Origin of the sequence: Marinobacter zhanjiangensis, assembly GCF_014651935.1 — a bacterium.
Taxonomy (GTDB): Bacteria; Pseudomonadota; Gammaproteobacteria; order Pseudomonadales; family Oleiphilaceae; genus Marinobacter; species Marinobacter zhanjiangensis.
On the sequence record NZ_BMXV01000003.1, the window covers coordinates 113,335 to 169,236 of the forward strand.

57 protein-coding genes and 2 tRNA genes (1 of these 59 only partly in view) are annotated in these 55,902 nt (G+C 59.1%); 25 read left to right on the plus strand and 34 right to left on the minus strand.

Features of this window, described 5'->3' with window-relative positions:
- From IE079_RS07170 to IE079_RS07185, 4 genes are all read right to left on the minus strand, one after another.
- Positions 1-322, minus strand: partial view of a methyl-accepting chemotaxis protein gene (locus IE079_RS07170; protein WP_189574931.1) — the start only. It extends 899 nt beyond the left edge of the window; 322 of the gene's 1,221 nt are visible here — the first part of the coding sequence; its start codon is at positions 320-322; its stop codon lies beyond the left edge, outside the window.
- A gap of 242 nt (positions 323-564) precedes the next feature.
- Entirely contained in the window at positions 565-1,599 is a 1,035-nt protein-coding gene (lipA, locus tag IE079_RS07175; RefSeq protein ID WP_189574933.1) for a lipoyl synthase, read from the minus strand.
- A gap of 116 nt (positions 1,600-1,715) precedes the next feature.
- A complete protein-coding gene (gene glpD, locus IE079_RS07180) occupies positions 1,716-3,239 on the minus strand; it encodes a glycerol-3-phosphate dehydrogenase (protein ID WP_189574935.1) in 1,524 nt (507 codons plus the stop codon).
- A 94-nt stretch (positions 3,240-3,333) separates the two neighbouring features.
- Positions 3,334-4,104, minus strand: a complete 771-nt coding sequence (locus IE079_RS07185) for a DeoR/GlpR family transcriptional regulator (RefSeq protein WP_189574937.1) — start codon at positions 4,102-4,104, stop codon at positions 3,334-3,336.
- Positions 4,105-4,409: 305 nt separating this feature from the next.
- On the opposite strand from IE079_RS07185, the gene IE079_RS07190 reads away from it, so the two are divergent.
- The 6 genes from IE079_RS07190 (at position 4,410) to IE079_RS07215 (ending at position 10,508) form a co-directional block, all read left to right on the plus strand.
- Entirely contained in the window at positions 4,410-5,504 is a 1,095-nt protein-coding gene (locus IE079_RS07190; RefSeq protein ID WP_189574939.1) for an ABC transporter ATP-binding protein, read from the plus strand.
- Complete coding sequence (locus IE079_RS07195; protein ID WP_189574941.1) at positions 5,497-6,594, plus strand: ABC transporter ATP-binding protein; 1,098 nt, start codon at positions 5,497-5,499, stop codon at positions 6,592-6,594. The genes IE079_RS07190 and IE079_RS07195 overlap by 8 nt, the downstream gene beginning before the upstream one ends.
- Entirely contained in the window at positions 6,591-7,457 is an 867-nt protein-coding gene (locus IE079_RS07200; protein ID WP_189574942.1) for a carbohydrate ABC transporter permease, read from the plus strand. The genes IE079_RS07195 and IE079_RS07200 overlap by 4 nt, the downstream gene beginning before the upstream one ends.
- A 3-nt stretch (positions 7,458-7,460) precedes the next feature.
- On the plus strand, positions 7,461-8,276 hold the full coding sequence (locus IE079_RS07205; RefSeq protein WP_189574944.1) for a carbohydrate ABC transporter permease: 816 nt from the start codon (positions 7,461-7,463) through the stop codon (positions 8,274-8,276).
- Positions 8,277-8,278: 2 nt separating this feature from the next.
- Entirely contained in the window at positions 8,279-8,554 is a 276-nt protein-coding gene (locus IE079_RS07210; protein ID WP_189574946.1) for a DUF2160 domain-containing protein, read from the plus strand.
- Between the two features lie 208 nt (positions 8,555-8,762).
- Positions 8,763-10,508 carry an ABC transporter substrate-binding protein gene (locus tag IE079_RS07215; RefSeq protein WP_189574948.1) on the plus strand — a complete coding sequence of 582 codons (1,746 nt, stop codon included), beginning with the start codon at positions 8,763-8,765 and terminating at the stop codon, positions 10,506-10,508.
- A 70-nt stretch (positions 10,509-10,578) separates the two neighbouring features.
- Here the strand turns inward: IE079_RS07215 and IE079_RS07220 are convergent, their stop codons facing one another.
- The 4 genes from IE079_RS07220 to IE079_RS07235 all read right to left on the minus strand — a co-directional run bounded on the left by IE079_RS07220 (position 10,579) and on the right by IE079_RS07235 (position 13,447).
- Positions 10,579-11,853 (minus strand): O-acetylhomoserine aminocarboxypropyltransferase/cysteine synthase family protein, encoded by a 1,275-nt coding sequence (locus IE079_RS07220; RefSeq protein ID WP_189574951.1) that lies wholly within the window; start codon positions 11,851-11,853, stop codon positions 10,579-10,581.
- Between the two features lie 75 nt (positions 11,854-11,928).
- Positions 11,929-12,552 carry a flavin reductase family protein gene (locus IE079_RS07225; RefSeq protein WP_189574953.1) on the minus strand — a complete coding sequence of 208 codons (624 nt, stop codon included), beginning with the start codon at positions 12,550-12,552 and terminating at the stop codon, positions 11,929-11,931.
- A gap of 57 nt (positions 12,553-12,609) precedes the next feature.
- Complete coding sequence (locus IE079_RS07230; protein WP_189574955.1) at positions 12,610-12,750, minus strand: DUF3096 domain-containing protein; 141 nt, start codon at positions 12,748-12,750, stop codon at positions 12,610-12,612.
- A 259-nt stretch (positions 12,751-13,009) separates the two neighbouring features.
- Positions 13,010-13,447, minus strand: a complete 438-nt coding sequence (locus IE079_RS07235; protein ID WP_189574957.1) for a PACE efflux transporter — start codon at positions 13,445-13,447, stop codon at positions 13,010-13,012.
- A gap of 548 nt (positions 13,448-13,995) precedes the next feature.
- Between IE079_RS07235 and IE079_RS07240 the strand changes: the two genes are divergently transcribed.
- Together IE079_RS07240 and IE079_RS07245 are read left to right on the plus strand one after the other, a co-directional pair.
- Positions 13,996-15,198, plus strand: a complete 1,203-nt coding sequence (locus tag IE079_RS07240) for a reverse transcriptase family protein (RefSeq protein WP_227712370.1) — start codon at positions 13,996-13,998, stop codon at positions 15,196-15,198.
- Complete coding sequence (locus IE079_RS07245; RefSeq protein ID WP_189574960.1) at positions 15,195-15,884, plus strand: retron Ec48 family effector membrane protein; 690 nt, start codon at positions 15,195-15,197, stop codon at positions 15,882-15,884. Before IE079_RS07240 ends, IE079_RS07245 begins: the two co-directional genes overlap by 4 nt.
- 300 nt (positions 15,885-16,184) lie before the next feature.
- Here IE079_RS07245 and IE079_RS07250 read toward each other — a convergent pair whose 3' ends face one another.
- From IE079_RS07250 to IE079_RS07310, 13 genes are all read right to left on the minus strand, one after another.
- A complete protein-coding gene (locus tag IE079_RS07250) occupies positions 16,185-16,634 on the minus strand; it encodes a hypothetical protein (RefSeq protein ID WP_189574961.1) in 450 nt (149 codons plus the stop codon).
- A complete protein-coding gene (locus tag IE079_RS07255; RefSeq protein WP_189574963.1) occupies positions 16,621-17,532 on the minus strand; it encodes an endonuclease/exonuclease/phosphatase family protein in 912 nt (303 codons plus the stop codon). The genes IE079_RS07250 and IE079_RS07255 overlap by 14 nt, the downstream gene beginning before the upstream one ends.
- Before the next feature lie 1,083 nt (positions 17,533-18,615).
- Positions 18,616-19,065, minus strand: coding sequence for a hypothetical protein (locus IE079_RS07260; protein WP_189574965.1), 450 nt, complete (start codon positions 19,063-19,065; stop codon positions 18,616-18,618).
- A gap of 5 nt (positions 19,066-19,070) precedes the next feature.
- Positions 19,071-20,108: a hypothetical protein gene (locus IE079_RS07265; protein ID WP_189574967.1), complete on the minus strand. Its 1,038-nt coding sequence runs from the start codon at positions 20,106-20,108 to the stop codon at positions 19,071-19,073.
- 175 nt (positions 20,109-20,283) lie between these two features.
- Positions 20,284-20,360: transfer RNA gene (locus IE079_RS07270), tRNA-Met, on the minus strand.
- 91 nt (positions 20,361-20,451) lie between these two features.
- Positions 20,452-21,543: a redox-regulated ATPase YchF gene (gene ychF, locus IE079_RS07275; RefSeq protein ID WP_189574969.1), complete on the minus strand. Its 1,092-nt coding sequence runs from the start codon at positions 21,541-21,543 to the stop codon at positions 20,452-20,454.
- Between the two features lie 163 nt (positions 21,544-21,706).
- Positions 21,707-22,297, minus strand: a complete 591-nt coding sequence (pth, locus tag IE079_RS07280) for an aminoacyl-tRNA hydrolase (RefSeq protein ID WP_189574971.1) — start codon at positions 22,295-22,297, stop codon at positions 21,707-21,709.
- Positions 22,298-22,321: 24 nt separating this feature from the next.
- Entirely contained in the window at positions 22,322-22,969 is a 648-nt protein-coding gene (locus IE079_RS07285) for a 50S ribosomal protein L25/general stress protein Ctc (RefSeq protein WP_189574973.1), read from the minus strand.
- Positions 22,970-23,142: 173 nt separating this feature from the next.
- A complete protein-coding gene (locus IE079_RS07290; RefSeq protein WP_189574975.1) occupies positions 23,143-24,093 on the minus strand; it encodes a ribose-phosphate diphosphokinase in 951 nt (316 codons plus the stop codon).
- Positions 24,094-24,145: 52 nt separating this feature from the next.
- Positions 24,146-24,220, minus strand: a tRNA-Gln gene (locus tag IE079_RS07295).
- Between the two features lie 22 nt (positions 24,221-24,242).
- On the minus strand, positions 24,243-25,097 hold the full coding sequence (gene ispE / locus IE079_RS07300; RefSeq protein ID WP_189574977.1) for a 4-(cytidine 5'-diphospho)-2-C-methyl-D-erythritol kinase: 855 nt from the start codon (positions 25,095-25,097) through the stop codon (positions 24,243-24,245).
- A gap of 17 nt (positions 25,098-25,114) precedes the next feature.
- The gene (gene lolB, locus IE079_RS07305) at positions 25,115-25,753 is read right to left on the minus strand and encodes a lipoprotein insertase outer membrane protein LolB (RefSeq protein ID WP_189574980.1); all 639 of its coding nucleotides are present in this window, start codon (positions 25,751-25,753) and stop codon (positions 25,115-25,117) included.
- Positions 25,754-25,761: 8 nt separating this feature from the next.
- The gene (locus IE079_RS07310; protein ID WP_189574982.1) at positions 25,762-27,507 is read right to left on the minus strand and encodes a tetratricopeptide repeat protein; all 1,746 of its coding nucleotides are present in this window, start codon (positions 27,505-27,507) and stop codon (positions 25,762-25,764) included.
- Between the two features lie 349 nt (positions 27,508-27,856).
- Here IE079_RS07310 and hemA point away from each other — a divergent pair, with 349 nt between their 5' ends.
- The 4 genes from hemA to IE079_RS07330 are packed head-to-tail and all read left to right on the plus strand — an operon-like array spanning position 27,857 to position 31,829.
- Positions 27,857-29,149 carry a glutamyl-tRNA reductase gene (gene hemA / locus IE079_RS07315; RefSeq protein ID WP_189574985.1) on the plus strand — a complete coding sequence of 431 codons (1,293 nt, stop codon included), beginning with the start codon at positions 27,857-27,859 and terminating at the stop codon, positions 29,147-29,149.
- Positions 29,146-30,231 (plus strand): peptide chain release factor 1, encoded by a 1,086-nt coding sequence (prfA, locus tag IE079_RS07320; RefSeq protein WP_189574987.1) that lies wholly within the window; start codon positions 29,146-29,148, stop codon positions 30,229-30,231. Before hemA ends, prfA begins: the two co-directional genes overlap by 4 nt.
- Positions 30,224-31,063 carry a peptide chain release factor N(5)-glutamine methyltransferase gene (gene prmC, locus IE079_RS07325; RefSeq protein ID WP_189574988.1) on the plus strand — a complete coding sequence of 280 codons (840 nt, stop codon included), beginning with the start codon at positions 30,224-30,226 and terminating at the stop codon, positions 31,061-31,063. Before prfA ends, prmC begins: the two co-directional genes overlap by 8 nt.
- A 22-nt stretch (positions 31,064-31,085) precedes the next feature.
- Complete coding sequence (locus IE079_RS07330; protein ID WP_189574989.1) at positions 31,086-31,829, plus strand: HesA/MoeB/ThiF family protein; 744 nt, start codon at positions 31,086-31,088, stop codon at positions 31,827-31,829.
- Positions 31,830-32,199: 370 nt separating this feature from the next.
- Here IE079_RS07330 and phrB read toward each other — a convergent pair whose 3' ends face one another.
- Positions 32,200-33,612, minus strand: coding sequence for a deoxyribodipyrimidine photo-lyase (gene phrB / locus IE079_RS07335; protein ID WP_189574990.1), 1,413 nt, complete (start codon positions 33,610-33,612; stop codon positions 32,200-32,202).
- Between the two features lie 210 nt (positions 33,613-33,822).
- On the opposite strand from phrB, the gene IE079_RS07340 reads away from it, so the two are divergent.
- The 5 genes from IE079_RS07340 (at position 33,823) to IE079_RS07360 (ending at position 39,188) form a co-directional block, all read left to right on the plus strand.
- Positions 33,823-34,338 (plus strand): ATP-dependent zinc protease family protein, encoded by a 516-nt coding sequence (locus IE079_RS07340; RefSeq protein WP_189574991.1) that lies wholly within the window; start codon positions 33,823-33,825, stop codon positions 34,336-34,338.
- Positions 34,335-35,240: a 30S ribosomal protein S6--L-glutamate ligase gene (gene rimK, locus IE079_RS07345; protein WP_189574992.1), complete on the plus strand. Its 906-nt coding sequence runs from the start codon at positions 34,335-34,337 to the stop codon at positions 35,238-35,240. Before IE079_RS07340 ends, rimK begins: the two co-directional genes overlap by 4 nt.
- Before the next feature lies 1 nt (position 35,241).
- Positions 35,242-36,306 carry a succinylglutamate desuccinylase/aspartoacylase family protein gene (locus IE079_RS07350; RefSeq protein ID WP_189574993.1) on the plus strand — a complete coding sequence of 355 codons (1,065 nt, stop codon included), beginning with the start codon at positions 35,242-35,244 and terminating at the stop codon, positions 36,304-36,306.
- Positions 36,307-36,449: 143 nt separating this feature from the next.
- Positions 36,450-36,875 (plus strand): secondary thiamine-phosphate synthase enzyme YjbQ, encoded by a 426-nt coding sequence (locus IE079_RS07355; RefSeq protein WP_189574995.1) that lies wholly within the window; start codon positions 36,450-36,452, stop codon positions 36,873-36,875.
- Positions 36,876-37,058: 183 nt separating this feature from the next.
- Complete coding sequence (locus IE079_RS07360; protein ID WP_189574997.1) at positions 37,059-39,188, plus strand: PQQ-dependent dehydrogenase, methanol/ethanol family; 2,130 nt, start codon at positions 37,059-37,061, stop codon at positions 39,186-39,188.
- Positions 39,189-39,276: 88 nt separating this feature from the next.
- On the opposite strand, the gene phnN is transcribed toward IE079_RS07360, so the two are convergent.
- Both phnN and IE079_RS07370 read right to left on the minus strand, forming a co-directional pair.
- Positions 39,277-39,879 (minus strand): phosphonate metabolism protein/1,5-bisphosphokinase (PRPP-forming) PhnN, encoded by a 603-nt coding sequence (gene phnN, locus IE079_RS07365; RefSeq protein ID WP_189574999.1) that lies wholly within the window; start codon positions 39,877-39,879, stop codon positions 39,277-39,279.
- 135 nt (positions 39,880-40,014) lie between these two features.
- The gene (locus IE079_RS07370) at positions 40,015-41,223 is read right to left on the minus strand and encodes an MFS transporter (protein ID WP_189575001.1); all 1,209 of its coding nucleotides are present in this window, start codon (positions 41,221-41,223) and stop codon (positions 40,015-40,017) included.
- A gap of 260 nt (positions 41,224-41,483) precedes the next feature.
- Here IE079_RS07370 and IE079_RS07375 point away from each other — a divergent pair, with 260 nt between their 5' ends.
- From IE079_RS07375 to IE079_RS07385, 3 genes are all read left to right on the plus strand, one after another.
- On the plus strand, positions 41,484-41,909 hold the full coding sequence (locus IE079_RS07375) for a PA2779 family protein (protein ID WP_189575002.1): 426 nt from the start codon (positions 41,484-41,486) through the stop codon (positions 41,907-41,909).
- A gap of 127 nt (positions 41,910-42,036) precedes the next feature.
- On the plus strand, positions 42,037-42,924 hold the full coding sequence (locus tag IE079_RS07380; RefSeq protein ID WP_227712371.1) for a PA2778 family cysteine peptidase: 888 nt from the start codon (positions 42,037-42,039) through the stop codon (positions 42,922-42,924).
- Between the two features lie 28 nt (positions 42,925-42,952).
- A complete protein-coding gene (locus tag IE079_RS07385; protein WP_189575004.1) occupies positions 42,953-43,228 on the plus strand; it encodes an acylphosphatase in 276 nt (91 codons plus the stop codon).
- 11 nt (positions 43,229-43,239) lie between these two features.
- Here IE079_RS07385 and IE079_RS07390 read toward each other — a convergent pair whose 3' ends face one another.
- From IE079_RS07390 to IE079_RS07420, 7 genes are all read right to left on the minus strand, one after another.
- The gene (locus IE079_RS07390) at positions 43,240-44,625 is read right to left on the minus strand and encodes a PhoH family protein (RefSeq protein ID WP_227712372.1); all 1,386 of its coding nucleotides are present in this window, start codon (positions 44,623-44,625) and stop codon (positions 43,240-43,242) included.
- 116 nt (positions 44,626-44,741) lie between these two features.
- The gene (locus IE079_RS07395; RefSeq protein WP_189575005.1) at positions 44,742-45,236 is read right to left on the minus strand and encodes a CBS domain-containing protein; all 495 of its coding nucleotides are present in this window, start codon (positions 45,234-45,236) and stop codon (positions 44,742-44,744) included.
- Positions 45,237-45,294: 58 nt separating this feature from the next.
- Positions 45,295-45,552 carry a cell division topological specificity factor MinE gene (minE, locus tag IE079_RS07400; RefSeq protein ID WP_189575006.1) on the minus strand — a complete coding sequence of 86 codons (258 nt, stop codon included), beginning with the start codon at positions 45,550-45,552 and terminating at the stop codon, positions 45,295-45,297.
- Between the two features lie 5 nt (positions 45,553-45,557).
- Positions 45,558-46,367 (minus strand): septum site-determining protein MinD, encoded by an 810-nt coding sequence (gene minD / locus IE079_RS07405; RefSeq protein ID WP_189575008.1) that lies wholly within the window; start codon positions 46,365-46,367, stop codon positions 45,558-45,560.
- A gap of 47 nt (positions 46,368-46,414) precedes the next feature.
- On the minus strand, positions 46,415-47,155 hold the full coding sequence (gene minC, locus IE079_RS07410) for a septum site-determining protein MinC (RefSeq protein ID WP_189575010.1): 741 nt from the start codon (positions 47,153-47,155) through the stop codon (positions 46,415-46,417).
- Positions 47,152-47,535: a HopJ type III effector protein gene (locus IE079_RS07415; protein ID WP_189575012.1), complete on the minus strand. Its 384-nt coding sequence runs from the start codon at positions 47,533-47,535 to the stop codon at positions 47,152-47,154. Before IE079_RS07415 ends, minC begins: the two co-directional genes overlap by 4 nt.
- Positions 47,532-47,825: a DUF1244 domain-containing protein gene (locus IE079_RS07420; RefSeq protein WP_189575014.1), complete on the minus strand. Its 294-nt coding sequence runs from the start codon at positions 47,823-47,825 to the stop codon at positions 47,532-47,534. Before IE079_RS07420 ends, IE079_RS07415 begins: the two co-directional genes overlap by 4 nt.
- A 96-nt stretch (positions 47,826-47,921) precedes the next feature.
- On the opposite strand from IE079_RS07420, the gene dinB reads away from it, so the two are divergent.
- A complete protein-coding gene (gene dinB, locus IE079_RS07425; RefSeq protein ID WP_189575016.1) occupies positions 47,922-48,989 on the plus strand; it encodes a DNA polymerase IV in 1,068 nt (355 codons plus the stop codon).
- 22 nt (positions 48,990-49,011) lie between these two features.
- Here dinB and IE079_RS07430 read toward each other — a convergent pair whose 3' ends face one another.
- Together IE079_RS07430 and IE079_RS07435 are read right to left on the minus strand one after the other, a co-directional pair.
- Positions 49,012-49,575, minus strand: a complete 564-nt coding sequence (locus IE079_RS07430; RefSeq protein WP_189575018.1) for a phosphatase PAP2 family protein — start codon at positions 49,573-49,575, stop codon at positions 49,012-49,014.
- Positions 49,544-50,761 carry a glycosyltransferase family 4 protein gene (locus tag IE079_RS07435; RefSeq protein ID WP_189575020.1) on the minus strand — a complete coding sequence of 406 codons (1,218 nt, stop codon included), beginning with the start codon at positions 50,759-50,761 and terminating at the stop codon, positions 49,544-49,546. Before IE079_RS07435 ends, IE079_RS07430 begins: the two co-directional genes overlap by 32 nt.
- Positions 50,762-50,968: 207 nt before the next feature.
- Here IE079_RS07435 and IE079_RS07440 point away from each other — a divergent pair, with 207 nt between their 5' ends.
- The 4 genes from IE079_RS07440 (at position 50,969) to IE079_RS07455 (ending at position 55,145) form a co-directional block, all read left to right on the plus strand.
- Positions 50,969-52,006 (plus strand): NADP(H)-dependent aldo-keto reductase, encoded by a 1,038-nt coding sequence (locus IE079_RS07440; protein WP_189575023.1) that lies wholly within the window; start codon positions 50,969-50,971, stop codon positions 52,004-52,006.
- 242 nt (positions 52,007-52,248) lie between these two features.
- Positions 52,249-52,569, plus strand: coding sequence for a hypothetical protein (locus IE079_RS07445; RefSeq protein WP_189575025.1), 321 nt, complete (start codon positions 52,249-52,251; stop codon positions 52,567-52,569).
- A 123-nt stretch (positions 52,570-52,692) separates the two neighbouring features.
- Positions 52,693-54,678 (plus strand): acetyl-CoA hydrolase/transferase C-terminal domain-containing protein, encoded by a 1,986-nt coding sequence (locus IE079_RS07450; protein ID WP_189575027.1) that lies wholly within the window; start codon positions 52,693-52,695, stop codon positions 54,676-54,678.
- Positions 54,678-55,145: an FKBP-type peptidyl-prolyl cis-trans isomerase gene (locus IE079_RS07455; protein WP_189575029.1), complete on the plus strand. Its 468-nt coding sequence runs from the start codon at positions 54,678-54,680 to the stop codon at positions 55,143-55,145. The genes IE079_RS07450 and IE079_RS07455 overlap by 1 nt, the downstream gene beginning before the upstream one ends.
- Here the strand turns inward: IE079_RS07455 and IE079_RS07460 are convergent.
- Positions 55,061-55,888: a lysophospholipid acyltransferase family protein gene (locus tag IE079_RS07460; RefSeq protein WP_189575031.1), complete on the minus strand. Its 828-nt coding sequence runs from the start codon at positions 55,886-55,888 to the stop codon at positions 55,061-55,063. The genes IE079_RS07455 and IE079_RS07460 overlap by 85 nt on opposite strands.
- Positions 55,889-55,902 lie beyond the last annotated feature (14 nt).

A 55,902-nucleotide genomic window follows, 5' to 3' on the forward strand; every position in this document is an offset into this window, starting at 1 on the left:
CGTCGGTGGAGTCCACCAGCGCCCTCTCGCTGAGATTGCCTGACGTCTGAACCGACACCATGGTCTTTTTCAACCGGTTGATGTGTCGCTCGATAAAGGAAATCAGCAGTTGCGAGCCCGCCATCTCCAGCAACATCAACAGTGCCACGATGCCGGCATAACCGGGCGCGGTTTCATCGAAAACGTCCATGAACGAACGGCCCGTCACGGTGGCGGTATTGTGCATGGCATAGAACACCAGCAGGCACATGACCACAAAGACCACAATGTTCAGCAACCAGAACTTGTACTTGAGACGGGCGTTTTTCAGGAGATTCAGCATGTGCGACCTGTTGTTGTGTGTGATCACCACCGGGCGGAGCGCGGGCACGGATGGTAGCGGGTCAGCCAGTAAACATAGCACCTGGCGGTCATATCCTGCTTGCTTCGGGCCGGTTCGGGGCAAGGTTTCACAATGTCTTACATCAGGGGGTATCGGCCGCAGGTGGGATAATTTTAGGGCAGCCTGGAAAGATGTTGGCAACAGGGCAGCGGGCAGGTGCCCGCTGCCGGAAGAGGGGGGGGTCAGTCTACCTGGCGTACCGGAATGGCACTGGTGTCCCGGGGTACAGCGGGCACCGCCAGCCCCAGGTTGTTCTTCTCGAACACACGGTCAGCGCGGTAGCTGGAGCGCACCATGGGGCCGGAGGGGACTTCCATGAAGCCCTTTTTCAGGCCGATATCCCGGTAGCGGTTGAATTCCTCCGGGGTGACGTAGCGCTCCACCGGCAGGTGATTCGGTGTGGGGCGCAGGTACTGACCCAGGGTGAGGATATCCACCCCCACGGCAAGCAGGTCGTCCATGGTTTCCAGGACTTCCTCCTCGGTTTCGCCCAGGCCCAGCATCAGGCTGGTCTTGGTCAGCACATCCGGGCGGTGCTGCTTGGCGTGTTGCAGGACGTTGAGGGTCTTGTCGTAACCGGCACGGGGATCGCGTACGCGACCGGTCAGGCGTCGCACGGTTTCCACATTCTGGGCGAACACGTCGAGCCCGGAGTCCACCACCTTCTCGACGTGGGGCATGACCGCATCGAAATCCGGTGTCAGGGCCTCAACCGCAACCTCCGGAGTGCGCTGTTTGATGGCGGCGACGCAGGCGGCGTAATGGGCGGCACCGCCGTCATCCAGGTCATCCCGGTCGACGGATGTCAGCACGATGTAGCGCAGGCCCATGAGCTCCACGGATTTGGCGGTGTTCTCCGGCTCCTCGTGGTCCAGCCAGCCTTTCGGGTTGCCAGTGTCGACCGCGCAGAACTTGCAGGCCCGGGTACAGACGGAGCCCATCACCATGATGGTGGCGGTACCGTTGTTCCAGCATTCACCGATATTGGGGCAATGGGATTCCTGGCACACGGTGCTGAGGCGATGTTCACTGACATTGCGCTTCACCGCTTCAAAGCGTTCGCCACCGGGCATTTTGGCCCGCAGCCATTTTGGCTTGCGCTGCACGGTTGAATCCGCACTGGCGGACTTCTTGACGCCGTCCTTGATGGCGGAGAATCCATGTTCGTTGCGGAACTTGGACCCGCTGACTACGCGGGTTTTGGCGCTGTCGCTCATGGCAAGCGGGGTCTCTTTGAGGTAGGTGTATCAGACTCTGTCTCAAGGTTAAGGCCATGGACTTGCGGATACAAGCGGCATAGGGGAAATCCCGGTGCCACCATGGTCGTATCCGGTCAGCCCGGTGTGGCATGCCGCAGACCGGTGAGTTCCTGCTGGCTTTGCAGCCAGCGGTCAAGGGTTTCGACATCCCGCCGGGTAGCGTAGAGCCCTTGCTTGGTGCGGCGCCAGAGAATGTCCTCGGCGGTTACCGCCCATTCGTGGCGGACCAGATACTGAACTTCCCGCTGGTAGAGGGTGCCCAGAAAGTGCTGGCCCAGGTCGTCCAGGCTTTCACTGGCTCCCAGCAGGCGGTAACTGTCGGTTCCATAACAGCGCACCAGGCGCGAGACCAGCAGCTCCGGCAGCCACGGATAACGTTTTTGCAGGGCCGCCTGGAGCTGGGGGTGGTCGTCGAAGTCACCACCGGGAAGCACAGCGGTGCGTGTCCAGTGGCCACCAGCGCTGGGAAAGAACTGGCATAACCGGTCCGTGGCGGCCTCGCTCAGCTTGCGGAAAGTGGTGAGTTTGCCGCCGAATACGGACAGCAGCGGTGTTTTTCCATCCGGGGCGTCCACTTCGAAGGAATAGTCCCGGGAGGCCTTCTGTGCGCTGCCTTCCTCGTCGTCCATCAATGGCCGCACGCCGGAGTAGGACCAGACCACATCCTCTGGCGTGAGCTGGTGCCGGAAATAGTGATTGACGATGGCCATCAGGTAATCGGTTTCCTCGTCGGAAATGGTCGCTTCCGCCGGGTTGCCCTCATAGTCGACATCGGTGGTGCCCACCAGGGAGAAGTGATCCTCGTACGGGATCACGAAGACAATGCGCTCGTCCTCGTTCTGCAGGATATAGGCCTCGCTGTCCCGATTGAGCCGGGGCACCACGATATGGCTGCCCTTGACCATGCGGATCATGCGGGGGGGCTGCTGGTCCATGGTGGAGCCGAACAGGCTGCTGACCCAGGGGCCGGCAGCATTGACCAGTGCCCGGGTATGAACCACGCGGGAGTCCCCGGTGCAGGTATCCTGCAGGGTGACCTGCCAGGTGTCGCTGCCCCGCTCTGCCCGCACGCAACGGGTGCGGGTCAGTATGGTTGCCCCCAGATCCTCCGCCTTACGGGCGGTCAGCACCACCAGGCGGGCGTCGTCCACCCAGCCGTCGGAATATTCGAAACCGCGGGTAATTCCCGGCTTCAGGGGATCGTCAGAGGTAAAGGTGACCGAGCGGGAGCCGGGCAGGCGCTCCCGTTTGGCCAGATGGTCGTACAGGAACAGGCCCGCGCGAATCATCCACGCCGGGCGCAGATGCGGCTGGTGTGGCAGCCGGAAACGCAGTGGCCACATGATATGGGGTGCATTGGCGAGCAGGGCTTCCCGTTCCGCCAGGGCCTGGCGCACCAGCCGGAATTCGTAATGTTCCAGGTATCGGAGGCCACCGTGGATCAGCTTGCTGCTGCGGCTGGAGGTGGCGGACGCCAGGTCGTTCATTTCGCACAGCAGTACTTTCAGGCCCCGGCCCGCGGCGTCCATGGCAATGCCGGTGCCGTTGACGCCACCACCGACCACAATAACGTCGTAGGTCCCCGCTTCTCCGGTCATCTGTTCGAGCTCCCGCTGGCTGATCCGTTGTCATGGTACCAGTATGGGAAAGGCCGATGTCTTCGTAAAGGAAAACAGGGAAAACAAACGAAAATTATTCGGTGCTCTCCACCACGTGCAGTGCAACCTCATGTTCCGCCAGCAAATGACAGATTTCCTCGGGCGGGGTCTGGTCGGTGAAGACGTGGTTCGCCTGGCTGATGCTGCCCAGCCGGACCATGGCGTTGCGACCAAACTTGGTGTGGTCCGCCGCCAGCAGCACCTGGTTCGAGTTGCCGATAATCGCCTGGGCCACACGCACCTCCCGATAGTCAAAGTCCAGCAGCGAGCCGTCGCCATGGATACCGCTGATACCGATGATGCCGAAATCCATACGAAACTGGTTGATAAAATCCCGGGTGGCCTCGCCGACGATGCCGCCATCGCGGTTTCGCACCTCGCCACCGGCAATGATGATGGTGAAATCCTCCCGGGCAGAGAGAATCGAGGCCACATGAAGGTTGTTGGTGACCACCTTGAGGTTGTTCCTGACCAGCAGCGCCCGGGCGATGGTTTCCGTGGTGGTGCCGATGTTGATGAACAGTGACGCATTGTCAGGGATCATTGCCACCAGGGCGGCGGCAATGCGTTCCTTGGCCTCCAGTTCCATGATCTTGCGGGCCTGGTAGGCGGTGTTGACGGTGCTGGAGTCGATACCTGCGCCACCGTGGTGGCGGCGTACCCGGTTTTGGCCGGCCAGTTCGTTCAGGTCGCGACGGATGGTCTGGGGGGTCACCCGGAAGTGATCCACCAGCTGCTCCGTGGTCGCGAACCCCTGTTGGCGGATCAGCTCCAGAATCTGGTCCTGCCGGTGATGCTGTGGCATGTGGGCTCCCGAAGTTCGTCATCGAAAATTCATGAAACGCCGGGAGTATAGCGCAATAGCGACGAGGAGTCGGTAATTCAGGGTGTTAACCGGAGCCCGGTCAGCCGCATCTGTGATTTTCGTTAACAAATCGCCAAAGTCGCGCTGATTGTTTGCGAACATCCGAACCCTGTACTAGAACCTTTTAAGTGTTAAAAAAAAAACCGGCTTTGCGTGATTCCTTTGCTGAAGCCGAGCCAGAACCCAGAATAAGGGACAGCGGGCGGAGGGTGGTCCGCCCCGCATAAGAACAACAAGGAAACCGGATGTCGCTGCAACTGGAGAACATCTCCCGTGCCGTAGATGGCGTGGACTATATCCGTGATGCGAACCTGACCTTCGAGGCCGGCTCGTTCAACGTGCTGCTGGGGCGGACCCTGGCGGGCAAGACCTCTCTCATGCGCCTGATGGCCGGGCTCGACCGGCCCGACACAGGCCGCATCCTCTACAATGGAAAAGACGTCACGGGGCAGAGCGTACAGAAGCGCAATGTCTCGATGATCTACCAGCAGTTCATTAATTACCCCAACCTGTCGGTGTACGAGAACATCGCGTCACCCCTGCGGCTTGCCCGCATGGACAAAGCCGAGATCGACCGGCGGGTGCGGGAAACCGCCGCCATGCTGCGTATCGACAATCTGCTGGCCCGGTACCCGTTGGAGCTATCCGGCGGCCAGCAGCAACGCACGGCCATGGCCCGCGCCCTGGTCAAGGACGCCACGCTGATCCTGTTCGATGAACCACTGGTGAACCTGGACTACAAGCTGCGGGAGGAACTTCGCTCGGAACTCAGGCAGCTGTTCCGGGAACGTCAGTGCATTGCCGTGTACGCCACCACCGAAGCCAACGAAGCCCTGGCCCTTGGCGGCACGACGACACTGCTCCATGAGGGCCAGGTGATCCAGAACGGCCCGGTGGCGGAGGTATACCGGCGCCCGGTGAATACCCTGGCGGCGGAACTGTTCAGTGAACCGCCCATGAACCTGATGCCGGGCCGGGTCAGCCAGCGAACCGTCAGTTTCGATGAAGGCATTGGTCACAGCCTGACCCGTGAACTGGAAAGCCTGCCCGAAGGGGACTATCTGTTCGGGGTTCGCCCCAGCCATGTGGGTCTGGCCCCGGCCAGTGACGATGACCTGGTCATGGAGATGGACGTTGAACTGGGGGAAATCAGCGGCTCGGAAACCTTCCTGCATGTTCGTAACCGGTCCCTGGAGATGGTATTGCAGGAGCTGGGCGTCCATTCCCACCATCCGGGCGACAGCGTCCAGGTCTACCTGCCCATGAACCGGCTGTTTGTTTTCGATCAGCAGCGCGCTCTGGTCCACACCCCGGCGGATACGGGAGGTGCGCATGGCTGAAATCTCCCTGACCGCCATGGCCCACAGTTACGAGCGGCATCCCTCCGGGCCTGAGGACTATGCTATACGGCAGCTGGACCATGTCTGGCACAAGGGCGGCGCTTATGCACTGTTGGGCCCCTCAGGCTGCGGCAAAAGCACCATGCTCAATATTATCTCCGGGTTGCTCGCACCCTCCGAGGGTGAGGTGCGTTTTGACGGCAAACGAGTCAATGAACTCTCACCCCGGGACCGCAATATCGCCCAGGTGTTCCAGTTCCCGGTGGTGTACGACTCCATGACGGTGTTCGACAACCTGGCGTTTCCGCTACGTAACAGCAAGGTGCCAAAGGACCGCATTCGCGAGCGAGTGGAGGAAATCGCCGGTGTTCTGGAGCTTGAGAGCCTGCTCAAACGCAAGGCCCGCAACCTGACGGCGGACGAGAAACAGAAGGTGTCCATGGGGCGGGGCCTGGTACGGGAAGACGTGACCGCCATCCTGTTCGACGAACCGCTGACGGTCATCGACCCGCAACTGAAATGGAAGCTGCGCCGCAAGCTGAAGCAGATCCATGAACAGTTCGATATCACCATGATCTACGTCACCCATGATCAGCTGGAGGCGTCCACCTTCGCCGACAAGATCGCGGTGATGTACGAGGGGCGTATCGTTCAGTTCGGAACGCCTACGGAGCTGTTCGAGAACCCGAACCACACGTTTGTCGGCTTCTTTATCGGCAGCCCGGGCATGAACCTGCTGCCGGTAACCCGCTCTGGGGATGGCGTGTGCTTCGGAGGCCTCGACATTCCGCTCTCCGATGATTTGCGCCAACGGCTGGCTGATCTGCAGACGGATAACCTCAAGCTGGGTATCCGGCCGGAATTCGTGGAGGCGTCGGAACCGGGGGAGGGCACCCATCTGGCCGCGGTTGAGGATGTGGAAGACCTGGGTACCTACCAGATCGTGACCGCCCGGCTGGAAGGTCAGCTGCTGAAAATCCGCGTGTCCGAAGACGCCCGTGTGGACCGGGGCCAGACCCTGCACCTGCATTTTCCAACCCGGTGGCTGAAGCTGTACGCCGATGAGTACCTGGTGGAGGCGACTTCATGAGCAAGGTTCCCGACAATCGCGCCTGGTGGCTGGTGCTTCCGGTACTGCTGCTGGTGGCATTCTCCGCCCTGGTGCCGCTGATGACGGTGGTGAACTACTCGGTACAGGACATTTTCGGTCCCGGCAACGCCTACTACGTGGGCACAGAGTGGTTCCGGGACGTGCTGCGGGACCAGCGGCTACAGGAGTCGCTGCTGCGACAGTTCGGTTTTTCGGCGGCAGTACTGGCCATCGAGATACCCCTGGGTATCGCCGTCGCGCTGATGATGCCGAAAGGCGGTATCCGGGCATCGCTATGCCTGATTCTGCTGGCCATCCCGCTGCTGATTCCCTGGAACGTGGTGGGCACCATCTGGCAGATCTTCGCCCGTGGTGACATCGGCCTGTTTGGCTGGGGGCTCAACGAGCTGGGGTTCAGCTACAACTATACCGGTGATCCGGTGGCAGCCTGGTTTACCGTCCTGCTGATGGATGTGTGGCACTGGACGCCCCTGGTGGCGCTGCTGTGCTATTCGGGCCTGCGGGCCATCCCGGAGGCCTTCTACCAGGCGGCGGAGATCGACCGGGCCTCCCGCTGGGCGGTGTTCCGCTACATCCAGCTGCCGCGGCTGCGTAATGTGCTGGTGATCGCGGTGCTGCTGCGGTTCATGGACAGCTTCATGATCTATACCGAGCCGTTTGTGCTTACCGGCGGTGGCCCGGGCAGCTCCACCACTTTCCTCAGCCAGACCCTGACCACCATGGCGGTGGGGCAGTTCGACCTGGGCCGGGCGGCGGCTTTCTCGCTGGTGTACTTCCTGATTGTGCTGCTGGTGTCGTGGCTGTTCTTTACCGCGATCACCCATATGGACAAGGAGCGCTAGGATATGTCGATTCAGGAAAAGTCGCGCTCCAGAGGCCTGGGAATTACCCTGTTCATCGTCCTGCTGATGACGCCGATCTACTGGTTGCTGAACATGTCGTTCAAGACCAATCAGGAAATTCTCAGCGGGCTCACCCTGTGGCCCAACGACTTCACCCTGGATAACTACCGGGTGATCTTCACCGACCCCAGCTGGTACTCCGGCTATATCAATTCCATGATCTACGTGGTGATGAACATGGCCATCACCCTGGTGGTGGCCCTGCCGGCGGCCTATGCCTTCAGTCGCTACCGGTTCATCGGCGACAAACACCTGTTCTTCTGGCTGCTGAGCAACCGCATGGCCCCGCCGGCGGTGTTCCTGCTGCCGTTCTTCCAGCTGTATTCGTCCATCGGACTGTTCGACACCCATATTGCGGTGGCCCTGGCCCACTGCCTGTTCAATGTGCCCCTGGCGGTGTGGATCCTGGAGGGGTTCATGTCGGGTGTGCCACGGGAATACGACGAGATGGCCTATATTGACGGCCACTCCTTTCCCCGTTTCTTCGTGAAGGTCTTCATGCCCATGATCAGCTCTGGCATCGGCGTGACGGCCTTCTTTATCTTCATGTTCTCGTGGGTCGAGCTGCTGCTGGCGAGAACGCTGACGTCCGTGGATGCCCAGCCCATCGCCGCCATCATGACCCGCACCATGGGTGCCAGCGGTATTGACTGGGGTGTGCTGGCGGCAGCCGGGGTGCTCACCATCCTGCCCGGCGTGCTGGTGGTGTGGTTTGTGCGCAATCACGTGGCCCGGGGCTTCGCCCTGGGGAGGGTGTAGTCATGCTGGACTGGATGAACTGGACCCAACCCGTTGCCATCTTCTTCGCTGTGATCGCCGCCATCCTGGCGGGAATGACGGTGTTCGAGATCGTGTCCCCCTGCGTCGAGCGCAAGGGTTTCCTGCCCATTGCCACCACCCGTGGCGACCGGTTGTTTATCGGGCTGCTGTCCGCCGCCTATATTCACCTGGTCTTCCTGGGTGTCAGTGAGGTGTCGCTGTGGATCGCCCTGGCGGTCTCGGTTGTGTGGGGACTGGTTCTGCTGAGGTGGGGTTGATGTTTGGGGATGTTTACCGGAAAAACCATCGAACAGGGAGGGTCTGCCTATCGTGACAATCGCACTACCCGGGATGGGGCGGTGAGGTCGCTGTCCACCGATACCAGCCCGAGACGGCGGCGCGGCCCCGGCCGCGCCATGAGCAACAAGCGCAGTCAGTGTGCAGTTGCTGACTCGACGCCTACACGAACAACAAACGAGGTTGGATATGTTCAATAACAACAAACAGCCAAGGACCTTGCTGCTGGGAACCGCTCTGGCGGTTCTCACCGCAGGGCCGGTCAGCCTGGCCCATGCAAACCAGTACGAGGACGCGGCCCGCAAGTGGGCCAAGGAATTCTCCACATCCACGCTTGACGAGGAGCAACGGCTCGAGGAGCTGTTGTGGTTCGCCAGGGCGGCGGAACCCTACCGGGGCATGGACATCAACGTGGTGTCGGAAACCATCGCTACCCACGAATACGAAGCCAACACCCTGGCGAAGGCCTTCGAGGAGATAACGGGAATAAACCTGACCCATAACCTGATCCAGGAAGGCGACGTGATCGAGAAGCTGCAGACCCAGATGCAGTCAGGTCGAAACATCTACGATGCCTACATCAACGATTCGGACCTGATCGGTACCCACTGGCGCTACGGCAAGGTGGTGCCCGTGTCCGACATGATGGAGAACGAGGCCAAGGACCTTACCCTGCCCACCCTGGACCTGGATGACTTCATCGGCCTGGATTTCACCACCGCGCCGGATGGCAAGCTCTACCAGTTGCCGACCCAGCAGTTCGCCAACCTGTACTGGTTCCGGGCCGACTGGTTCGAGCGGGAGGATCTTAAAGAGCAGTTCGAGGAAATCTACGGCTATGAGCTGGGGGTGCCGGTGAACTGGTCCGCCTATGAGGACATCGCCGAATTCTTCACCGAACACGTCAAGGAAATCGACGGCGAGCGGGTATACGGCCATATGGATTACGGCAAGAAGGACCCGTCGCTGGGCTGGCGCTTTACCGATGCCTGGTTCTCCATGGCCGGTGCCGGTGACAAGGGGCTGCCCAACGGCCTGCCGGTGGATGAGTGGGGTATCCGCGTGGATGAGTGTCATCCGGTGGGCTCCAGCGTCACCCGCGGCGGTGCTGTCAACGGCCCGGCGGCGGTCTACGCCACCACCAAGTACCTGGACTGGATGAAGCAGTACGCGCCGCCGGAAGCTCAGGGAATGACCTTCTCCGAGGCAGGTCCGGTGCCGGCCCAGGGCAATATTGCACAGCAGATCTTCTGGTACACCGCCTTTACCGCCAGCATGATCGAAGAGGGTCTGCCGGTAGTAAACGAGGATGGCACCCCGAAATGGCGCATGGCGCCGTCGCCCCATGGTCCTTATTGGGAAGAGGGCATGAAGCTGGGCTATCAGGATGTGGGGTCCTGGACCTTCTTTGACTCCACCCCGGAAAAGCGCCGCCTGGCGGCCTGGCTGTATGCCCAGTTCACCGTGGCCAAGACCGTTTCCCTGGAGAAGACCCTTGCTGGCCTGACGCCGATCCGCGAGTCTGATATCAACTCCGATGCCATGACCGAAGCAGCCCCGCGTCTGGGTGGCCTGGTGGAATTCTACCGCAGCCCGGCCCGGGTCCAGTGGAGCCCCACCGGCACCAACGTACCGGACTATCCGAAACTGGCCCAGCTGTGGTGGCAGTATATCTCCCAGGCTGCCAGCGGTGAGGCCAGCCCCCAGGAGGCTCTGGATGGTCTGGCGGAAGCCCAGGACAGCATCATGATGCGCCTGGAGCGAGCCAAGGTGATGGAAACCTGCGGCCCCAGGCTGAACGAACCACGGGAAGCCCAGTACTGGCTGGACCAGCCCGGCGCACCCAAGCCGAAGCTGGATAACGAAAAGCCCCAGGGTGAAACCGTGCCCTACGAGGAACTGCTCAAGACCTGGGAAGAGGAAAGGGAAAGCTGAGACTTTCCCCAGAAATAAAAAAAGAGGGGGAGGCTGTGTGCCTCCCCCTCTTTTTTGTCAGATTTACCGATCAGCTGGCGGCTTTCAGCGCCTGGTCAATATCCGCAATAATATCATCCACATGCTCGATGCCGATGGACAGCCGCACCAGGTCCTCGCTGACACCGGCACTGCGCAGTTCGTCTGCGTTCAGCTGGCGGTGTGTGGTGGTGGCCGGGTGGCAGGCAAGGGACTTGGCGTCGCCAATGTTCACCAGACGGTAGATCAGCTGCAGGGCATCGATAAACTTCGCCCCCGCCTCGAGACCGCCCTTGATACCAAAGCTCAGGATGCCGGAAGCCTTGCCGCCGCAGATCTTTTCGCAGGTGGCCTTGTAGGGGCTGCCGGGCAGCGCGGCGTAGTTCACCCATTCCACCAGGGGATGATCCTGCAGGTATTGGGCGACCTTCTCGGCATTCTCGCAGTGGCGCTCCATGCGCAGAGCCAGGGTTTCCAGCCCCTGCATGATCAGGAATGAGTTGAAGGGCGACAGTGCGCTACCGGTGTTGCGCAGGGGCACCACCCGACAGCGGCCGATAAAGGCGGCCGCACCCAGGGCCTCAGTGTAGACCACGCCGTGGTAGGACGGGTCCGGCTCGTTGAGCATGGGGAACTTGTCGGCGCTGGCCTTCCAGTTGAACTTGCCGGAATCCACGACCACGCCGGCGACGGTGGTGCCGTGGCCGCCGATGTACTTGGTCAGGGAGTGCACCACGATATCCGCGCCGTGCTCGATTGGACGGCACAGGAAGGGCGTGGCCACAGTGTTGTCCACAATCAGCGGAATGCCATGGTCGTGGGCAATCTTCGCCCAGGTCTCGATATCCACCACATTGCCCGCCGGGTTGCCGATGGACTCGCAGAACAGCGCGCGGGTGTTCTCGTCAATGGCGGCCACCACATTGTCGTAGTCGTCGTGGGCTACCATGCGGCAGTCGATACCCTGGTTGGGCAGGGAGTGGGCGAACAGGTTGTAGGTGCCACCATACAGTTGGCTGGTGCTGACGATGTTGTTGCCCACCTTGCAGATGGTCTGCAGGGCGTAGGTAATGGCCGCCATACCCGAGGCCACCGCCAGTGCGCCGACGCCGCCCTCCAGCTGCGCCATGCGCTCTTCCAGCACCCCGTTGGTGGGGTTCATGATGCGGGTATAGATGTTGCCCTGCACCTTCAGGTCAAACAGGTCGGCACCATGCTGGGTGTCGTCGAAGGTGTAGGAGGTGGTCTGGTAGATCGGCGTGGTGGCTGCATGGGTGGTGGGGTCGCCGCTGAATCCGGCGTGCAGCGCAATAGTTTCTGGTTTCATTGCTGGCATTCCTTTTTCTTTTTGGAGGGTTGAGGGCAAATATTATGGCACATGCCGCCAACCGCCATTACCGGTTTATGGCTTGGGTCGGTGCATCTGGAACTTCTGGGCGGCTCCCACCGTGAAGTAATCTGCGGACCCACCACCACGAAGCACTGGCTCCGCCGCAGCGGTATCGTAAATGCCGTCACGGATCAGGTGCCGGGCGATGTGAACGCCAACCACCTCACCGAACACCATCCAGGTGTCTACCTTCTGCCCGTCGGCTCCGGCAAGCTGAAGCACCTGGGAGACACGGCATTCCAGCGCCACCGGGCTCTCCGCCACATGGGGAGCGGAGACAACACGGGATGGCTTCGGTGTCAGGCCCGACAGGGTGAATTCGTCCACCTCCGGTCCGACCGGGGCACAGCTTTCGTTCATGGCTTCACTCAGGGAGCGCGTTACCAGGTTCCAGCAGAACTCCCCGGTCTCCTCGGCATTTCGCACCGAGTCCTTGTAGCCGATACTGGCAAAGCCGACGATTGGCGGGACATAGTTGAAAGCGTTGAAGAAACTGTAGGGGGCAAGGTTCAGGGTGTGGTTACGGTCCCGGGAGGAGATCCACCCGATCGGACGTGGGGCCACCAGGGCGTTGAACGGGTCGTGGGCCAGACCGTGGCCGTTGGCAGGTTCATAAAAGTGAATGTCTTCGTTCATACAGCGTACCTGAAAATGGGTGGGGACCGGGATATATGATGATCCGGTAACTTCTGGTCAGATATAGCCAAGAAGACCCATGACACCGAAGATGATCAGGTAACCGGCAACGATGTAGTTCAGCAGGCGTGGAAACACCAGGATGCCAATGCCCGCTGCGATACTGATGAGGGGAACGATTTCAAGGTGAAGGGTCATAACCGTTGTGTCCTGTGGTGGTTGGTCGGTTGGTGTACCGGAACAGGCGTGTGCATGAACGACCAGGTCAAAAGAGCGCCCGAAAACAATACGGTTACAGCCTAGCAAAACAATTGGCTGTCGACAGTCCGGAAAGGAAAAAGGCGTTTCCTGGTAACGACACGTGGCGGGGCGCCCGTCACTGTCAGTCTTTTGCTCCCGGCGTTCAGGGGTAATCGCTGCTGTGAAAAAGACGGTAGCTCCGGATCGAAGATGTGTCTTACCCCTGAGCGCCACTACCTTTGGCATCAGGGTCCGGAAACAGGGTGTCGTAGCACCAGGTGAATACGAAGGCGTAGATCAGATAGAAGACCACGAAGGCAATGTCCACGATGAGTGCTTCCAGCAGACCGATACCCATCCACCAGGCGATGATCGGCAGGAACGCCAGCATCAGCCCAAGTTCGAAACTGATGGCATGGAGAAAGCGCACTTTGAGGGTTTTCCGGGTCGAGCCTGTCAGGCTTTTCAGGCCGTGATCAAACATCAGGTTGAACAGATAGTTCCAGGTGGTGGCGATGGTGGCACCAATGATCCCCAGTACACCGGTCTTGCCCGTGTCAAAGCCGAAGACAAGGGCCGCCAGCGGCACGGAAAGGAGGAGGCCGATCAGTTCGAAAGCAATGGCCTGTCGTATTCTGTCTTTGGTGGATCGCATGACTGGGGTCGCCGTTAGCGAGTCGTCCCGCGTTGATTGCCCCGAAAGGTGGGGTCGTCCTCGATTAATTGAACTGTCTTTGTAGCGGACAGGATCCGTGGACATTGGTAACTCTACGTTTGCTTGAGGTCTCTATTCAAATTTTTGTAGCAAGGGGCGGAGTTGAACCGCCGACCCCGGCATTATGAGACCTGTGTTGGGAAGGCATAGGGACAATAGTTCTCGCCTGAAGGTTAGCGTGTTTATTTTTATTAACACATTGACATCTTTCTTTGAGTGTCTATTATGGAAAGTAGCTCGCGCGATTCGCGTGAATGCTGCAGTTAGACAGTGAATGCTAAAGCGATGCTTCATATGTATGAAGCGCTTTGAAAAAAGCACTTCCGGCAAGGGACCCAGTCGCCCCTCCTGCTACGCAGCAGATGCCGGTGATTGCACATGGCCCGAGATGCAGAGGCTGTTTCTTTAGCAAGTCTAATGAATGCAACTCTGCATCTTATCTCCTTGGGTATGGAGCGGCCACGTGCGATATCAATACAGGATGTATCGTGATAGACCCAAGATTCCCGCTATTCCCCGAGAAAACCACCGAAAAATCGATTTCTACGTTACAGTCTCTCGCTGACGCTTTTTCAATCCCTTTGGCTGATCTTGAGAAGGCCAGACAGCTTTCGCCAATTGAGCGTTATCGGGCAAAAGAGATTCCAAAGGCTGGTGGTGGTATAAGGCAAGTCTATAATCCGAGCTATTTAATCCGCTTGATTCAGTCTAGAGTAAATAAGAGGATTTTCTTGGATTTAGTTCGGTGGCCAGGGTATTTATACGGGTCGTTGCCAAACACGTATATTGATGATGAGCCCGTATATAGGGATTATATTGCGTGTGCAAAGAACCATTGTCTTTCAAAAAGTCTATTAAAAATAGATATATCTAATTTTTTCGATAATATACACAGGGATCACGTTTATCGGATATTTAATGGTCTTCTGAAATTTCCTCCACCAGTTTCGGAGTACTTGACTGATATTTGCTGCTACGAAGATTTCCTTGTTCAGGGCGCGTTGACTTCGAGTTATTTAGCAACCCTCTGTTTCTGGAATTGCGAAGGCGATGTTGTCAAGAGGTTGTCTCGAAAGGGACTTGTTTATACTAGGCTTGTCGATGACATTACAGTTTCGTCCCGCAGGCATGGTTTTAATTTTGACTATGCCGAGCACCATATTAAGATGATGTTGATTGACCTTGACCTTCCTGCTAATGATCGAAAGAAACAAATTTTACGAGATGGTATTGAGCCACTCCATGTACACGGGCTTCGAGTAAACTATCAAACTCCTCGTCTACCTGCAGATGAGGTGCGTAGGATTCGTTCAGCTGTTCATAATGTCGTTAAGATGGCAAAAATAAACAATTATCGTACATCAAGCTCCTATCGCTCTTTGCATGACCGTTGCGTGGGGCGTGTAAACAAGCTAGCGCGTGTTGGCCATAACAAGCATAAAATTTTCAAGGACCAGCTTTTGGGCGTTTTGCCTCTTCCCTCGAGGCGGGATGTAGAAAAGGCTGAAGGAGCAATTAGCTTTCTGGAAAGTTTAGACAGATCTCGTATCAAAGAAAGAAGATATACTAGAAAATATCATCTTGTTAGATATAGGGTTTCAATAATAGCAAGGACTTATGAAAAGGAAGCTCGGTCGTTCGAGTCTCGGCTTTATGCTCTTAGTGATTGTGTTGGGAGTTATGACTGGTGAATCGTTATGTTTGGCCTGTTTTGGGAATTTTTATTATAACATTAATTGGTGCCGCGTGGTCCTTTGTTAATACTTATAATCAGCATGATCTAGGCTTTGATGATCTTTGTTTTTTGTCAAATTGTGTTACTTCTTTTAGAGAAAAGTTCTCTGGTACGATTGAAATATTAGGTTTTGGTTCTTCTGTTGCGTATATTGTTATATTTGCTAGTGGTGTTTATATTGCGTTAAATAACTATTTAACAAGTGTTAAATCCTCTGCTTTGTCCGGACATATAGGTCATCTCACCATGTTTAAGGACTACATGGTAGATGAGCTAAAAAAGTATGGCGCGTTGAAATCTCAGAAGGTAAATGTTTATCGGTGGTATAGGTTGGCCTTTCCTTTGTCTTCAAAAGGGGACATAACAGTTTCAGAAGAATACAAGCTGGCTGTTAGAGGTCTATGTCATGCCATACAAATAACTAATAAATCTATAAACTCACCTAAAGGAGGGTACGGATATAGAAAGCATCAAGATAGAATGATAGAGGCATTGAAGCCCTTTGGAATAGAAATGACGAATTTGCCGAGAAATAATTTCAACGATGTAGAGTTTGAAATTTTTGGTCTAATTGATTCTTTTAATCATACGTTTACAGATATAGACTGTTTTCTTCAAGATTGTGTAAGAGAGTACGTTTAGTCTTGCCGAACATGGAACCATTTCTTAATTACTCTTTTAGTTACTGCTATCCCTCGGCCTGACTGTCTAACTTTGAGTTCACTTCATCATAGTCTGGGCTTGTTTGCCCTATCTCGGGTGCGATTTCACCACTGATCAGCCAAAGGCTGTAATTGGGGTAGATCCTTTTAACTACCTCTAATTCGTTGGTGCTCATCCCACAGTAGAACAGAAACATACAGTTACCCGATCTCTTCACGCTGAAAAAAGACACATACGCACATTTTGGGGGGGCAAGTAGGCAATAGCATGTAGCTGGCCTTATGTCTCCATAAGTCTTTGAAATATTTCGCCTGTTTCAGGGTCTTCGAGCAATTCTGAGAGTGCCTCGATGAGGCCCTCTTTGTCTTCGCATATAAATGCTTTACTTCCGAACTTTACTTTACAGGGATAGCCTGATCTTCCTTGAGACCAAGTAGCTAACTCATGGATGCTTGAATTCTTTGAAGGGTTCCTTGCCCCTATGCCCTGGTAGTCTCTGTACTTCGGTCTTGTCATTTCCTCAAGTACAGATCCAAAAATTGAGGCGGTTGCAGTAGGTGACTCCAGTTTCTCACTGAAAGTGTGAACTAGCACTTCAATTTTGTTGCCTGTAAGTTCTGAAAGCTCCTTATTTAAATCGGTAAAAACCTCTTTTATTTCCTCTTTGTTTTTAATTGACTGGTTGGCTGAATCTAATCCTTTGTTGAATGAGTCTTTAAAGCTGGTCATGATTCTGTACCTTTTTGATAGCGCTAATTACTGGCAGGTGATCGAAGTTTGATTGCCTGCTTAGTATTTGTTCCAGAATGTAGTCACTTGATAGTATATCCGTGTAATCTTCATCTAGTTTCCAAGTAGAGTCGCCGAGAAATGTCGATGAAAAAATGATTTGGTCAAATGTTTTCCATCTTGAATATTTTTCTGAAGCGTAATAGCAACTACCTGCGGACACGAGCTTCCTGTTGTGATCGTTTGAAAATGGTTTTTCGTATCCTAGTTTTCTCCAGAAAGGATTGTATAGTAAATGCTTTCGACTTGGTGTTGTAGGACGTTCGCGAGTCGACATGAGATGCTCTGTCAATGAGCTGTCAAACGGTTCGTCATTGAAATCTCCCATAAGGATGACATGGGAGTTTCTGCATTGATTTCCGTCGGTTTCGTTAATGATGTCTCGTAGTTTTTGACCGTAATAGGCCCTTTCGTCGTGTCCTTTGTCAAAGGTTCGTCTACTTGGCCAATGTGATACGAAAACGAATATTTCTGTATCGTCATATAAAGACTTGATTGACAATGTTTGGGCTATTTTATACGTTCTGCTACCTTTTTCTGCCACCGAACCAACATACTCGCGAGAAATCTTTATCGTTTCAGGGTTGTAAATTATGCATGTTGTGAACTTTGTTCTTCCGACTTCTTCGATTCCGTTGATTATCTCGTAGTCACCTGTAACGGTTTCTAGATCCTTTATGTTTTCTATCCCAATTTCCCCGAGAGCCAGAAAATCAATGTTCATTAAGTCGATTGCAAGCTGAACGAAGTCCTTCGTGAAATTTATTTCTTCTTTAGAGCCCCTGTTATTTCCTAAGGGTGATAACCCCGTATTCCACCATAAAAATGATAAATGCATATTGTAAAATAGTCTCGGGATTAACTTTTATGGATGTTGGCTATTAATGCAGTCAATGCCTTTTTGGGAACCACTTCTCTATGACTCGTTTAGTTACTGCTATCCCTCGGCGTGACTGTCTAACTTTGAGTTCACTTCATCATACTCTGGGCTGGTTTGCCCTATTTCTGGTGCGATTTCACCGTTGATAAGCCAAAGACTGTAGTTGAGGTAGATCCTTTTGACTACCTCCAACTCGTTGGTGCTCATTCGAACACCCTTATACAAGACGGCTTTCCACCTTGAGTTTCAGATTCCGGTGGATCTCACCAGTTTATCGATTTCCGTGTTTTCTTGACTAGTTATCATGATAGACGACCAGCTAGCAGAACGCATCAAAGACCTGAATTTGCCGCCCCTGATGGACTGGCGAGAGTTCGCCGACTGGGTCCGGGTAGACCAGCGCGTAGCAGAGGGGTGGGTAAAGCGCGCCTACATCCCGGTTCACAAAATCGGTCGCTGCTACGGTTGGTTTTCCCCACGCTGACTATGGCCGGCCGCCTTGCAACAGGTCTTGCAGCGAGACCAACAACGACGGTGTACCGGAATTGGGCTGAGGTCTGTCATCGGTAGAGGGTCATCAGCAGGGAGCTGACAGCCAGGCTCAGACTGGCGCTAAGCATCCAGAGAACGTGTGTACGCGCAGGGCAGGCGAACAGCTGGAGGCTGATCCTGCATGTCTACTGGTAGCCTGTCCCGGCGCCGAACCCGCTCATGCATAAGGTTGGCGCTGTAGCTGTTTAGGCTGATACATCTTGCCAGCCGGCTGTCGGGATACTGCCTGTTGTAAGAAGGCGAGGAATAGACCTGCTTGTCCAGTCTCGGAACCAGGGTAACGGACAGGTAGACCACATACGCAAGCCAGAACGGCCCGGAGATGAAGGTAAAGCCGCCAATCATTACTGAGACGTCCGCGACGGTCAGGTCAGGAGAATGAACAATCCAGGCGATTGTGCAGGCGATCCACAACCCCAAAGGGACTGAAACGTAGCAAGCTATGCCAGGAACAGACATTATTGGTTACCGTTTCTCGGAATGGGTCGGTTATCGGGCGACCTCGAAAAGGACAAATCCGGCTACGCCACCCGATACCACCAGTATCATCCAATAAACATAGACCCGTAACGCCAGGCGCAACGCCGCCGGCTGCAGCCTCAGATCTACCGGCAGGTTGTACATTTTTCGCGCTCTCGCGCTGACAAGGTTCGCGCTGTAGATATTCAGGCGCGTAAGCCGGGCCATCCAGTTACCGGCATAGTATCTGTCGGATGCTTGCCCCGTGCTGGTCAACGCATCAAGGGGAGGGATCAGCTTTATGGCGAGGTACATTATATAGATAATCCAGAAAGGAGAGGTGATGACCGAGAAGCTCCCTGCTACCATTGCGACGTCCACAGCCAAAGATTCCTGGCTTTGAGTTAACCAGGACATTACAAAGGCAGCCCATAGACTGATAGGCAGGCACAGGTAGCACAGTACATTGGTAATTGACATCGCGCTTACCTTATATAGTACTCGTAGATAAGTTCTCCACCCGCCTTTCCAGCCTTTGATCCGGCGTAACCACCTACAGCAGACCCCGCGCCGCCAGCCAAAACTCCGCACCAAAGCGCGCTGGTCCCCCCGCTGGGAATCCCCAGCGCGAGTGTGCAGACTCCCCAGGCCGTTAACGCACCACCTCCTGTACCAACGGCAAGCCCACCCGCTGTTTCCCCTCTCAGAGAGTATTTGGTGAAGTCACAGTTCTTGCTATCGGCCTTGCAGGCCTCTTTTATAGCAAGTTCATTGATGGACACACCAACAGCAGCGGTCAGGAAGCCGCCAGCTTTCAGGTACCGTGAGGTTCTGTCAAAGCGATCGAAATGAGTTTTGAATGCCTCTACATTCGTTGCGCCACCGGATCTTTTCCACTGGACAACCTGGCTCTTGGTGCTGATGCTCAGCACATCCTTCGCTTTGTTATCCAGGGGACTTCCGAAGGCGAGACGCCTGCCGTATCGGCCGATGACCGTATCCAGCCGGCTGTAGATCTGCCGGCGCTTCTCGAAGAAGTGGGGGGACAGTTTTCCCTGCCGCTTGTAGGTGTCCACATAGGCCCGTTCCAGTTCCTTGAGGGATTCACCCACCATCTTGTTGGCTTCGGAGCTGAATGAGATCAGGGAGGTGGCCAGCGTGTTCCCCACAGACGCCCCCTCGAGAAGAATGTTGGGGTCATCAGTGGCGTTGTTGACAAGCTGCGGATTCTGGGCAATCACACGCCGTTGCTCGCCATCCATACCATTGCGTATCTGCCGGTTTATCTGGCCAACCAGATTGATGATTGCCGTTTCGATTGATGAGTCGTAGCAGACCGGTTGCGGTAGAAAGAGGAACTGTCCCTCCAGTACATCATTAAACTCACCGGCCGCAAGCTGGTTGTAATGTAGAAAATCCTTTGCAAGCGCGGAATCGAGACTTCCGTAAAGCTCAAGGGCGAGCAGTTCGAGGTAGGTCTGGCGGCGAACGACGTGAAGATACAGGTTATCTGTAGTGGACATGGTTACGCTCCCTGCGTGAATTTCCCTGATTCAGGCAGGATTATGCTATTTGGTGGCAGTGAGGGTCAATTGTCGTCGCAGACACTCAGGAGAATCCAGGAGAGTTGGGCCAGTCCCCGAAGTTTCCAGGCAGAAACAAAAAAGCCCGACTCTTGCGAGCCGGGCTTTCGAATACTGGTAGCAAGGGGCGGAGTCGAACCGCCGACCCCGGCATTATGAGTGCCGTGCTCTAACCAACTGAGCTACCTTGCCATTTCGGTCGGGAATGCGTCCCGAACGAGGCGCGTATTTTCAGTATTTGGGCTCTTTGTGTCAAGGCTTCGGGCCGGATTTTCCTGAAAAATTACACGTTGAAACGGAAGTGGATAACGTCGCCATCCTGGACGATGTAATCCTTGCCTTCCAGTCGCCATTTGCCGGCGTCCTTGGCGCCCAGCTCGCCGTTATACTTGACGAAGTCCTCGTAGGCGACCACCTCGGCGCGGATGAAGCCCCGCTCGAAGTCAGTGTGGATCACGCCAGCGGCCTGTGGTGCGGTGGCGCCGATGCGTACGGTCCAGGCGCGCACTTCCTTCTCGCCGGCAGTGAAGTAGGTCTGCAGGCCCAGCAGCTTGTAGCCGGCGCGGATAACCCGGTCCAGGCCGGGTTCTTCCATGCCCATTTCATCCAGGAACATGGACTTCTCGTCGTCTTCCAGTTCCGCAATCTCGGCTTCGATCTTGTTGCAGATGGGTACCACCACGGCGTTTTCTTCGGTGGCGATCTCCATCACCTTGTCCAGGTGAGGGTTGTTCTCGAAGCCATCTTCGCTGACGTTGGCGATGTACATGGTGGGCTTGACGGTGAGCAGGCACAGCTCCCGCACCAGGGCCATCTGGTCATCGTCCAGGTTCATGCTGCGAACGGGCTTGCCTTCGTTCAGTACCGGCAGCAGCTGCTCGAACATCTCCTGCTGCGCTTTGGCGTGTTTGTCGCCGCTCTTGGCCACGCGCTGTACCCGTTTGATGGCTTTCTCGACGGTGTCCAGATCGGCCAGGGCCAGTTCGGTGTTGATGATCTCGATATCGGACGCCGGGTCAATCTTGTTGGCCACGTGGATAACGTTCTCATCCTCGAAGCAGCGCACCACATGGGCGATGGCATCCGTCTGGCGGATATTGGCCAGGAACTGGTTGCCCAGGCCTTCGCCCTTGGAAGCGCCTTCCACAAGCCCCGCGATATCCACGAACTCCATGGTGGTGGGAATCACTTTCTGGGGCTTCACGATCTCCGCCAGCTTGTTCAGGCGCGGATCCGGCATTGGCACGACGCCGGCGTTCGGCTCGATAGTGCAGAACGGGAAGTTCTCGGCGCCGATTTCCGCCTTGGTAAGTGCGTTGAACAGGGTGGATTTGCCGACGTTGGGAAGGCCGACAATGCCGCAATTGAATCCCATGGAATGCCTCTGGTGATCGTGGGAAGTCGTCTTCCGGAGTGTCCCGTTCAGGTCGGGCGGAAGCAGGCTTCCTGGAGAAATTTGGCCGGATTATACCGGTGAAAGGGTACGGGTGCGAGTAAGGGGTTGCCCTTGCGGCCCAGTGCTGCTGTGGCCCGTGCTGTCAGGCCGTAGGTCTGAAGCTGTGCAACCGGTTCATGGCGGCAGACAGATTGCCGTTCGCCGCGTCGGGCAGTACCCGGATAATCTCGTCGATAACCGCGTTCAGCTCTGTGGTTTCCTGCTTGGTCAGTCTGCCCAGAACATAGCCGGTCACCTTGCGGCTGTCGCCGGGGTGGCCGATGCCTACGCGCAGGCGCTGGAATTCGTTGGTGCCCAGGTGAGCAATGGTGTCCCGCAGGCCATTGTGGCCGCCGTGGCCGCCGCCTTTCTTGAGTTTGGCCGTGCCGGGGGGCAGGTCCAGTTCGTCGTGGGCGACGAGGATCTGTTGTGGAGCAATCTTGAAGAAATCCGCGAGGGCCTTGATGGACTGGCCGCTGCGGTTCATGAACGTGGTGGGGTTTAACAGGTGCAGGTCAAGTCCCTGCCAGTGAATACGGGCATAGAGTCCATGATACTTCTTTTCGGGGCGGAGCGGCTGGCCCGCTTCACGGGCCAGCGCTTCGACGAACAGGGCGCCGGCGTTATGACGGGTATTCTCGTAATCGGCCCCGGGGTTACCGAGACCCACCACCATGACAATATCCTGTGCCATAAACGCCTGCTCCCCGGACAGGAATTACTCCTTGTCTTCGGCTTCTTCGCCGCCTTCTTCGTCTTCTTCATCATCTGTCTTGGCGCCACGCGGCAGGTGCACGGACACGACCGCCTGGTCATAATCTTCACCGTGCTGCAGGGCAGCGGAGCGAACGCCTTTCGGCATCTGCAGATCGCTCAGGTGAATGACCTGGTCCAGATCGAGATCCATAACGTCGATCTCGATGAACTCGGGCAGGTCCTGTGGCAGACAGATAACTTCCACCTCGTTCAGCTGGTGGGAGATAACGCCACCTTGCAGCTTGACCACCGGTGCCTGGTCTTCGTTCAGGAAGTGCAGCGGTACGTTGACGTGGATCTCGTGGTCCTTGTCGACGCGCTGGAAGTCAGCGTGGCTCAGAATCGGCTTGTACGGGTGACGCTGCAGATCCTTGAGGATGACGCTTTCTTTCTTGCCCTGAAGGTCGATGGTCAGGATGTGAGAGAAGAAGGCCTCGTTTTCCAGGTCTTTCTTCAGCTCGTTGTGCCAGATGGCGATGGGCGTAGCTTCCTTGTTGCCACCATAGATGATGGCAGGAATCTTACGCTCCTCGCGACGCAGGCGGCGGCTCGCACCCTTCCCCTGGTCGTCACGAGGAAATGCTTCAATGACGAATTCCTTCTTGGACATGGTTATTACCTCGTTCAATCATCCACCGGGCCCGCGACCAGGCTTGCGGCGATGAGTATAGTGAAGGCCGGATTATTCCGGCGCTTAAAGCAGAACTGGAGCCCCGCGAAAACAGGGCTCCAGTTCCGGATTCTTCAGAGATGATTCCCTGGGTATCTGGCGTTACTGCTGGCTCAGACGTTCTCGAACATGGCGCTGATGGACTCTTCGTTGCTGACGCGACGAATGGATTCGGCCATCAGCCCCGCCATTCCGAGGGGGCGGATTCTATCACAGTTCTTCGCTTTGTCACCCAGCGGAATGGTATCGCACACTACCAGCTCGTCCAGCTGTGACGCATTGATGTTGTCAATGGCCGGGCCCGACAGTACCGGGTGGGTGATGTAGGCAACCACGCGGGCGGCGCCGTGTTCCTTGAGCGCGTTGGCGGCCTTGCAAAGCGTGCCGGCGGTATCGACGATGTCGTCCACCAGAATGCAGGTCTTGTCTTTTACATCACCAATGATGTGCATGACCTGGGACACGTTGGCCTTGGGGCGACGCTTGTCGATAATGGCCAGGTCGGCATCGTCCAGGCGCTTGGCGACGGCACGGGCGCGAACCACACCGCCCACATCCGGGGATACCACAATGAAATTCTCGAAGCGCTGCTTCTCGATATCCTCGAGCATGACCGGCGTGGCGTAGATGTTGTCCACCGGAATGTCGAAGAAGCCCTGAATCTGGTCAGCGTGCAAGTCTACCGTCAGTACACGGTCCACCCCGATGGAGGAGATCATGTCCGCCACCACCTTGGCGCTGATGGCTACCCGTGTTGAACGTACCCGACGATCCTGGCGTGCGTATCCGTAATAGGGGATAACGGCGGTGATGCGTGTGGCGGATGCGCGGCGCAGGGCGTCGGCCATCACGATCAGTTCCATCAGGTTATCGTTGGTGGGGTAGCAGGTGGGCTGGATGATGAAGACGTCGTGACCGCGCACGTTTTCATTGATCTCGACAGTGGTCTCACCGTCGCTGAAGCGGCCTACGGTCGCCTGTCCCATGGGGATATGAAGTTTCTGGGCAATGGCCTTGGCGAGTTCCGGGTTGGCATTGCCGGCGAAAATCATCAACTTGGACACGGCGGTATCCTTCTGTAACTCAGCTTTGGATTCAGAGGAATAGGAAGAAAGGTGGCTGGGGTGGCAGGATTCGAACCTGCGCATGACGGGATCAAAACCCGTTGCCTTACCACTTGGCGACACCCCAATATCGTGCTGCTTTCTCGGCATCATGTCAGCTCTGTCAGCTTTTTATGAAGTGGTGAACGATTCACCCCTCTAGCTACGAACCCCGTGATGCCGGTGGGTTTTTCCGCCCAAACACTCCGGGCTTCAGCTTCTGTCGGGAAACGTCCGAAGATGCAAGCTCCGGTCCCGGTTAATCTTGCGGGTCCGAATTTGCTCAGCCAGTCCAGGCTGTTTTTTACCTCTGGATACAATCGCTTGACTACGTCTTCACAATCGTTCCGGTAACCTGAGGCATCTCCCTCAAAAGCGGGCGCTATTGTGATTCGGGGGGTATTTCTTGTCAACCCTGCATTCGAAAAAATATCGGCGGTGCTGATCTCGACATCCGGCTTCAGTACCACAAACCAGTCTTCCGGTGGTGACGCCGGGGTCAGCTTTTCGCCAACACCTTCTGCCATGGCTGCGCGTCCGCGGACGAATACCGGCACGTCGGCGCCCAGTGCCAGGCCCAGTTCAGCAAGCCGGTCCTCGGACAATGCGGTTTGCCACAGGTGGTTCAGTGCCAGCAGGGTGGTGGCGGCATTGGAGCTGCCGCCGCCCAGGCCGCCGCCCATGGGCAGCCGCTTGTCCAGGATGATATCCGCACCCAGGCTGGTGCCTGTGGTGGCCTGCAGGTGCTCGGCGGCGCGGATGATGAGGTTCTGGTCACGGGGTACGCCGGTCAGCTCTGGCTGCAGGTTGATACGGGCGTCATCGCGCAGGCGAAAGGTCAGGGTGTCGCCGTAGTCCAGGAACTGGAACAGGGTCTGCAGCTCATGGTAGCCGTCGGCACGGCGACCGGTGATATGCAGGAACAGGTTGAGCTTGGCCGGCGAAGGCAGGGTGATTTCGGTCATCGAGCCGTCCGTGTTGTTCAGGAGTCGCTGTGGGGCTGCCATGACGACACCACCAGGCGCACCAGTTTTTCGCCTTTGCGGGCGGTAAGGCGCGCCGGCAGTGATGGCTGTCCGTCCACGAAGTCGCGCCAGCGCTCGTAACGGATGGTCCAGCCCGATTGCTCGATTTGCGCCAGGTCACCCTGGGGATCGAACGCCAGCCGGAAGTCCCCCTCAGGCGAGGGCAGGCCGCGAACCCACCAGACCAGGGCCTCGATGGGCAGCTCCCAGCCGGTCGCGGCGTAGATCAGCCCCTGGGGGTCGCTGGAGGAATAGGTTTCGCCGTCGGGCAACTCCAGCTCTATGAACCCCGGGGAGCCCTCCAGTCGGGTTCTGCCCATGCCCAGGAAGCTGGATGACAGGGCCAGCTGGTAGTGTTCGTTGTCCTGGAGCCACTGGTTGATCATGGCAGAGGCGCTTTCACCGGGCTGACGAACCGCAAGTTTGCCGGTCAGTTGCCACTGGTTGAAGCGCTGGAGGCTGGCCTGCCGTTCGGCCCAGTCTGCCGGTGGTTGATCAGTCAGCCCATCAGGCAGGGGTTCCTGGCGAACGGTGGCACAGCCGGCCATGAAAAGGGCAAGCACTATGGCCGCACAGGGTTTCCAGAAAGTCGTCATTAACGATTTCACAGGTCTTCGATGCCCAGCCGGTCAAGGGTTTCGAGCAACAGTTCATGGTCCGGTGCTTCGTCCAGGGCGCGTTCCCATACCACACGGGCCTGGGCCTGCTGGTCGGTGCGCCATAGTACTTCGCCGAAATGGGCAGCAATTTCCGGGTCCGGGTAAATCTCGTAGGCCTGCCGCAGGTAGTCCAGCGCACCTTCGGTATCACCCTGTCGGAACAGCACCCAGCCCATGCTGTCCAGTACAGCGGGGTTGTCCGGGTCCATGGTCAGTGCCTTTTCTATATAGGTGCGGGCCTCGGACAGCCGGTCGGTGTGAATGGTCAGCACATACCCCAGGGCGTTCAGTGCCGTGGGGTTGTCCGGCTGCAGTTCGACCATGGTGCTGAGGTCTGCCAGGGACTGGTCGATGTTGCCCAGGTTTTCGTGGCTCATGGAGCGGGCATACAGCAGGCTCTGGTTTTCGGGGTGGGCCTGAAGCGCCTTGCTGGCGGCTTCTGCCGCCTGTTTGTGCAGGTCCAGTGTCTGCAGCAGGTTGACCTCGGCCAGCCACAGGTTGGCGGCGTCGTCCGGATTCGATTCACGGGCGGCGCGAATTTGCTCGAGGGCCGAATCCAGGTCGCCATCCCGGGCACGCAGTTCGGCAGCCCGGGTCAGCGCCGGGTAATAGAGGGAACCTTCTGTTACTTGCTCGTAGAGGATGATCGCCTTGTCGATGTTGTCATCCTTTTCGGCCGCCTGGCCCAGATAGTAGTAAGCCTGGCTTTGATACCGGGGCAGCCTGGTCAGACGCTGCAGTTGTTCCCGCGCCAGGCCCAGCTCGCCGTTCTCCATGGCAACCAGTGCCCAGGACAGTCGCAGGCCATGCTCCTCGGGAAACCGCTCCACCAGGCGGGCGAACTCGTCCTGGGCGGCCCGCAGCTCGTCCTCGTTGACCAGTAGCCGGGCATAAAGAGTGCCCAGCTGGCGGTTGTCCGGGTAACGGCGGGATCTGGTCTGCAGGTGCTCCAGTGCTTCGCCGGTGCGACCTACGTCGTGGAGCAGCTCTCCCTTCAATACCAGTGCGGGCTGGAACTCGGGCTTTTCGTCCAGCAGGGGTGCCAGGGTGTTCAGGGCGTCCTGCGGAGCGCCCATCAGGCTTTCCAGCAACGCGGTGCTGTAGCGGATCTCCGCATTGTCGGGGTGGCGTTGCTGCAACTCGCTGAACAGCCGGAGCAGTTCCTGCTGCTGGTCGGCCGGCATCCGGGGCGCCATGGCCGCCAGGCTGTCAAAGTCGGCATCGCCACCCAGGTTCAGGATTTGCTCCAGCTCGGTCAGGGTTCCTTCCATGTCGCCGTCCCGCAGGGACTGGATGGCAGCGGCACGGCGGGCGTCTTCGCTGTAAGGGGCAACGTCAATCCAGGTGTTGGTCAGGGTGCGTGCCGCACTCTGGCTGTTCAGGGATTCGGCAATCAGCAGGGCGCGGCGGATAACACCAACATCCCGCGATTGTCGGGCGGCCTCCACATAGTTGGCGAGCGTGATGTCATACTGGCCCCGCTGAGCAGCAATTTCACCAGTAACCAGCAGGTAGAGCTCTTCCGGCCGGAAAGATCTTTCCTCGACCTCTGCCTCGGGTTGTTCGGTGGCGGGCTCCTGGGTGGTCGTGGTTTCGGTGGGCTCTGCCGGTGCCGGTTCTTCCCGGTCAATACTGGCGCAACCGGTGAAGGCCAGAAGGCTGATGGCGAGATACAGGGCTTTTCTTGGCATTGGGCTTCCTGACGTCTGAGGCATGGACACACTACCTGTGCCGCTGATTCCTGGGCCGCCGGAAAGTTCCCACGCCCACCGGGGGTGCGAAGGCATGCATGAGCGGCTCTTTGGCCTATGATGGCACAAGCCACTGACGGGCCCAAGTCGGGGTGACGGCCCGGAGCTGTAAACGGGATGGCCTGCGCTAATTTACGTGCCTTTTTCCGGCCCGCCAGGGGGATATTCCTCACAGAGTAAGGGGATATACCTCTCGTGGTGGGTGGCAGTACTCCGGTTGCGCCGGTAAAATGGTGGCATTATCGCTTAATCCCGGCTTTTTTTCGGCTTCGGAGTTCCCCCGAATACTATGGCACTGATAACACTGGGCATTAACCACCGCACAGCGCCGTTGGAGATCCGGGAGAGGGTCGCCTTTACGCCGGACCGCATGCCGGACGCGTTTCGTGAGCTGCGCCTGGCGACTGGCGCCACCGAGGCCGCGATCCTGTCGACCTGTAACCGTACCGAGCTGTACCTGGCCGGCGATGATGACTGCGCTCCTGCGGTCCTGCGCTGGCTGGCCGGTTTCCACGAGATGGCACCGGCAGATCTGGAAAACTCCATTTATGTGTTCCGGGACAGCGAGGCGGTCCGGCACATGATGCGTGTGGCCGCCGGGCTGGACTCCATGGTGCTGGGCGAGCCGCAGATTCTTGGCCAGCTCAAGGATGCCTATGTCCTGGCCCGGGAACATGAGGCCAGTGGCTCGTTCCTGTCGCGGTTGTTCGAGCATACCTTTTCGGTGGCCAAGCGGGTGCGGACCGAAACCGCCATTGGCGAGAACCCGGTGTCGGTGGCTTATGCTGCGGTCAGCATGGCCCACCATATTTTTTCCGACCTGTCCCGTAACCGGGCGCTGCTGATCGGTGCCGGCAAGACCATCGAGCTGGTGGCGCGACACCTGTCGGACGCGGGGGTGAAGGATTTCATCGTTGCCAACCGCACGGTGGAGCGGGCTCAGGCTCTGGCGGAGGCCCATGGTGGCAGGGGGATCGTGCTGTCCGACATCCCCGAGCACCTGCGGGATGTGGACATTATCATCTCCTCCACCGCCAGCCCCCTGCCTATCCTGGGCAAGGGGGCTGTCGAACGTGCCCTGAAGAAACGCAAGCACCGCCCCTATTTCATGGTGGATATTGCCGTTCCCCGGGATATCGAGCCGGAAGTGGCGCAGCTGAACGATGTCTATCTCTACACCGTGGACGATCTGCGTCAGGTGATCGAGGAAAACCTGCGCTCCCGTGAGGGGGCCGCGCGGGAAGCCGAAAACCTGATTGTCGCCGGCACCCAGGATTTCCTCAGCCAGATCCGTGCACTGGATGCGGTCTCCACCCTCAAGCAATATCGTCAGCGTGCCGAGGACCTTCGTGACCGGGAGGTGGCCAAGGCCGTCAGGGCCCTGAACAAGGGCAACGATCCGGAAACGGTTCTTCGCGGCCTCGCCCGGGGTCTTACCAACAAGTTACTGCATGAACCCTCGGTACAGGTGCGCAAGGCCTCAGCCGAAGGGCGGCCCGAAGTGGCCGAATGGCTGCGTGAGCTGTACCAGCTGGAAGCCCTCGATCCCCTGGACGCACCCGTCACTCTGGAAAAACTATGAAAGCATCCATTCAGGCCCGCCTCGAACAGCTGGTTGACCGCTTCGAGGAGGTCAGCGCGTTGTTGAGCGATCCGGGCGTGATTGCCGACCAGAAACAGTTCCGCGAGCTCTCCAAGGAATTTGCCGAGATCGAACCCATCGTCCGTTGTTTCCAGGCATGGCGGCGTACTCTGGATGATCTGGCCACCGCCGAGGAACTGGCCCGGGAAGGCGACGCCGATATGCGGGAGATGGCCGAAGAAGAGATTGAGTCAGCGCGCCACAAGCGGGATGAACTGGATGAAGAGCTGCAGCGCCTGATGCTGCCGAAGGATCCGGATGACGCCAAGAACGTGTTTCTGGAAATCCGCGCCGGTACCGGTGGCGACGAGGCCGCCCTGTTTGCCGGTGACCTGTTCCGCATGTACAGCCGCTATGCCGAAACCCGGGGCTGGCAGGTGGAAGTGATCAGTGCCAGCGAGGGTGAGCATGGCGGCTACAAGGAAATCATCAGCCGGGTAAGCGGACATGATGTCTATGGCACGCTGAAATTCGAATCCGGTGCCCACCGGGTGCAGCGTGTGCCGGAAACGGAATCCCAGGGGCGTATCCATACGTCCGCCTGCACCGTGGCGGTGATGCCGGAAGCCGATGAAGCCGAGGCCATCGAGATCAACAAGGCGGACCTGCGGGTGGACACCTTCCGGGCATCCGGTGCCGGTGGTCAGCACGTCAACAAGACGGATTCGGCCATCCGCATCACCCACATTCCCACCGGGATGGTGGTGGAGTGCCAGGAAGAGCGTTCCCAGCACAAGAACCGAGCCAAGGCGATGAGCTTCCTGCAGTCCCGCCTGAAGAACATTGAAGCGGAGAAGCAGGCCCAGTCCCAGGCCGATGCCCGCAAGAGCCTGGTGGGCAGCGGCGATCGTTCCGAGCGGATCCGCACCTACAATTTTCCCCAGGGAAGGGTGACCGACCACCGTATCAACCTGACCCTGTACAAGCTGGATGAGGTGATCACCGGCGACCTGAACCCGGTGATCGTGCCCCTGCAGCAGGAACACAACGCCGACCTGTTGGCCAGTCTGTCGGATGAGTGAGTCGTCACTGACCTGCGAGCAGGTGCTGACCGAAGCCAGCACCCGAATCGACAGTGAATCCTCCCGCCTTGACGCGGAACTGTTGCTGGCCCAGGTCACGGGCTGGTCCCGTACCCGCTTCCGCGCGTTTCCGGAAGCGATACTGGAGCCGGAGCAACTCGCGTCATACCGTCAGCTGGTGGAACGCCGCGTCGCCGGCGAACCGATAGCCCATATCCTCGGCCACCAGGAGTTCTGGTCGCTGACGCTGGAAGTCACTCCCGCTACCCTGATCCCACGCCCGGATACCGAGTGCCTGGTCGAGGCCGCACTATCGCTGCCACTGCCGGAGAGGGCGCGAGTGATCGACCTGGGCACCGGCACCGGCGCCATCGCCCTGGCGCTGCTCAGCGAGCGGCCCCAGTGGCAGGCCCGGGCCACGGATCTGGTGCCGGAGGCGGTGGCCCTGGCCCGCCGCAACGCCGAGCGCTGCGGCCTGCCCCTGACCGTTACCCGAAGCCACTGGTTCACGGGCCTTGAACATCAGCACTTCGACCTGATCGTTTCCAATCCTCCCTATATAGAGGAGGGCGATCATCACCTGGTCAGCGGCGATGTCCGGTATGAGCCCGATTCCGCCCTGGTATCCGGCCGGGATGGCCTTGATGCCATCCGCCACCTGATACAGGAAAGTCAGTACTGGCTTACACCCGGTGGCTGGCTGATGCTGGAGCATGGTTACCATCAGGGGGAGTCGGTACGGTTGTTGTTCCGGGCCGCGGGCTATTCCGATGTCGAAACCCGGAAGGACTATGGTGGTAATGACCGGCTGACCCTGGGGCGCTGGCACTGATTTTTTGCCAAGGACTTATTCAATGCTCGATGACAACGAACTACTCCGTTATAGCCGTCAGCTGTTACTCCCCCGCTTCGATGTGGACGGTCAGCTGGCCCTGAAACAGGCCAGCGTGCTGGTGGTCGGCAGCGGCGGCCTTGGTTGTCCGGTCGCGCTCTACCTGGGTGCGGCCGGGGTGGGCGAGCTCATACTGGCGGATGACGATGATGTGGAGCTGGCAAACCTGCAGCGGCAGATTGCCTTTGATGAGCAGGCCATCGGTCGGCCAAAAGCAGAAGAACTGGCCGCACGTGTTCAGGCTATTAACCCCGATATCATGGTGACAGCCCGAATTGATCGCCTGGAAGGCGAGGCTTTGGTGGAGGCCGTCGGCGGTGTGGATCTGGTGTTGGATTGTACGGACAACTTCAACACCCGTTTCGCGCTCAACCGCGCCTGTGTAGCGGCCAAGGTGCCACTGGTTTCCGGTGCGGCTATCCGTGGTGAAGGGCAGGTGACGGTCTATGATTCCCGCGATGAGTCCAGCCCCTGTTATCACTGCCTGTATCCCGAACAGGGCAATGAGGATCTGACCTGTTCCGAGGCCGGGGTGATTGGCCCGCTGGTAGGCATGATAGGCGCCACCCAGGCCATGGAGGCCATCAAGGTGATCTCGGGCAAGGGCCGGCCCCTGGTGGGCCGGCTGTTGATTCTGGATGCCTGGCAGATGGAATGGCGGGAGATGAAGCTGGCGCGGGATCCGGATTGTCCGGTTTGTTCTTGAATTTTGGCCAGATCATTAAGCGAATAGCACCCAAGTCAGAAGCCTGTGAGGTGAGGCCCTTTTCCGGGACCTTCGAAAACAGGGACGTTTTCGAAGAGCCTCCATGGATGGATTCACGGCGTGTCCCGGAAAAGGGCATCGCCTTGCAGGCCTACGCACCTGATTGCAGTCTTGCCGGACTGGGACACTCGGGCTTGGCGCCTGAAGCGATACCTTTATTCCAGGACACGCCCCGCAAGTGCGTCCCTGGCCGATTTTTGCTCCTGCAAAATCGGCATTCCCGCCATCCATGGCGGTCATAGAGCTCGACGGTCCCGGAAAAGGTCCTCCCCCTACGGGCCTCAGATTGTGGTGCTATTCGCTTCCAAAACTACTCGGATTTCTTCAAAGCCTGAAATCTCGCAATAGCCTCCTTTCGGCTTTCCTTCAGATCCACAATAGGCCGCGGATAGCCCCCGGGAATCACACCACCCGTGCCCGGATTGTGAATCCGCTTGTTATCCAGTTTCGCCAATTCCGGCACCCAGCGGCGGATAAACTCCCCCTGTGGATCAAAACGCTCGCTCTGGGTAACCGGGTTGAACACCCGGAAGTAGGGTGCCGCATCTGTGCCAGTCGACGCACTCCATTGCCAACCGCCGTTGTTGGATGCCAGGAAGCCATCGGCCAGATTCTGCATGAACCAGGCCTCGCCCTTGCGCCAGTCGATAAACAGATTCTTGGTGAGAAACATCGCCGTCACCATTCGTAAACGGTTATGCATCCAGCCGGTTTCCCGGAGCTGGCGCATGGCCGCATCGACGATGGGGATACCGGTCCGGCCTTCCTTCCAGGCCTCGAAATGCTCGCCGGCGGGGTTCCAGCGCAGATCTTCCGTCTCCGGTTTGAACGCCTTGTGCATACTGATCTGCGGGTAGTGGTAGAGGATATGAATATAGAAATCCCGCCAAGCGATCTCATTCACCCAGGTGGAAAAGCCTTCCTGATTACCACCTTGCCCCTGAGCCCCGCGGGCGGCCAGCAGACACTGGCGACCGGACAGGGCGCCGATGGCCAGATAAGGGGAAATCTGGCTGGTGCCCTCTACAGCCGGGAAGTCCCGCTGCTCTTTGTAGTCACCACAGCGTTCGTCGAGAAATCGTTCCAGCTGACTGTGGGCAGCATCCTCACTGGGGATGACCAGGTCAGGCGGTGGCGTATCGAAACCCAGGTCGGTTGCCCTGGCGCCATAGGGTTCCCATTGCACGGCCTTGCCCAGCGCCTCAGGCACCGACAGAACCCTGGGGGAGGCTGCCTCGACCCACTGCCGCCAGCGTCGGGAGAAAGGCGTAAACACGGAATAGGGTTCGTCTTTCCCCGTGCGGATGCTGCCAACCGGTGCTACCGTCTGATCCCGGTATTTGCTGACCTGAATGTCGCTGCCCGCAAGGCAATCGCGAACCTGCCGGTCGCGGCGGCGTTCGTTGATGCCGTATTCTTCATTGAAGTGCAGCTGGCGGACCTCATGCCTGTGGCAATGATCCTCGAGAAGTTTGACGCTGGCGGCAAAGTCATCGCACTCGATGATATCCAGCACAATGCCAAGGCCGGCCAGTTGCCGGCCCAGGTCATTCAGGTGGCCGAGCATCAGCTGTACCCTGGCGGGTGACCAGTCATGTTGCCGCCACTGTTGCGGCGTTACCATGAACAGCCCACGCACAGTACCGTCCTGAGCGCAGGCTGCGGTGAGCGCGGGGTTGTCTGCGGTGCGAAGGTCGTTGCGAAACCACACCAGTTGGGTCATGAAGCAATTCCTGAGATGGAGTGGAAAAAGGGTTCGGCTCCATTTATTCGCCGCATATCCCGAGCTGGATTATAGTGAGTGTAGATTATTGATTCATTGATGGTTCCGGGTGGGCAATTATGCGTATTGAGTACATGGTCTTTGCCACATCTAATGCGCCCTGTGCAAACGGGGACCCTGAGCCGGATACCACCAATAAGGAGCCCAACAATGCCCGGAAATGTTGCACCAGAACCGGCAGTGGTCGAGCCACCCAAACAGGCACCCGGTGAGGGCGTCAGCAAGCGGGTTGCCCTTGGCTGGCGGGAATGGCTGGCACTGCCCGATCTGGGTATCGCCCTGATCAAGGCTAAGGTGGACACCGGGGCCCGCACCTCCTGTTTACATGCCTTTCGCACCGAGCCTTATACGGTTGGTGGTCAGCGCCGTGTGAAATTCTGGGTGCACCCGGAGCAGCATAACCTCCATCGGGTGGTGGAATGTGACGCTGCCGTGATCGACGAACGATCCGTCACCGACTCCGGCGGCCACAGGGAGTTGCGGCTGGTCATCGAGACCCGGGTATTGTTGGGCGACCAGAGCTGGCCCATTGAAATGACCCTGACCAATCGTGACAACATGCGCTTCCGTATGCTGCTGGGCCGCACGGCCATGGCAGGCCGTTGCACCGTTATGCCTGAAGCCTCCTACCTGGCCGGAGATCCGGCGTTAAGGAATGATGAATGAAAATAGCAATTCTCTCCCGAAACAGGCACCTGTATTCCACGCGTCGCCTTGTGGAAGAGGGTATTAACCGGGGCCATGAAGTGCGGGTTATCGACGCACTGCATTGCTCCATGAACATCACGTCTGCCAATCCCCAGATTCACTACCACGAGGAAGTGCTGGAGAATTTTGACGTGGTGATTCCGCGTATCGGTGCCTCCGTAACCTTCTATGGCACGGCGGTACTGCGTCAGTTTGAAATGATGGGCGTGTTTCCGCTGAACGAGTCGGTGGCCATCACCCGCTCTCGCGACAAGCTGCGGTCGCTGCAGCTGCTCGCCCGCAAGGGCGTCGGCATGCCGGTCACCGGCTTTGCCAACAAGCCCGACAACGTGCCGGAACTGCTCAATATGGTGGGCGGCGCCCCGGTGGTCATCAAGTTGCTGCAGGGCACCCAAGGCATCGGCGTGGTGCTGGCGGAAACCCGCAAGGCGGCCGAGAGTGTGATCGAGGCCTTTATGGGCCTGAAGGCCGACATCCTGGTGCAGGAGTTCATCAAGGAGGCCGGTGGTGCCGATATCCGCTGCTTCGTGATCGGTGACAAGGTTATTGCCTCCATGAAACGCCAGGGTGCAGAAGGCGAGTTCCGCTCCAACCTGCACCGGGGCGGCACCGCCTCGCTGATCCGCATCACGCCGGAAGAGCGGCGCACCGCCATCATGGCAGCCAAGTCCATGGGCCTGAACGTGGCCGGTGTCGACCTGCTGAGGTCCTCCCGCGGGCCGCTGGTAATGGAAGTCAATTCATCACCGGGCCTGGAAGGCATCGAGAATGCCACCGGCAAAAACGTGGCCGGCATGATCGTCAACTGGACTGAAAAGAACCAGCAACCCTGGAAAACCCGAACCAAGGGGAGAGGCTGAAGTGGCCCGCGCACCTTTCGTTATCGCGGGTACCGAAATCAAGGCAGGCACCCGCCAGACCGTGGAAGTCCCTGTCGCCAAGCTGTACACCCATACCCCGCTGCACATACCGGTAGAAGTCATCCATGGCCGCCGGGATGGCCCGGTGATGATGGTGTGCGGTGCCATTCACGGTGACGAAATCAACGGCGTGGAGATCGTCCGCCGGGTGTTGAAGAACTCCACCCTGCGACACCTTCGAGGCACCCTGTTGGCAGTACCCATCGTCAATATCTTCGGGTTTGTGCAGCGAACCCGCTATCTGCCCGACCGGCGCGATCTGAACCGCTGCTTTCCCGGCAGCGAGAGTGGCTCTCTGGGTGGGCGCATCGCCTACCTGCTGCGCACCCAGATCATGGAGAAGGTCACCCACATCATCGACCTGCACACCGGTGCCATCCACCGCTTCAACCTGCCGCAGATCCGCGCGGAACTGAAGAACCCGGAAACCGTGCGCATGGCCGAAGCCTTTGGTGCCCCCGTCATCCTCAATGCCAGCCTGCGGGAAGGCAGTTTGCGGGCCTATGCCGACTCCCAGGATATTCCGGTTATCACCTTCGAAGGTGGTGAAGCATTGCGTTTCGACGACGTGGTGATCACCAGCGGTGTGAAAGGTGTGATCCGCGTGATGCGGGCGCTGGAAATGGTCCCCAGCAAGAAAGGCCCGAAAGCCCCCCGCAAGCGTTCAGAAATCGCCGCCATGTCCATGTGGGTGCGAGCCGATATTGACGGCATCATGCGCCCCGTGGCCAAGCTGGGCCAGAAGGTGCGCAAGGGCCAGCGCCTGGCCATGGTGGCCGATCCCTTCGGTGAAACCGAGGTCAGCGTGGTGACGCCCATATCCGGCATCGTTATCTGTGTCAACAACCTGCCGCTGGTGAACGAAGGCGAAGCCATCTACCACGTGGCCCGCTTTGATGAACTGGGCGAGGCGGAAAAGGCCATGGACTACTTCCGGTCTTCCCTGGACCCGGAAATGACCGAGGCGGTGTTGCCTGTGCATCCGTGGGACAATGATCCCAAGTAGACGTTATTACTACTCCTGATGGAACGTCTTTAGTTAGTGGGGGAAGCGGTATCTGTAACACCCGGATCCCCCGGCACCACGGTCAGCCCCCTAAAACTGCAATCCTGGGCAGTTATCTCTAAACCGACATAAAAGGAGCCACCATGATCTGGGACCAGACAACCATCCAGCTACAGGAGTACTCCCGGGGCATCCACCTGATCACCAATGAGGTGCTCTCCAATGGCCCGGAACTGGTGAACTGCCAGGTCGGCCTGCTGCACCTGTTTATCCAGCACACCTCCGCCTCCCTGGCAATCAACGAAAACGCTGATCCCGACGTGCGCGGCGACGTGGAGCGCCACCTCAATGTCATGGTGCCGGAAAACGCCCCCCACTATGAGCATACCCTCGAAGGCCCCGACGACATGCCCGCCCACATCAAAAGCATCCTCATCGGCCCCAGCCTGATCATCCCCGTCAGCGACGGCCACCTGGCCCTCGGCACCTGGCAGGGCATCTACCTGTGCGAACACCGTAACCGGGGCGGCGACCGGCGGATTATTGCTACCCTCCAGGGGCGCTGGTGAGCCGTCCAGAGCGCAGCCCGATGCCTGAACGGCGACTCAATCGTTTCGGGAAGTTGGACAAAGTGTGAAGTGTAGTCAATAGTTCCCTACGGGTGGCCCGTATGCTTCATGGGCTACCGCCACTACAAAAACAACAGAAACACTCCGCCCGTCCTGACGGACATAGGAGTAAGGGAGAAACGGATGAAGCACTTACTGACCCGCCTGACGGTTGTCGGGGTGGTGGGGGTGTGTGCGTTGTCGGCCCAGGCCGAGAGCCCTGCCAGCAATGCTGCCGCCGGAATCGATACCGCCGCTATTATCGCCAACGACAAGACCACTCGTGAGTGGCCCAGTTACGGCCTCAACTACGCGGAAACGCGCTTTTCCCGCCTGGACCAGATCAGTGATGACAATGTGGGCAAGCTGGGCCTGGCCTGGTCCTACAACCTCAACTCGCGCCGGGGTGTGGAAGCGACACCGCTGGTGGTGGATGGAGTCATGTATGTGACCGCCTCCTGGTCGGTGGTCCACGCCCTGGATGCGGCCACCGGCGAACCGCTCTGGACCTATGATCCGGATGTCCCCCGGGAATGGGGTGTGAAGGGATGCTGTGATGTGGTCAACCGGGGCGTGGCCATCCATGATGGCAAGGTTTATGTCGGGTCCTTCGACGGCTACCTCCATGCCCTTGATGCCGCCACCGGCGAGCGCCTGTGGAAGGTGAATACCCTCATCGACCGCAGTAAACCCTACACCATTACCGGTGCGCCCCGGGTCATCAATGACCGGGTGATTATCGGTAACGGCGGCGCCGAATACGGCGTGCGCGGTTACCTCACCGCCTACGACGTGGAAACCGGCAAACAGGCCTGGCGCTGGTTCTCGGTACCCGGTAATCCGGATGAGCCGTTCGAAGACGACAGCATGAAGAAAGCCGCTGAAACCTGGGACCCCGAGGGAAAATGGTGGGAAGAAGGGGGTGGCGGCACCATGTGGGACTCCATGGCCTATGACCCGGAACTGGACCTGCTGTACGTGGGCACCGGCAATGGCACACCCTGGAACCGTCTGCAGCGCAGCCCGGCCGGCGGCGACAACCTCTATCTTGCCTCCGTCGTGGCCCTCGACCCGGACACCGGCGAATACCAGTGGCACTACCAGCATACGCCCGGGGATTCCTGGGACTATACCTCCACCCAGCACATCATCCTCGCTGACCTGGAGATCGACGGCGACAAGCGCAAGGTGCTGATGCAGGCGCCCAAGAACGGCTTTTTCTACGTTATCGATCGCACCGACGGCGAGTTCATCTCGGCGGAGCCTTTCGTGCAGGTGAATTGGGCCGAAGGCTATGACGACAATGGGCGCCCCATCGAAGTAGAGGGGGCACGTTCGCGGACCGATCCCTGGGAGACCATTCCGTCCCCCTACGGTGCCCACAACTGGCACCCCATGTCCTTCAACCCGGACACCGGCCTGGTCTATATCCCGGCTCAGGGTGTGCCGCTGGTGCTGCAGAATAACCCCAATTACGAATACAACAACACGACCACCGGAGCACCCAACGCCGGACTGGGCTGGAATACCGGCTACTTCTTCGCCAATGTCGCGCCTGAGGCAACGCCGTTCGGGACCTTGCTGGCCTGGGATCCAGTGAAGCAGGAAGAGGTCTGGCGGGCAGAATACGTCTCTCCCTGGAACGGCGGTACCCTGACCACCGCGGGCAACCTGGTGTTCCAGGGCACCGCTGACGGTCGTTTTCTCGCCTACGATGCCGGCACCGGCGAGCTGCTGTGGCAGACACCGGTAGGCACGGGCGTGGTGGCCGCACCCTCTACCTGGGAGCATGACGGGCAGCAATATGTATCCGTTGCCGTGGGCTGGGGCGGTGTCTATGGCATTACCCAGCGAGCCACCGAAAAAGTCGGGCCGGGCCGGGTGTTTACCTTCCGGCTGGGCGGGGATGCCTCCATGCCCGACTCCATGGTGATCCGCCAGCCGTCCGACCTGTTGCAGGGGGTAAGCTACGACCCGGACGATGTCCCTGCCGGCGGCGCGCTGTACATGACCAACTGCCTGCTCTGTCATGGCGTGCCGGCGGTCAATAATGGTGGCAACCTGCCCAATCTGGGCTACTCCAGCCCGGCAGTGATCCGCAATATCGAGGACATTGTCTTCACCGATGCCCGGGCAGCGCTCGGCATGCCCAGTTTCAAGGGCAAACTGAGCGAACGGGAGCTGGAGCAGATCGTGGCCTTCATCCAGGGTTCCGCTGATGCCGCTCGCGCGGCCATGGCGGAGCAGGAGAAGGCGTCCTCCTCCGGGGACTGATTCCCGCGCCTGCAACACACGGTTCCGGCACACATCAACGGTGCGCCGGAACCGCCTTCCTGCAAGAGTCCTGATTGGCGACTCTGATTCAGTTCTGGTGCCGGGACAGGCGTTCTGGCAGGTGGTCTCTGATGATCGCCAACAGCTGTTCCGTGGCGCCGGACAGGGTGCCATTGTTATGGATAGTAACAAACCGGCTTTCCAGTTCTGATTGAAGGCGCCGGGCCCGTTCCACACGGGCTTCGATTTCCGCTGCTGTTTCCCGTCCCCGGTCCACCAGGCGCTGGCGCTGTTTTTCCGGGTCAACACAGATCAGGACCGGTACCAGCAGCTCCCGGTACCGACCCAGGGCCTGCTCCAGATGGGCCCGGGAGCCATTCATCAGCACCACGTCGCCGGCAGCCAGCCACCGATCCACTTCGATGCCGATGCCATAGTGCCGGCCATTGGCCAGCCAGTGCAGGGCAAAGCGACCGTGCTCCAGTTGCTGATGGAAGTCCCCGGGCGTTACGGCGATATGGTCCTCGCCGCCGGCGCCCTCGTGGCGGGTGATATACCGGGGTGCGGTACGCAGCCTCTGGCCCGACACCCGTTGATTCCGGCAGGCGTCCAGCAGCGAGTCCTTGCCGGCACCGGAAGGGCCCATCAGATAGAAAAGACGACCTCTGTCTTGTCGGGTTCCGGTTGTCATCAGCAGACCTTCTGTTCCCCATTCCACAGGGAGTATGGACCACACGCAGCGCGACCGCTTGCTCCGCTGCCGGAGATACGGTCTCCCTTTTTACTGAAGCCTATGAACAGGGAACCGGTGTCGTCAAAACAGGAGTCAGGCGACGGGAGCCATCCACTGCTGGCTCTTGCGGCTGTACCAGCAAATGATCACACCGAAGGCCATCAGCGAAGCGGTGATGGTAAACGCCCGGCTGAAGCCTCCGTAGGATTCCACAATGACACCTGCGACCGCCGGGCCAGTAAGCTGGCCCAGGGCGAAGAACAGGGTCACGAAACTGACCGCCACCGGCGCCAGTCGCGGATGGACCGTTTCCGTGGAGGCAGCCAGTACCGAGGTAAACAGCCCGGACACGCACAGACCCATAATGATGTAGTGCATGGCGAAAAACGGCAGGGTAGGCGATATCACCGGCAGAGCCATGGCAGCGGAGCATGAGCCCATGGACAGAACCAGCGCATTGGAGCGCCCCAGCCGGTCTGATATCCAGCCCCACAGCGGGCCGGCAACAAGACCCAGCAGCCCCATGGCAGCGGCAAGGCGGCCGGCAATGAGGGACGGGATGCCGGATTCCAGGGCGAAGCTGTACATGAAGATGGTCTGCACAATGTAGGTCAGGCCAACAATGCCGTAGATCAGCCCGATATTGATCACGTGGGGGTTGCGGTATACCCCGGCGCGCACTGCCGGCACCGGATCGGCGGGACCGCCACTGCCACTGCCCCGGGGCGGATTACGCAGGAACAGACCGACCACCAGTCCCGCAAGCACGGCGGAGGCGCCAAAAACAGCCCACACCAGGCGCCAGCCCTGGTCGGGCCAGGTAGTGGTCAGGAAGGGCACCAGCACCCCTGCCAGAAACAGCCCCAGACCAACGCCGCCGTTAGCAAAGCCGATGACCGCGCCCCGTTTCTCCGGGTACCAGCTGCCCAGCAGCGAAATCAGCGGGGTGTAGCCGAAGGCCGTGCCAAAGCCCAGTAGCGCCATCATGGCCATGCTCAGCCAGTAATTATCGGACAGGGCAAGGCCCGTGAAACCTGTGGCGGCGAAACATAACCCGAGGAAAATCGCCTGCTTGCTTCCGTAGCGGGAGGCAAAAACGCCGGCTACCATCAGCATGGTCAGGTACCCCAGGGCGGTAACCGTGCCCAGGTTGGCGCCTTCGCTGTAGTCGAGCCCCAGGCCCTCCAGCATACCGGGCATGACCAGGCCATAGGCGAGGCGCGCGAACACTACCAGGGTGATGGTGCACATCATGCCGATGCCAATCAGCAGCAACAGGGGCGGGCGGTGGTTCTGGGTCATGGTCGGATTCAGGTGTTGTTGTTAGAAGACTATTGGAAAGTAGGCGAATCGTACCCGCCGGTCAACTGTTCGTGTTTGCATGCTGGCCGGCCTCGAGGCCTCTGGTGCACAGGCATCAGCAGGAGCTGGCCGAAGATTGCAGTTGCGTCACTCGCTATACATTGCGGAAGTCGTGGTCCATTATTAAAACCTGTAGGGCTTTTGTCCGGTTGGGCAAATCTGCCGTAAAATCATGAGCTTTGGCAATGAAGGATGTAGCTATGGATATCAGGAAAAGTCTCCGTCGCCCGGTGGCGCTGATCATGATCGTGCTGATGAGTCTGACCACCACCGGTATGGCTTTTGCCCAGGGCGGCAGCACCCCGGCCGAACCGGTCTCCACGGCTGAGGTGCTGGAGTCTGAACAGGTTCGTGTTGACCGGGCCGAACTCAAGGCCATGCTGGCCACCGGAGAAGTTCAGGAAAAGCTCGCCTCCCTGGGAGTGGATCCCGGGCAGGTGGAGGAACGTATCGACAACCTGACCGCCGAGGAACTTTCCGAGTTCAACCAGGCCCTGGATGAATCCCCGGCCGGTGCCGGCGTTGGCGGTGTGGTGGGGGTGATTGTGCTATTCCTGCTGGTGTTCATCGTCACCGACATGTTGTGTGCCACAAACATCTACAGCTTCGTTAACTGCATTAACTGATCCGATGGGTATCCTCGCCACAGCCGGCCCGTTACGGGCCGGCTGCCTGTTCCTCCTGTTCACGTTGCTGGCCGGCTGTGCCGGCCATGGACACTACCCCCGACCTGATACCTTCACAGAGGCTGAGGTGGCACAAGCGGCGCTGATCCGTTCCGTGCCGTTTTACCCCCAGGAAGCCTATCAATGCGGTCCCGCTTCCCTGGCAATGGCACTGAACCACAGAAGTGCCGGCGTAACGCTGGACGAGACAGTCGATCGGGTCTACCTGCCCGGTCGCCAGGGCAGCCTGCAGGTAGAAATGGTGGCGACCGCCCGGTCGGAGGGCCTGCTGGTCTATCCGCTGGACGGAGACCTGAAAGCCATTATCCGTGAAGTGGATGCCGGCAATCCGGTGCTGGTATTCCAGAACCTCCGGCTTGGCTGGTGGCCCCAGTGGCATTTCGCCGTGGTCATCGGCTACGACCTGGAACAGCAGGAACTCGTGTTGCACTCGGGCACGCAGAAGCAGACAACCCTACCGTTCCGGGTTTTCGACAACACCTGGGCGAAGGCTGACCGTTGGGCAAGGGTTGTCATGCCCCCCGGGCAATTACCCGCCACGGCGGAGCCGGTTACCTACGTGCGCGCCGCCCATGATCTGGAGGAAGTGGGGCAGGCAGAGGCAGCACGTGACAGCTATCGGGCGGCGCTGGAGGCGTGGCCGGACAGTCTGGCGGCCGGCTTCGCCCATGCCAACCTGCTGCTGTCACGGCAACAATGGCAGCAGGCGGAGGACGCCTTTCGTCAACTGCTGGCTTTTCACCCCCGTTCAGCGCCAGCCTGGCATAACCTTGGGGTGGCCCTCGAACACAATCAGTGCCCGGTAGCAGCCCGTCAGGCACGTCGTTGCGCGGGCGGCCTGGCCCCTGATGATGCCCGCTTTGACACGGTGCCTGAAGCGTCCGGGGCGGAGGTGTCGGCCTCCTGTTCGGTGACGTCTTTGTTGACTGAGGCCGGGTGTACCGTACCAGAATAGATTATTGGCAATAACAGGAGGTAGGCTGATGGCATGGCAACAGCGACATCTGCTGGTGGAAGGCCGCGTACAGGGTGTGTCCTACCGGGCCTATACCGAGCGCAAGGCTACGGATCTGGGCTTGCAGGGTTACGTGCGGAACCTGCCCGACGGCCGCGTTGAGATCGTGGCCGAGGGTCCGGAAGACGCCCTGGATAAACTGGAGCAGTGGTGCTGGCAGGGTTCACCCGCGGCCAATGTTACCGGTGTGAGCTCGGCGAAGCAGCCAGCCAGTGATGGCTTCAGCGGTTTCGTCACCCGCTGAAGCCTTACGGTTTACAGGTTGGCTTCAGCAAACTCCGCCAGCACAGATCGTGGCACACCCTGCAGATGCACGTGGGCGCCGTGGCGGAAGCCCTTGAAGCGCTCGGTCATGTAGGTCAGGCCGGAACTGAGGCCGCTCAGATAGGGGGTATCAATCTGGGCGAGGTTGCCCAGGCAGATCACCTTGGAGCCGCTGCCCGCCCGGGTGATGATGGTCTTGATCTGGTGCGGGGTCAGGTTCTGGCACTCGTCGATAATGATCAGGCTGTGCTGGAAGCTGCGACCGCGGATATAGTTCATGGACTTGAAGTGCAGGGGCACCTTGCTGAGGATGTAGTCCACGCTGGCGGTCATGTTCTCGTCGTCCTCATGGAGGGCCTCGAGGTTGTCCACGATCGCCCCCAGCCAGGGTTCCATCTTCTCTGCCTCGGTGCCGGGCAGGAAACCGATGTCCTCATCCAGACCCTGGGTGGACCGGGTGGCAATGATGCGTTTGTACATCTTGCTGGCCACGGTCATCTCGATGCAGGCGGCCAGCGCCAGGATGGTCTTGCCCGAACCCGCCGAACCGGTCAGGTTGACCAGGTGCACGTCCGGATCCAGCAGCAGGTTCAGCGCCATGGCCTGGTAGATGTCCCGGGGTACCAGGCCCCAGACTTCCTCGTCCATCAGGTCCTGATGGTGCATGTCCCGCAGCACCAGGGTGTCCTCGTCAATGTCTGCCACCTTGCCGATAAAACCCTGCTCGTCAATCACGAACTCGTTGATATTCAGTTTGGCCAGTTCACCTTCGCGTTTGAGGAGATGCTCGGTGACGGCTTCCCGCTGCACCGTTTCCACCTTCTGGATATTGTCCCAGAAGGAGTTGGGGAAGGCATGGTAGCCCTTGGGCAGCAGGTCGATATCGTCCAGTAGCTGGTCGTTGTGATAGTCCTGGGCCTCGACACCGAAGCCACGGGCCTTCAGCCGCATGTTGATGTCCTTGCTGACCAGGATGATGTCCCGCGACTTGTACCGTGATTGCAGCTCCGCCAGGGTGTTGATGATCTTGTTGTCGTTCAGGTGCTCCGGCAGGGAATGGTTGCCGGCAGGGCCGGTACTCATGAGGATCGACAGGGTGCCGAGCGGCTTCGCCTTCCTGGCCCTGACAATGGGTACACCCTTCTCGATGTCCCCGGGGCTGGCATCCCCTAGCAGCTTGTCGATATTGCGGATGGCCTGGCGGCAGTCGGCGGCCACGGCCTGCTTGCCGGACTTGAGACTGTCGAGTTCTTCCAGGACCGTCATCGGCAGGATGACATCGTGTTCTTCAAAATTGAGGAGGGCGTTGGGATCGTGAATCAGCACATTGGTGTCGAGAACATACATTTTGCGGCGAGCTTGCGGTGCTCTGGGCATAGGGCGCGATACCTCTCTGGCAGGCGTCTGGGAGTCTGCGCTGCAGCAACTCATACCGCGTAGACTCCGTGCGGTCTCAAATCCCCGGTGGACACGGGTCCGTGGCGGCGTCCGGTTCAGTCACTCTCGGCACAGCGCCGGGTCAGGGATTTGTCGGATATGAGCTTCAGCATGTCGTAAGTGGTTATGATGCCGGTGATTTTCTCTTCCTTTGTGACGAAAATCCGGTGCAGGTGTTCCCCCATCATGATATCCGCAATGTCTCGCACCGGCGTCGACTCGTCAACCGAAAACACCTGCGGCGTCATGATATCGCGAACTTCTACCGGTAACCGGGTCATTTCTTCCAGGAATGCCAGGCGTAACCGGCGCACCTCCCGCTGTTCCTCGGGAGTCAGCCTGGCCCATGCTTTGGGCTTGCGGTCGGATGACCAGCGGAATTCGGCAATGTCCTTGAGAGTGGCAATGCCCACGATATCGCCGTGGTCATCAACCACGGGGCTGCCGGTGATTTCGTTCTCGGTGAGGAAGCGAGCAAGGTGGTCCATGGACCAGGATTCCGACACCGCCTTGACGTTGGGGGTCATGATGTCGCGGGCAATAACGGCCATGGGTCCCATTTCCCTGTCGGTGACTGGCCCGGCGATGGCAATGCCGGGCACTATGAGCCTATCGGCGTTCAGGTAGTGTGACGTTCAGCTCGAGCACCGAGCAGTCGTCATTGCGGTCCACTTCCACCTGAACCATGTCATCTTCAATCTGGACGTATTTGCGGATAACCGCAAGTAATTCCTGCTGCAGCTCGGGCAGGTAATCCGGCTGTTCCCGTTTGCCCCGTTCATGGGCCACGATGATCTGCAGGCGCTCCTTGGCAACGCTGGCCGATCCGGTGTTCTTGCGAGTCCGGAAGTAATCGAAGAAGCTCATCCTGTTTACCCCTTGAACATCCGCGCGAAAAAGCCTTTCTTCTGCAGAGTCATGAAACGGTGTTCCCGTTCCTCCCCCAGAAGCCGTGCGACGGCATCGTCATAAGCCTGGCCGGCATCGGTCTGATCCTCCAGAATCACCGGGGTACCCTGGTTGGATGCGTTGAGCACCACCTGGGATTCCGGGATCACGCCCAGCAGCGGAATGGCGAGGATTTCCTCCACATCGGCCACCGACAGCATTTCACCCCGTTCCACTCGCTCCGGATTGTAACGGGTCACCAGGAGGTGTTCCTTCACCGGGTCGTGGCCCAGTTCGGCACGGCGGGACTTGCTCTGCAGAATGCCCAGAATGCGGTCCGAGTCACGCACCGAGGACACCTCGGGGTTGGTGACCACGATGGCTTCATCGGCATAGTACAGGGCCATCTGGGCACCGTGCTCGATGCCCGCGGGAGAGTCGCAGACGATGTAGTCGAAGGTTTGCGACAGTTCGTTGAGGATTTTTTCAACGCCCTCTTTGGTCAGGGCTTCCTTCTCCCGGGTCTGGGAGGCGGGCAGGATGTAAAGGCTCTCAACACGCTTGTCGCGGATCAGCGCCTGATTGAGTGAGGCGTCCCCCTGGATGACGTTGACAAAGTCATACACCACCCGCCGTTCGCAGTTCATGATCAGGTCGAGGTTGCGCAGGCCAACGTCGAAATCAATCACCACTGTCTTGTGGCCACGGCGGGCAAGGCCGGTGCTGATGGAGGCGCTGGTGGTGGTCTTGCCTACCCCGCCTTTTCCTGATGTGACAACAATGATTCTAGCCAAGGTTGCGATCCTGTCTGCTGAAAATGGGTTTGCGGGAATGTCGGCTTTCAGGAACGCTCCAGTGGTGTTACCACCAGCAGGTCGTCCCTGAGCTGGACCTGCACAGCGGTTTTCCAGCCGCTTTCCTGCAGATCTTCCGAGATTTTATAGTGACCGGCGATAGACACAAGCTCGGCTTCCAGAGACTGGCAGAATACACGGGCGCTTTCCAGCCCGTGAACCCCTGCCAGAGCCCGTCCGCGCAAGGGACCGTACACGTGGATGTTACCTGCCGCCAGTACCTCCGCGCCAGCCTGCACCGGGGCCAGAATGATTAAATCACCGTCAGGGGCCACAATCTGCTGGCCCGATCTGACCGGCTGCGAGATTACGCGAAAGGGGGCCGGTCCGGCTGGTGCCGGTGTGGCGGCTTCGGGTTCGGCCGTGTCTGGTGCCGCCGGTTCACGGTCCTGGCGGCCACTGTCGGGCAGGATGGCCAGAGCCGCGTGGCGGGCCAGCCGGCGCTGGTCATCGTTGCCACCCCTGACACCCACCACATGTATATTATGCCGGCGGCAGATACCCAGCAGTTTGAAGAAGTCCAGCTCGCCCGTGGGCCCTTCATAGTGGTCGAGGCTCACGATAATGGGCATGTCCTTGAAAAATCCCGGTGCCTGGCGGATTTTCTCCCGTAATGCGGCTTCAAAGGAGTCGTCATCGAAGTAGGCCAGTTCCAGGGCCATAAGCGACACCGTGGAGCTCTTTAGCTGGAAAGCGGGCTTTTCGGCGGCCTGCGGAGCGTCTGTCATGCTGGGTTATCCTGGTCTTGAGGGGAAGTCGTCGGTTGGGGCCTCAAAGCGGGGCCGTCAAAGTGAATACCGGACCAGCCGGTGGTCATGAACTGGCGGATGTTGCCATGGGCCGTGCCGGCCGGGTCCTCCAGTACATCCCGGTAATGACGACCGAACAGTGTCAGAGCCTGGGTTTCAGTGAGATTGCCGAACTGACCGAGGGCAAACACCTTGCACGAGCCTTCATTGTCTCCGGCGGTATTGTGCAGTGGACCATTGCGAAAGCCGGTGGGAGTATAGTCGAAATGCCGGTCCACCAGCGCCAGGGTGTCCTCGAAGTCGGAGTGGCCGGCATCCAGTGAGGCCAGGTGAATCTTCAGCGCTTCGTGAATCTTCATCCCTGGTGTTCTCCCTGATGGGCCTGCTTCGGGCCCTGCTGGTATCTGGCCTTCCATTGTTCGTACGGCATGCCGTAGATGTGCTCCCGGGCCTCGGGGTCGGACAGCTCCACACCGCGTTCGGCAGCCTCCGCCCGTACCCACTTGGACAGGCAGTTGCGGCAGAATCCGGCCAGGTTCATCAGGTCGAGGTTCTGGACCTCGGTATGTTCCTGCAGGTGGCTGACCAGTTTACGGAAGGCCGCAGCCTCGATTTCGATGCGGGTCTGCCCGGAGAATTCGTTATTCATGGTGGTGAGCCTCCATCCTGTAAATGTCTGACATTCTCGGCAAGATACCGTAATATACAAGGCTGTACATTTATACAGAAGTTATTGATACGAGCCATGCAGCGCAAGATCATTCACATCGATTGCGACTGTTTCTACGCCGCCGTGGAAATGCGTGACGACCCGTCCCTGCGAGACGTGCCTATTGCTGTGGGCGGGCAGGGTGGTCGTGGTGTGGTGACGACGTGCAACTATCGCGCGCGGGCCTTTGGCGTACGCTCGGCCATGCCGGGCGGTGAAGCCCGCCGGCTGTGTCCCGATCTGGTCATGGTACCCATGGACATGCCCCGGTACCGTGAAGTGTCCCGCCAGGTGATGGCCATTTTCCGTGAAGTGACCGATCTGGTGGAGCCCCTGTCGCTGGACGAGGCCTTCCTGGATGTCAGCGAGGTGGACGCCTTTCAGGGCAGCGCTACGCTGATCGCACGATATATCCGTGACCAGGTCCGTGATCGTGTCGGCATCACCGTGTCGGCCGGGGTAGCGCCCAACAAGTTCCTGGCCAAGATTGCCAGCGACTGGGAGAAACCGGACGGCCTGTACGTGATCACGCCGGACAAGGTGGCGGGCTTTGTCGAGACCCTGCCGGTGGAAAAGCTGTTTGGCGTGGGCAAGGTGACCGCCGGCAAGCTCCATGACCGGGAGGTGAGAACTTGCGGCGACCTGCAGCGGGTGGGGCAGGCGGAACTGGTCAGCACCTTTGGCAAGCAGGGCCTGCGTTTATGGGACATGGCCCATGGCCAGGATGAGCGGCCGGTGGTGGTGACCAGGGTCGCCAAGTCGGTGAGTGTGGAGCGCACATTCTCCCGGGATCTGCCGGGAAAGACCGCCTGCCTGCAGGTGGTGCCCGCCCTGGTGGATGATCTCCGCCGGCGGCTGGAGCGCAAGAGCAGCCGCAAGCCGTTGCACAAGCTGTTTATCAAGATTCGTTACAGTGATTTTTCCACCCATACCCTGGAGCGGGTGCGGGACCCCGGCGTCGAGGCATCGCCCGGGGCCGACGAGTTCCTGCCCTTGCTGGATGAACTGGTGACGGACGAGCAGCGCCCGGTGAGACTACTGGGCGTAGGCGTTCGTTTCCGTGAGGACGGCGCTCCGGTTACCCAGTTACGCCTGTTTGAATAGCCCTCTTCATTGAAGCTGTAAGTCAGACGCTCCCCAGGAGGGCCTCAAGGCCCCAGGCGGTAGCTACCGTGCCTATGACGCCACCGATCACCGCCCCCGCCAGCACATCGCTGGGGTAGTGCAGGCCGAGCACCACCCGCGACGCGGCTACGGCCAGGGTAAAGGGCAGTATCAGAATTGCCAGGGCCGGCAGGGTCAGGGCCAGCACCATGGTAAAGCAGACCGCGTGCAAAGTATGCCCTGACGGGAAGCTGTAACGGTCCAGGGGAGGCGTGCCGCAGTGGATGACCGGAAAAGAGATGAAAGGCCGCTCCCGCACCAGCCAGCGCTTGAGCAACTTGTATGTGATTGTGCAGGCCAGCCCGCTGCCGGTCATCAGCAGCGCGATAGCGAGGCCCTGGCCCGGATAAATCAGTGGCAGGGACAGAATCAGCGCATACCACAGCCAGCCATCGCCCAGGCGGCTGACCACCTTGAACAGGGACAGTGCCGGCCGATAGCGAAGGCCATGGTTAATGGACCGGCACAGCGCAAACTCCGCCTGATCCACCTGATTAAAGAAGCGGGATACCCTGGGTGACGGCATGGTAACGGTCTCTCCTGTTCAGCTTCAGGGTGAGTTGCTCGAATTGTTCCACCTGGCTGCTCCAGTCCAGGTCCAGGGCGTCTAGCCTGGCCTGGTGCCGGATATTGGCCAGCAGCGTGTTCTGCTGGGCCAGGGTCAGGGCGTGTTCCACAAAGGCTTCATCCTCGTCCCGTGGCGCCAGCATGCCGTTTTCACGGTGACGTATGTGCTCGCCGGCGGCGGCGTCGTCAAAAGCTACCACCGCCAGGCCGCTGGCCATGGCCTCGGTGACCACATTGCCAAACGTGTCGGTCTTGCTGGGGAACAGGAAAAGGTCGCCGGAGGCATAGTGCCGGGCAAGCGCCTCTCCCTTGTGGACACCACAGAAGACGTAGTCGGGGTGTTTCTGCTGCAGTCGTTTGCGCTGGGGGCCATCCCCCACCAGCACGAACCGGGCTCGCGGGTGCAGGGCGCGAATCCGCTCGAAACAGGACACTGCCAGTTGCAGATTCTTTTCCGAGGCCAGTCTGCCCACATAGAGCACAGCCCGGTCCTGGGGCTGGAGGCCCCAGTCGGTGCGCAGTTGCTGGTCCCGCTTGTGGGGTGAGAAGCGTTGGCAGTCCACGCCCCGGCTCCACAGGCCCACCGGATGGATGCCCATGGCGTGCACCCGGGCGGCCATGCGCCGTGTGGGGACCAGAGTCAGGGCCGTGCGGTTGTGAAACCATCGGCCATAGCGCTGCAGCAGACGCTCCAGGAAGGCGGCGTGGTAGTGGCGGCTGTAGCTGTGAAAGTTGGTGTGGAACCCTGAGCAGACCGGAATGCCAAGCTTGCGGGCAACAGTGACCGCAGTGACACCCAGAGGCCCCTGGGTGGCCACGTAGACCAGGTCCGGGCGTTGACGCGTCCACAGGGCCCGCAGTCGTTTCTGGCGGGTCAGGCCGAACTGCAGAGCGGTGTACCCGGGCAGGGGCAGGCCGGGCACCGTCACCAGTTCATGGCAAAGTCCGGTATGACTGGCGGATGCGGGGATGGCGGAGCGGTCGGACTTCCGGGCTGGCCTGATCACCTGTACCTGATGCCCGTTCGTACTCAGCCCCCGGCAAAGGTACTTCAGGGTGTTCGCTACGCCGTTGATTTCCGGTGAAAAGGTTTCAGAGACAACGGTAATCCGGCGATTCAGGGACTGGCGGCTGGCTTCTCTCATTCGATAACCCTGCTGGATGATTCCGTTGGTTGCGGGTAACCTCATTGCGTCACTGGCTTTCCGTTATTCCACTTTTTTTTCAGTTATTCCACTATGAAAACGGAATGTGACAGCCAGGCTTCAGCTTTGTGACATTCCCTTGAAACCCGCGCCCTGACTGAGTTTCCGGGCGCAGACCTGTAACCGGAACAAGCCGTTGGAGGAAGGATGGAGATGCGAAAACTGGGTCGCAGCGACCTGGACGTGAGCCTGATCTGCCTGGGTACCATGACCTGGGGGCAGCAGAACACCGAAAAGGAAGCATTCGAACAACTGGATTACGCCGTGGGCGAGGGCATCAACTTCATCGATGCGGCGGAGATGTACCCGGTGCCACCGCGGCCGGAAACACAGGGCCTTACCGAGCAGTACCTGGGTAACTGGCTGGCGCGCCGCGAGCGCCGTGATGACCTGGTTATTGCCTCCAAGGTCGCCGGCCCCGGTAACGGTCTGACCTATCTGCGCAATGGCCCGCGCCTGACCCGGGACCATATCCGGGAGGCCTGTGAGACCAGCCTGAAACGCCTGCAGACGGACTATATCGACCTCTACCAGGTGCACTGGCCGGATCGCAGTACCAATTTCTTCGGCCAGTTGGGTTACCGCCATCGGGACAACGAGGATTACACGCCCATCGAGGAGACCCTGGGAGCGCTGCACGAACTGGTGCAGGAAGGCAAGATCCGTCACATCGGTCTGTCCAATGAGACGCCCTGGGGCGCCATGAAGTATGTCCAGCTTGCCGAGAAGCATGGCTGGCCGCGTCCGGTGACCATCCAGAACCCCTACAACCTGCTGAACCGCACCTTCGAGCAGGGGCTGGCGGAAGTGGCGCACCGGGAGGACATGGGGCTCCTGGCCTATTCGCCACTGGCCTTCGGCATGCTTACCGGCAAGTATCTGGACGGCAAGCGCCCGGATAATGCCCGCATGACCCTGTTCAAGCGCTTTGTCCGCTACCAGGGTGAGCGCGCAGAGCAGGCTACCCGCGCCTACTGTGATCTGGCGCAGGCACATGGTCTGACCCCGGCCCAGCTGGCCCTGGCCTGGGTGAACAGTCGCCGTTTTGTCACCAGCAACATCATCGGCGCCACCACCATGGAGCAGCTTCGGGAAAACATCGGCTCGGCCACCGTGGAACTGAATGACGAAGTCCTGCAGGCCCTTGAAGAGCTGCACCGGGAATTCACCTACCCCTGCCCCTGATAACGCCGCAAGGAGCTTTGCATCCCGCCCCCAACGGGCGGGGTGTGCTTACCTGCCGTTACTGCTGGTCACCTTCTCCGACACTTCCGGCCCTTGGTTACATGTCGTTACATTAGCTGACAAAATGCTGCAAAAGTCGGGGTCTGTTGTGCAAGAAATCACAGAGTTCCATGAGCAAATGGTTAGACTTTAGCCATAAATGTAAAACGTATTTTACAACTGCATTTGCTGGCTGGGACACTATGATCATTCGCATCTTTCTCGCATTACTGATACTGAACACGGTGGCGTTTGTTGTGCGTGCAGAGGCGGGCGAGCGTGAGACATTGCCCAACGAGATCTATCTCGGGGACCCGTCCGAAATCCAGAATCGCATGTCCGGTGACTTCATCTACGACGACGAGGATGCCCTGATGGACCTGGGGTCTCGTCTGTTGAGCTGGCGACTGTCGAGCACCCCGGCCCATGCCGGCCGCCGTTATGCATCCGAGTCCGCGCAACCGGATCATTCCCTTGCGCTGATCAATGAGGGTGCCGCGCTCAACCTGCGCTGGAGATTCTGAACCGCCCCCGCCGATACGCCGGGCGGTTCGCACTGCCGCCCCTGAGTTTCCTGAATTGTCACCGCCCTGCCGACGTGGGATCATCGTGTCATCTTGACCGCAGCAGGGAGACTGATAAGCACCATGTCGGATACACCGGAAAGGTTCAGGGAAACGACCGCTGATGCCTGTGTCGAGGCGATTATCCGGCGGGTAGGCAAGACCATTGTGCTGGGACTGCCTCTTGGCCTCGGCAAGCCAGTTCGTCTCGTCAACGCGTTGTATGAACGGGCCCGGCAGGACCCGTCCATTGATCTTCATATTCTGACGGCCATTTCCATGCTGGCGCCCCGGGGCAGCTCCTTCCTGGAGCGACAGTTCCTCGATCCCTTTGTCAAACGACTGTACGGCGATGTGCCTGAACTGGCCTATGCCCGGGATGTGCTGGACAAGCGCCTGCCTGCCAATGTGAAAGTTTCCGAATTCTTCTTCAAGGCGGGCAGCTTCCTCGACAACGAGCAGCAGCAGCGCAACTATATCTGTACCAACTATACCCACGCGGTCCGTGATCTGGTCGCCCAGGGCGTTAACGTGATCTGCCAGATGGTGGCGCCGGAGCGGGAGCCCGGCGGTGACCTGAGCCTGAGCTGCAACCCGGACCTGACCCTGGACCTGCTGCTTTTGCTGAGGCAGCAGGAAGCCGCCGGCCAGAAGGTGGCGGTAGTGGGGGAACTGAACCATTACCTGCCCTGGCTGGGGCATCAGGCGGCGGTGCCGGCGTCGGACTTTGACCTGTTGCTGGAGCATCCGGATACCGACTATCCGCTGTTCCCCGTGCCCCAGGGGTCAATCAGCCCCGCGGATCACCTGATCGGTTTCTATGCCAGTACGTTACTGAAAGATGGGGGCACGCTCCAGGTGGGCATCGGCTCTCTGGGGGCAGCTGTGGTTCACAGCACCATTCTGCGACACCGCCATAACGAACAGTGGAATGCTCTCTACGAGCACTTGCGGGTTGCGACCCGATTCCCCTTCATTGCCGCCGAGGGCGATACGGGTACCTTTCGTGAAGGGCTGTACGGCTGCAGCGAGATGATGGTGGATGGCTTCATGCATCTGATGAAAGCCGGCATCCTCAAACGGGAGGTCTATGACGACCTGGACACCCAGGAGCGGGCCAATCGTGGCGAACCGGTCAGCGAGCCCGGTGTGGTCATGCATGGCGGGTTCTATCTGGGCCCGGCGGATTTCTACCAGCAGCTGCGGGAACTCGACGAAGAAGAGCGCCGCCGTATTGCCATGACCAGCGTCAACTATATCAACGACCTCTATGATCACCGCTTTGGCAGCCAGCGGCTCAAAATGGCTCAGCGGCAGCACTCCCGGTTCATCAATTCGGCGATGATGCATACCCTGTCCGGAGCGGCGATATCGGATGGTCTGGAGGATGGCCGTGTGGTCAGCGGTGTGGGTGGCCAGTACAATTTTGTCGCCATGGCCCATGACCTGCCGGGGGCACGCTCCATCATCACCCTGCGCAGTACCCGCGAGAGCGGTGGCGACACGGTTTCGAATATCGTCTTCAGCTACGGGCACTGCACCATTCCCCGCCACCTCCGGGATATCGTGGTCACCGAATATGGCGCGGCGGACCTGCGTGGAAAGTCGGACGAAGAGGTCTACCTGGCGTTGATCCGCATTGCCGATGCCCGCTTCCAGCCCTCATTGCTGGAACAGGCCCAGAAGGCGGGAAAAGTCAGCAAAAGCTTCAGGCTGCCGCGGTCCTGGCAGGAAAATACTGCCGACCATGTCAGCCAGACCCTGGCCTCGGTGGGTGAAGGGGAAGCCTTTCCCCCATTCCCCTTCGGCTGTGATTTCACCGGCGAAGAACTGACCCTGGTGAAAGCGCTGCAGGCGCTGAAGTCGGCGACAGCGGGCACCCGTGGTAAGCTGCGCACCTTTGCCAGGGCGGTGAGGGCCGATGTGAAACGTGAGGACCTGAAACCCTACCTTGAGAGGATGGGGCTGTCGTCCGGCGGGGGCCCTTCCGCCTGGCTGAACCGCCGGCTGCTGGCTGTTGCCCTGGAGCAGACCGGTGCCACTGAACCACCCGCAGAGTCCCGTCACTGATGCAAAGACCGATGATCTACACCGTTCATTATCGCCTCAAGAACCAGGCCGGAGAGGTCGTGGACACCTCGGAAGGAGGTGAGCCGCTGCATTTTCTGGAAGGCTCCGACAATGTCATCGAGGGCATCCAGAAGGCAGTCAGCGGACGCTCGCCGGGCGATTCTCTGGAGGTCACCATTCCGCCGGCTCTGGCTTACGGGGAGCACAACCCGGAGCTGGTACGCAAGTTACCCCGTTCCGCTTTCGAGGGTGTGGAGAACCTGCAGGTAGGCATGAAGTTCCAGACCAATACCGGGGATGAGGCTCAGGTCGTTCAGGTGGTGGGTATCGACGGCAATCTGATCCGGGTGGATGCCAATCATCCCCTGGCAGGCTTCACCCTTTACTTCGATCTGGACATCATATCCGCCCGGGAAGCCACCGAAGACGAGGCGGCCGCCGGGCAGCCCCTGACACCCGCCCCCTGATGGCTGCGACGCAGGCTCTCGACAATGATCTCCCGTACGCGGTTGCTCAGCTCGCGGGCACTTTCGTCGGGCAGGGGTGTCACCGGCGGGTGCCAGACGACCCTGACGTCCGGTGCCGGAGCGGCCAGCAGGCGGATCAGGTGGTGGTGAAATTCATCGTCGCCGATAAAGGGGGATATATGACACGGTTCGCCGTCCCGCACATAGGCAATACTGACTGGCACGATGGCCACGTCGGCGGCTGTGGCGGCTCCGATCAGTCTCGGGAAGAAGGGCAACACCGTCAGACCGGCTGAGGTGGTGCCTTCCGGGAAAATCAGAACCGACTGGCCCGCCTCCAGGGTTTCTCTGATATCGGCCCGCTTTTCTGCGGCCTCGCCCCCGCCACGGCGGATAAACAGCGTACCGGCCTGACGGGCCAGCCAGCCCACCACGGGCCATTGCGCCACCTCCGCCTTGGACAGGAAACGAATCTTCGTCAGCCCGCCCAGCACCGGAATGTCGGTCCAGGAAATGTGGTTGCTCATCAGCAGGGCGGGGGCTTGTGGTGCCGGTCCCTGCTCCCTGATACGGATACCAATACAGCGGCAGCAGCAGCGAAAGCAGATCTGCGCCACCGGCGTCCGGTCGTGCCGCCGTCTGGTGACGACGTCGGCCAGCAGGAGCAGCGCGGCAACCACCGCAGTGACGCTCAGTACCAGTATTAGCAAGGGCAATCTGAACATCAGGCGCAATGCTGCCATGATTTTCTCCGCTA

Excerpts from the sequence above, each read along its gene's own strand:
- lipA (WP_189574933.1), bottom strand. The coding sequence starts at position 1,599 with ATGAGCGACAGCGCCAAAACCCGCGTAGTCAGCGGGTCCAAGTTCCGC.
- glpD (WP_189574935.1), bottom strand. The coding sequence starts at position 3,239 with ATGACCGGAGAAGCGGGGACCTACGACGTTATTGTGGTCGGTGGTGGC.
- IE079_RS07185 (WP_189574937.1), bottom strand. The coding sequence starts at position 4,104 with ATGCCACAGCATCACCGGCAGGACCAGATTCTGGAGCTGATCCGCCAA.
- IE079_RS07190 (WP_189574939.1), top strand. The coding sequence starts at position 4,410 with ATGTCGCTGCAACTGGAGAACATCTCCCGTGCCGTAGATGGCGTGGAC.
- IE079_RS07195 (WP_189574941.1), top strand. The coding sequence starts at position 5,497 with ATGGCTGAAATCTCCCTGACCGCCATGGCCCACAGTTACGAGCGGCAT.
- IE079_RS07200 (WP_189574942.1), top strand. The coding sequence starts at position 6,591 with ATGAGCAAGGTTCCCGACAATCGCGCCTGGTGGCTGGTGCTTCCGGTA.
- IE079_RS07205 (WP_189574944.1), top strand. The coding sequence starts at position 7,461 with ATGTCGATTCAGGAAAAGTCGCGCTCCAGAGGCCTGGGAATTACCCTG.
- IE079_RS07210 (WP_189574946.1), top strand. The coding sequence starts at position 8,279 with ATGCTGGACTGGATGAACTGGACCCAACCCGTTGCCATCTTCTTCGCT.
- IE079_RS07215 (WP_189574948.1), top strand. The coding sequence starts at position 8,763 with ATGTTCAATAACAACAAACAGCCAAGGACCTTGCTGCTGGGAACCGCT.
- IE079_RS07220 (WP_189574951.1), bottom strand. The coding sequence starts at position 11,853 with ATGAAACCAGAAACTATTGCGCTGCACGCCGGATTCAGCGGCGACCCC.
- IE079_RS07225 (WP_189574953.1), bottom strand. The coding sequence starts at position 12,552 with ATGAACGAAGACATTCACTTTTATGAACCTGCCAACGGCCACGGTCTG.
- IE079_RS07230 (WP_189574955.1), bottom strand. The coding sequence starts at position 12,750 with ATGACCCTTCACCTTGAAATCGTTCCCCTCATCAGTATCGCAGCGGGC.
- IE079_RS07235 (WP_189574957.1), bottom strand. The coding sequence starts at position 13,447 with ATGCGATCCACCAAAGACAGAATACGACAGGCCATTGCTTTCGAACTG.
- IE079_RS07250 (WP_189574961.1), bottom strand. The coding sequence starts at position 16,634 with ATGACCAGCTTTAAAGACTCATTCAACAAAGGATTAGATTCAGCCAAC.
- IE079_RS07255 (WP_189574963.1), bottom strand. The coding sequence starts at position 17,532 with ATGCATTTATCATTTTTATGGTGGAATACGGGGTTATCACCCTTAGGA.
- IE079_RS07260 (WP_189574965.1), bottom strand. The coding sequence starts at position 19,065 with ATGTCAATTACCAATGTACTGTGCTACCTGTGCCTGCCTATCAGTCTA.
- IE079_RS07265 (WP_189574967.1), bottom strand. The coding sequence starts at position 20,108 with ATGTCCACTACAGATAACCTGTATCTTCACGTCGTTCGCCGCCAGACC.
- ychF (WP_189574969.1), bottom strand. The coding sequence starts at position 21,543 with ATGGGATTCAATTGCGGCATTGTCGGCCTTCCCAACGTCGGCAAATCC.
- pth (WP_189574971.1), bottom strand. The coding sequence starts at position 22,297 with ATGGCACAGGATATTGTCATGGTGGTGGGTCTCGGTAACCCCGGGGCC.
- IE079_RS07285 (WP_189574973.1), bottom strand. The coding sequence starts at position 22,969 with ATGTCCAAGAAGGAATTCGTCATTGAAGCATTTCCTCGTGACGACCAG.
- ispE (WP_189574977.1), bottom strand. The coding sequence starts at position 25,097 with ATGACCGAAATCACCCTGCCTTCGCCGGCCAAGCTCAACCTGTTCCTG.
- lolB (WP_189574980.1), bottom strand. The coding sequence starts at position 25,753 with ATGACGACTTTCTGGAAACCCTGTGCGGCCATAGTGCTTGCCCTTTTC.
- IE079_RS07310 (WP_189574982.1), bottom strand. The coding sequence starts at position 27,507 with ATGCCAAGAAAAGCCCTGTATCTCGCCATCAGCCTTCTGGCCTTCACC.
- hemA (WP_189574985.1), top strand. The coding sequence starts at position 27,857 with ATGGCACTGATAACACTGGGCATTAACCACCGCACAGCGCCGTTGGAG.
- prfA (WP_189574987.1), top strand. The coding sequence starts at position 29,146 with ATGAAAGCATCCATTCAGGCCCGCCTCGAACAGCTGGTTGACCGCTTC.
- prmC (WP_189574988.1), top strand. The coding sequence starts at position 30,224 with ATGAGTGAGTCGTCACTGACCTGCGAGCAGGTGCTGACCGAAGCCAGC.
- IE079_RS07330 (WP_189574989.1), top strand. The coding sequence starts at position 31,086 with ATGCTCGATGACAACGAACTACTCCGTTATAGCCGTCAGCTGTTACTC.
- phrB (WP_189574990.1), bottom strand. The coding sequence starts at position 33,612 with ATGACCCAACTGGTGTGGTTTCGCAACGACCTTCGCACCGCAGACAAC.
- IE079_RS07340 (WP_189574991.1), top strand. The coding sequence starts at position 33,823 with ATGCCCGGAAATGTTGCACCAGAACCGGCAGTGGTCGAGCCACCCAAA.
- rimK (WP_189574992.1), top strand. The coding sequence starts at position 34,335 with ATGAAAATAGCAATTCTCTCCCGAAACAGGCACCTGTATTCCACGCGT.
- IE079_RS07355 (WP_189574995.1), top strand. The coding sequence starts at position 36,450 with ATGATCTGGGACCAGACAACCATCCAGCTACAGGAGTACTCCCGGGGC.
- IE079_RS07360 (WP_189574997.1), top strand. The coding sequence starts at position 37,059 with ATGAAGCACTTACTGACCCGCCTGACGGTTGTCGGGGTGGTGGGGGTG.
- phnN (WP_189574999.1), bottom strand. The coding sequence starts at position 39,879 with ATGACAACCGGAACCCGACAAGACAGAGGTCGTCTTTTCTATCTGATG.
- IE079_RS07370 (WP_189575001.1), bottom strand. The coding sequence starts at position 41,223 with ATGACCCAGAACCACCGCCCGCCCCTGTTGCTGCTGATTGGCATCGGC.
- IE079_RS07375 (WP_189575002.1), top strand. The coding sequence starts at position 41,484 with ATGGATATCAGGAAAAGTCTCCGTCGCCCGGTGGCGCTGATCATGATC.
- IE079_RS07385 (WP_189575004.1), top strand. The coding sequence starts at position 42,953 with ATGGCATGGCAACAGCGACATCTGCTGGTGGAAGGCCGCGTACAGGGT.
- IE079_RS07390 (WP_227712372.1), bottom strand. The coding sequence starts at position 44,625 with ATGCCCAGAGCACCGCAAGCTCGCCGCAAAATGTATGTTCTCGACACC.
- IE079_RS07395 (WP_189575005.1), bottom strand. The coding sequence starts at position 45,236 with ATGGCCGTTATTGCCCGCGACATCATGACCCCCAACGTCAAGGCGGTG.
- minE (WP_189575006.1), bottom strand. The coding sequence starts at position 45,552 with ATGAGCTTCTTCGATTACTTCCGGACTCGCAAGAACACCGGATCGGCC.
- minC (WP_189575010.1), bottom strand. The coding sequence starts at position 47,155 with ATGACAGACGCTCCGCAGGCCGCCGAAAAGCCCGCTTTCCAGCTAAAG.
- IE079_RS07415 (WP_189575012.1), bottom strand. The coding sequence starts at position 47,535 with ATGAAGATTCACGAAGCGCTGAAGATTCACCTGGCCTCACTGGATGCC.
- IE079_RS07420 (WP_189575014.1), bottom strand. The coding sequence starts at position 47,825 with ATGAATAACGAATTCTCCGGGCAGACCCGCATCGAAATCGAGGCTGCG.
- dinB (WP_189575016.1), top strand. The coding sequence starts at position 47,922 with ATGCAGCGCAAGATCATTCACATCGATTGCGACTGTTTCTACGCCGCC.
- IE079_RS07430 (WP_189575018.1), bottom strand. The coding sequence starts at position 49,575 with ATGCCGTCACCCAGGGTATCCCGCTTCTTTAATCAGGTGGATCAGGCG.
- IE079_RS07435 (WP_189575020.1), bottom strand. The coding sequence starts at position 50,761 with ATGAGAGAAGCCAGCCGCCAGTCCCTGAATCGCCGGATTACCGTTGTC.
- IE079_RS07440 (WP_189575023.1), top strand. The coding sequence starts at position 50,969 with ATGGAGATGCGAAAACTGGGTCGCAGCGACCTGGACGTGAGCCTGATC.
- IE079_RS07445 (WP_189575025.1), top strand. The coding sequence starts at position 52,249 with ATGATCATTCGCATCTTTCTCGCATTACTGATACTGAACACGGTGGCG.
- IE079_RS07450 (WP_189575027.1), top strand. The coding sequence starts at position 52,693 with ATGTCGGATACACCGGAAAGGTTCAGGGAAACGACCGCTGATGCCTGT.
- IE079_RS07455 (WP_189575029.1), top strand. The coding sequence starts at position 54,678 with ATGCAAAGACCGATGATCTACACCGTTCATTATCGCCTCAAGAACCAG.
- IE079_RS07460 (WP_189575031.1), bottom strand. The coding sequence starts at position 55,888 with ATGGCAGCATTGCGCCTGATGTTCAGATTGCCCTTGCTAATACTGGTA.